The organism is Thermosipho africanus Ob7 (genome assembly GCF_003351105.1).
Lineage (GTDB): Bacteria > Thermotogota > Thermotogae > Thermotogales > Fervidobacteriaceae > Thermosipho > Thermosipho africanus.
In genome coordinates, this window is record NZ_NKRG01000002.1 from 1 (window position 1) to 57,671 (window position 57,671).

A 57,671-nucleotide genomic window follows, 5' to 3' on the forward strand; every position below is an offset into this window, starting at 1 on the left:
AAATATTAATTTTTTCCTTAACATTTAACTATTCAATTTATTAAAGCATCTACTTTAATTTTATTTCCATTAGATTTTAGTGCTGCTTCAAAAAAAGCTAAATCTTTTATTGCTTCTTCGCAATTTCCAAGATCATTTTCTTTATTATTTAATATAACCTCATAGAAATCTTCAAATTCTTCTTTATAGCCCATATTTTCTTCAAAATCTATTTCTTTCTCGTTATAAAAAATTTTATTTTTTAAAACTTTTAGTGTATTCTCTTTTCCATAAATCTCAAATTGTTCTTCTTCATTGAAACTGTAAGATGCTACATAGTTTCCAATTACTCCGTTTTTAAATTCTACAATTGTACTTATAAAATCAGGTCCTGAAAGGTAGTCCGAAAAATCTTTTGTATAGGCAGTTACCCAATCAATATCACCAAAAATTAATCTCATTGCTGCAACATGGTGAACCCCTGCATCAGATAAAAATCCTCCAATATGTTGTGGCTTCTTTCTCCAATCCGTTTTTGCATATTTGTTATCTTTTTTCATACCTACGAAAATTCTCCAATTAAAATATAATACTTCCTTAAAATTTTTTAAAAGATTTTTAATCAAACGGAACTTTTTTATATGCCTCCAATTTTCTGCAATATAAATCACCTTGTTGGTTTCTTTTGATACATTTAAAAGCTGTTTTGCAGATTCTACATCAGTAGAAATAGGTTTTTCGCATATTACATGTTTTCCTTTTTCTACTGCTTTTATAGCAAAGGGAACATTTAGGTGTATTGGAAGGGTTAAATCTACTGCATCTATGTAATCAGCCTCTAAAAGTTCTTCATAGGTGTCAAATACTTCTGGATTCCCAACTAATTTGGCAAATTCTTCAGCATGTTTTTTGGTACGACTAGTTACCGCAACAATCTCAAACTTATCATTTAATGCTTTTAATGCGGGATAATGTAAATCTCTTGCTGCAATACCACAACCGACAATTGCTAAACGTATTTTTTTCATTCCCTCACCCCCCTTTTGTCAATTACAATATAATTGTACCATATAACTATTTTAATTTTATTTGACATAATTTATTAAACATGATAAAATAAACTTTGATTTTTTTTTCACAAAATTACGAGGGGGTGGATGGAGTGATTATCAATTAAATTATCTAGAAAAATATTTTCTTATAACTTACATTATTTACAAATAGGAGGATTCATATGAAGCAGTTTTATAAATATTTTTTCACATACCACAAATTACTTTCTAAAAAACTAATGTTTAAAAAATTATTTATTGATATTTGTTACATTTTATCATCGATTTTGTCTATTATACTCCCAATTTTTCTTGGAAAGATTGTAGACAGTTTTTTAAACTTAAATTTTTCGTATCCTTTTTTTGTTTTTATTCTTTTGTATGTTCTGTATTTTATATTTTCTGAAATTAGTTCTTTTTTTAGAATCACTTTTTATCTTGTTGATGGTCCAAAATATCTTTTTGAAAAAGCAATATTTACTGTTTTGAAAAAATCAGATTTAGAAGTAAATCCTAAAAAGGAAATGGATAGAATTTTTAGTTTTGAGCATGTCTTTGAATTTTTTTATGGAAGTTTTGCTATTTTCGTTTTTATCCTACCATTCTTAGTTTTATTTTCATCTCTAATGATATTTATAAACAGCTGGAAAGTAGGATTATTAATGATTTTTAATTTCTTTCTTTTGCTATTTTCTTCAAATAAAAAAGTAGATGCAGAAAGTAAGATTTCAGAAAAGATGAATGAATCAGAATATAATGTTACAAATACACTTTCTGATCTTTATTCAGGTTACGAAGAAATTAGAAATTATAACTCTCTTTTTTTTAGTTTGAAATGGTTAAAAGATGGATATAATTCTTTGGTGAAAGCTTACGATCTCTTCGGTAAATCTGAATTAAAGTTTGGATTATCTTATGAACTATTTTCAGCAGTTATAATCCCAATAGTAATAATATTTATAAGCTTTGAAGTTTTTAAAGGCAATTTGACTCCAGGAATTGCCATTATGATCTTAAGGTACGTTGAAAATGTTAAAAATTATTCAGAAGTTTATATTAATGACAGCGATTATATTGCGTGGGCTGCTTCTAGAGCTAAAGATGCTTATGATAATTATTTAAGAGAGGTGTAAAAATGTTTGAAAAATTAGAATTTATTAACGTAAATTTTTCATATGAAGGTAGAAAAATAATTAATAATCTAAATTTTGAAATTAAAAACGGCGAAAAAATATCAATAGTAGGTTCAAGTGGTGAAGGAAAATCCACTTTAATAAAGCTAATTTTAAGATATATTAATCCTGATTCAGGACACATACTTGTAAATGGAAAACCATTAAATAGCATTGAAAATTGGTATGAAATAGTTGGAGTTTTAAGTCAAAGAACCCATATTTTTAACAGAAGTATAAGGGACAATCTGTTGATAGCAAAGCATGATGCAACTGACAAAGAATTATACAATGCTTTAGAGTTTGCAGGTTTAAGCGATTTTTTAAAAACAAGAACTTTAGATACTATCCTTGGAGAAGAAGCTAGAAATATATCTGGCGGAGAAAGGGCAAGAATTTCTCTTGCAAGGTTAATTTTAAGAAATCCTGAATTTGTTATTCTTGATGAACCTTTAGAAGGAGTAGACAAACTTGTAGAAAAAGAAGTAATAAATAATATTAAGGACTTTGTAGAAGATAAGACACTAATACTGATTTCACATCGATTTTCAATATTGTCTCTTACCGATGAATTTGCAGTCTTGGAGAATGGAGAGATAAAAGAAAAAGGAAAATTTAGTGAACACTCCGATAAAAGTCTTTTAAAAAAGTTTTTCAAAGCAGAACAAGAATTGACAGAAAAATTTAGAAGGGATGAAAAAAAGTGAAGATATTTGTAAAATGGATATTTAAGATGCCAAAAAAATATCTTTGTTCACTATTTGGATTAAGCTTTTTAAGTGTACTGTCAACTATATTTATTTCGTATTCATCAATTTTGAGTAGAGATTTAATAAATAAAGCAGCTTTAAAAAATGAAAACTATGTCTACTATGCAATTTTATTTTTTCTTGCAGTATTGGTAAGTCATATTTTTTTACTTTTTCAAAGATGCCTTTCATATTATTTTATTGGAAGATATTTGAATTTTTATGGTACCTATTGTTATAAAAAAATTATGTCTAAAGATTATTTAAATTTTTCAAAAAAAACATCATCATTTTATTCACAAATTTCTTTTAGAACAGTTAAAGATATGATCAATTTTGTAAGTAACAACGAAAGCACAGATGGGGTAGTATTTGCACTAAAAATATTTACATATATTTCAGCAATGTATTATATTGATAAGCTTTCAGGAATATATATGATAATATTTTCAATTTTAATTTTGATTACTCTTGCAATTTCAAACTCATTTTATTATAAAAATTTGAAACAATTAAATGATGAGTTTTTAGAAATAAAATCTTATGTTGCAGATACATTTTCTGGTATCCAAGAAATTAAATTATTTAATGCTAAAAAGGCAGAATTTGAAAATTATAAAAAAAGGACAAATTATTATTGGAAAAAAACTAAATCAGTTTATATTATTGATCAAATCTTATCTAATTTTTCAAGAAACTTGTTCTCCATGATATTCTATTTTTTAGTAATTAAGCAAGGAATAAATTTAAAAGATCCCGGAAGTTTTTTTGCATTGACAAACCTGTTTCTTCTACTCAGGTACCAATTATTTACTTCACTCGGTGTTTGGGATAATATTAGAACTGCTGTTATTTCTGCAAAACAATTAGAAGAAAATGTTGGCTAAAAAATCTCTGCCCCCAGGGGCAGAGATTTCATTTTAATATTTCAAAAATTAAAAAGACTATAAAAACGATTATAATTGAGTATTCAAAAATATTATCTTTTAAAAATCTCTTAGCTTTAAAAAAATCATCATTCATTTTTTCCAATTTTAAATTTAGCTGTTTTATTTGAGCTTCTAAATCGTTGTTTATTTTAATGTATTCATCTAATTTGGAAAGCGTTCTTTTGTAACTATTTAGTATTTCACTGAGACTTTTTTCAATTACTTCAATTGAATCATTGTATGTTTTTAATTTTTTTACTTCAGAGTTGATCTTTTTAAGAGTTTCTTCAACTTCAAACATTTCTTCCAAAATTATCCCTCCAATTCTAAAGTTAATTTTTTTAGCTCTTTGTACAAAGAATTTAAAATAATTTTAGCTGATAATGATTTGTCTATATAATAATATTTTTTGACTATACTCTTGTCATAATTATACTTTAGAAAAACTCTATAAAATTCCTCAAAATGATCAAATTTTTCTAGAAATATAAAGATTTTTTCAATGAAATTACTAGAAAAGTAATTAGAATTTTTGCAAAAAAATTCCCATTCTGGAATAATTTTTTTGATATTTTGATTTAAAATTAATTTCAAAAAAACACTAATAAGGTTCATAGAAATATTTTTATTGTATTTACTAAGACTTTTATATATAATTTTGATCTCGTAATCTTCAAGCTGATTTAATATATCTAAAAACTTTAAAATTTTTTCTTCCTTAATTTCTTTGTTTAATTCATCTAACATATCACTATATGAATGTTTTGAAAAGTAGTTAGTTATAAAATTTTTTATGTCATTGTTGTTTGAATAATTTCTAGACATTTCTACTAAATAATACAAAGATTTTCTTTTCCTTTTTTCAATTTCATCATATATAAAATTAATTAGAAACACTATATAATCTTCAATATCTTTATCTTTTAATAATTTGTAAGTTTCTTCAACATAATTTTTAAATTTATACCGAGAAACAAATTTTAATAAGTTCAACAATACTACCTCTTTGGTAAATTTCTTTAATACTATCTCGTAGATTATATTTTTATTATCATACCGAATTGTATAGTCATCTATAATTCCTAAAATTGATAACCTATAGAGAATCTTTTCAACATACTTATCCTTTGTTTGAAGCTTTACAATATTTTTTTTGAAATTATTTGAATTTTCCCTTAACTTATTAAAAAAATGAATAATTTCAATTATTTCATATTTTTTACCTGGAAATGATTTCAAATGAAAATACAACTGAATTGATACATCGTCTTTTATTTGAGAAGTTTTAAAAATTTCTTTAATAACAGAAACATCATTATCTGTATTTAAGAGATAATCAGTTAATGTGCGAGAATGTTCCGTAAATATTAAATAACATATAGCTTTATTTTTGTCTCTTCCAGCCCTTCCTGCCTCTTGGTAAAATGATTCTATCGATGAAGGTAAATTATAATGTATTGTATATCTTATATTATCTTTATCAATTCCCATTCCAAAGGCTTTGGTTGCAACTAGAACTGGAAATTTGTTCTCTTTAAATTGTGTTTGTATAATTTTCTTTTGTATTTCATAATTTGAAATTTTTATTTTTTTAGGAACTTTTCCAGAATAAAATTTTGAATTTATTCCAAATTCATTCAAATATTTATGTATGTATATAATACCATCTTTTCCATTTATTTTACTTGAAAATATTATTCCTGAAAGTTTTTCTAGGCTAACTTTAAATCTGCTTGGTAAATCATATTCTAATATCCACTTTAAAATTTTTCTTTTATCTTTTCCTCTAAAAATATTAAACTCAAGTTCATTTCTTTCATAAGATTTAGGAAAAATTACAGATTCAAATGAAAGAATATTAAGCTCTTTTTGTATATCTATTAAAACAACATTTGAAGCAGTCCCTGTTAAAGCTAGAATTATAGGTTCACATTCTATTGTTTTTATTATATTATCATAAAGTTTTAGATAAGAAGTTCTAAAATCATGCCCCCATTCAGAAATACAATGGGCTTCGTCTATTACAAAAAAAGGAATTGAGTAATTCTCTAAAAACTGTATTAAAATTTTTCTAAAACTTTTCATCTGTAATCTCTCTGGAGAAATAAATAAGTATTTTATTTCACAATCTAATATCTTTTTATATAATTCAGTTTTTTCAATACTACCTATGTTACTGTTTATATATGCATTAGATTTAATTCCTAAATTGCTAAGATTATTGCATTGGTCGATCATAAGAGAATTTAATGGGTCAACAATAACAATCATTCCTGGTTGAAATAAAGCACTAAACTGATAACATAGAGATTTACCAGAACCTGTCGGAAGAAGACCTATAGTTGATTTTAGCGAAAGAATATTTTTTATTATTTCAATTTGGCCTTCTCTAAATTCTTCTTTTCTAAAAATATTTTTCAAAAAATATTTTAAAACTTCTTCTTTACCTTCTAAATTGTATTTGATAGGTAGAAATTTATAAAAATCATATTTAACTTTTGATTCTAGAGTGTTTGGGAATACATACATGTAATTATTAGAATTAATTTTTGTTTTTTCAGTATTTGTATAACCTATGTTAATCACTAAGTCATACGAATTATACTCAACTTTGCAATTTAACATATTTTGATTTTTTACATCAAATGCAATATCCGGGAAATTTAAGTCATTTAGCTGGGCTATTTTTCGAATATTGTTTATAAAATCAATCATTGCGATTTTCGCAAACTCAAAATCTCGTTCAATAATTAAAATTTTCCATTTTTCTTTGTTAAAAAACAGTCCATCAATAATGGATTCAATCAATGCTTTATGAAGCCATGCAGATAATATTCCTATTTCCTTTCTCCCCAAAGAAAGAATTTCTCTTTCTAAAAAAATGGAAGGCAATGTAGGAATTCCTCTAAGTATAATATTGTTATATATCTTTGCAATAATCGAGATCTTTGAATCATTTTTATGTTTTTTTTCATAATGTTTTTCAATGTTAAATGCTAGTTCATTATTTTTTATATTATTTAGTAACTTTTTTGGAATGAAACCTGCAAAAAATAAATTACTATCATTACTTTTATTTGAAACAGTTTTTGCTAAAAAAAATTCCTATTATTTTTTTAACTTTTAATTGTTTTAGCCGATTAGCAATTTCTAAGAATGTTTTTCCAGAAGATATAATATCATCAAAGAGAATAACATTTTTGTTCTTTATTCTTTCCTCATCAATCTCAATGTAATCTAAAAAATTTACTTTTCTTCCTGAAAGATGTTTTTCTTCTTTTTCAATTTTGTTTGATATTATACCATATCCATCTTCTATGTTCAGTAATTTAGAAAATTTCTTAGAAAAATATTTATATCTTTTTTCTGTTTCAGCTTTCTTAGATGCTGGTATTGTTAAAAATATAAAATCTTCACTTATAATATTCAATTTTTTAATAGAGGGTACCAATTTTTTTATAATCTTTTTTTGTGCTTGTTTGTTTCCATTTTTAAATTTAAAAACTAAATTTCTAAAATCTAATTCGCTCTCATCCAAAACAAAATCAGAAAAAGAATTTTTTGGATAATAATGCTCCAAACAATAAATTTGATAATTTTCTATTTGTTCAATTATTTTAAATTTTTCCTTTTGATTATCAAATTTTTCTAATTCATTTATAAATTCATACATCTTAATCTTCAACTAATGTAATTTTTAAAATTACTGGGTTATGATCTGTAAATTCAAAATTCAAGTCAATATTTTTCACATAGTCTATTTCAATATTTGGCGAAACATAAAAACCATCAATAACAGTAACAAAACTTTGCCCAGGAATATATTTTGTTTTAAGAGATCTATTTGTTGGAACAGTATTATCAATAGCCCATTTCCATCCCTCAAGTTTGAAAAAATCCGGAAGTTTAATATAAGATTCAGGTTTTTCTTCTGTATATTTAAAGTCTAAATTATCAAAAAATTCACTATTCCAATCTCCACCTATAATTACATAATTCCCAAGTTCGAATTCTTTTTTAGCTGTTTCCATTATAAATTTTAATTGTTGTTCTCTAAGCTTTCCACCTGGATCATAAGCACTTGGATGTATATTCAAAATAACCAAATCTTTTCCGTTTTTTACTTTCATCCTTGTTAATATAAGACATCTATCAAGCTGAAAAAGTCTAGTGGGCCACTCATATTCACCTGGTAGAGCCATTCTCAAAGCTTCATCAATTTTATACTTCGAAAATGTTGCAAGCCCTGCTTCAATTTTTCCAGTAGGATTTAGATAAGGAACCGGAACAAATAATACTTTGTAATTGTAAGCAAATGCAATATTATAATTTTTAAAAACATTTTCTTTTAAATAATCTAGCTCATCAACATACCCCGATCTTCTACTATTTCTGTCAATTTCTTGTATAAGATAAATATCCGCTTCATTTTTTATAAGTATTTCTTTTATCCCTTCAAGATTTTTTAAAACATCATTTTTGTCAGTTATAGCCTTTTTACCTCCATCCATGAAAAAGTCCATATCTTTTCCTAAACCACCGTAACCTATATTCCAATCAAATATAGTCAACCTACTACTATCAATTGTTAATGTTGAAACATTCTCTACTTCAATTTTCTCTATTTTTTCAGGTTTATAATCAGTAAGTGTACCAATTAATATTAATATTCCAAAATATCCTGCAATAACTAATGCAATAGATATCAACAATATAAGAGTTAATTTTATATATTTCATACCCCTACCCCTTTCTTTTAAACTATATATTTATTTTCCATTAAATTATAATTTTCAAAATAATACCTATCTTTTCCATCTTTTTTAGCTTTATAAAGGAGTTTATCTGCAGAGTCAATAAAATCAGTAATAGTTTGATTCATTTTATAAGATGAAACTCCACAACTTATTGTAATTTTTCTTTTATCATTTAAAATATCCCCCCAATCCGTTTTATGAATTGTATCAAATATTTTTTCAATAGTAGTAAATGCAACATCAGGAGAATTGAATAAAATTATAAACTCTTCGCCACCATACCTTCCAGCAATGGCATTTTTATCAATACTATTTTTAATAATCTCCGCAAGTTTTTTTAAAACCTTATCTCCAACAACATGCCCATATTTGTCATTCACACTTTTAAAGTTGTCAATATCAATAATTGCAATAGTTGAATCTGTAGAATATTTTTTAACAAATTCTTCAATTTTTATAATCAAGTTCTTTTTGTTGTACAACTCTGTAAGCCCATCAAAAATTGAGGCATTTATATATTCTTTAAAATTGTTTAAAGTGTTAAAAACGACTCCCAAACTAGTGGATATCAAGTCGGTCATACTTTTGAAATTGCTTAACCTAGGTTCCACAAGGATTATCCCTTCTTCTTTGTTTTCAAATTTTATAAGAAATTTTTTGTGTTCTTTTATTTTCTTACTCGAATTATCATTAAAATCGCCAATGAAAGTCCAGGTTGTAGGAATAGTAGGTTTTTCAAAATAAGATAATAAAAGTGCTTTTGCATGATTTTTGCTCACATTTCCATTGAATGAATAAATTCTACCTTCTGATTCGGAAAGTAATAAAGCAAAGAATGCTTCAACATCAAATAAATCTTTAAAGAAGCTATATAATCTAAAAACTAGATGCTTTTCATCTCTGACATATTTTAATAAATTTAGAATTTCTTTTTGGAAAATCTCACTTTTTAATTTCTGCTCTATAATTTCATATATTTTCTCTCTAGAAATTTTATGATTATTTGTCTTAATTGAATAAAAATCCTTCATTTTCAAGGTTATAAGAAAATCATCTAACTTGTCTTTTTCTTTAAAAATTGATTTTGAAAAGAATTTATTTGCACCGCTCTTTTTTACCCAAAAATCGTTTAATTTATCGTCAGAACTTGTAAGTATAAATATTCCAGAATTTTTGAACTCATCATAATTTCTTAGCACAATGGATAAAAATATACCCGATATATCGGGCATATTGTAGTCAGTTAAGATGATATCAGGATAATATTCAAAAGCTTTTTTAATACCATCAAATCCAGAATCAGCAATATAAACTTCATAATTACTTTTTAATAAATCATACAATAGCAATCTCCAGAACTTGCTATCATCAACTAATAATATTTTTTTCATATTATTCCCTAACCCCCACTTATTTTTTTATCATTATTAAATTATAACAAAAACATCTTATTTTACAAAATGTTTAAATAAAAATCCCGGGATATTTAAATCCCGGGATTCATTAATATTTGAATCTCATACGTCAAAATAATTTTCAAATTCTTTTGGATGAGGAATTGACATTATTTCTCTCGACTCACTCAATTTGATTCTTATCCAGTGATTAATTAATTCTTTTGGAAATACTGTCAAATATTCATTATCTTTTCTTAACTCATTACAAGCGGCATCAAGCGACGTTGGAAGTGGTTTAATGTTTTCGTTATACGCATCACCTTCAAACGGTCCAAATCCCTCTTGAGTTGGGTCTAAGGATTTTCTAATGCCATCAATACCCGCAAGAATCATTGCAGCAAAAGCAAGATATGGATTACATGATGCATCTATTGTTCTAAACTCAATTCTTCTTTTCTTATCATCTTTGACATATGCAGGAATTCTTATTGCTGCTGTTCTGTTTGCCAAAGCAAAAACTGCGTTTGTTGGTGCTTCAAAACCTGGAACTAACCTTCTATATGAGTTAGTTGAAGGATTTGAAAACGCCATTACGGAGCCAGCATGTTTTAAAAGACCTGCAATATATGATAATGCAATTTCTGAAAGGCCATATAACTTATTACCAGCAAATATGTTCTTTTCATTCTTTACCATGAATTGATGTACATGCATTCCATTTCCTGCCTCATTGTACAGTGGTTTTGGCATAAAAGTCACTATCAAACCATATTCTTTCGCAACTTTTCTAGCAATATATTTTACTAAAAGCGTATAATCAGCTGCTTTTAAAGCATCTACAAAACTAAGCTCAATTTCTACTTGGCATGTTCCAACTTCATGGTGATGATATTTCACTGGAACACCGTATTTTAATAATTCATTTACTATTTTATTTCTTACTTCCATCAAAGTGTCAAAAGGCGGAATTCTATGATATCCTTTCTTCCTCCCAATAAAATATTCACCTTTATCGAACGAATTCCAAAAACCTTCATCACTATCAATGTAAACACTAATATCATTACTCTCAACTGTATATCTAACATCTTTAAAAATATGAAATTCATATTCTGGACCAAAATATACTTTATCAGCAATATCATTAATTGATTCAAGAGTCTTTTTTAATAAGCTTCTTGGATCATGAAGTGAAGGCTCGCCTGTTTCTACATCATAAACATCACAGATCATTGAAAGAACCTTATCATCACCTATATACTCAATCATTGCAGTGGATGGATCTGGGATCATAATCATATCACTATTAGTAACCTTTGCATATCCCAAATTTGATGCATCAAAACCTACACCATCATAAAAAGTTTTTTCAGAAAAGTTTGTCCTTGCAAGTGTTACATGTCTCCACTTTCCTAAAATATCAACAACTTTTAAGTCTATCAAGTTTATTTTTTCACGTTCAACTAATTCTAAAATTTCTTTTATTTCCATCTTATACCTCCATTCATATTTGTTTTTATTGCATGTATAGTTTAACATCTTACAAAATTTTCAACAATGATAGCTATTAATGTTTAGTCATTAATAAGAATAATTCTGTTTAATTTTTTTACTGTTTCTTATTTTAACTCTTTTATGCTATTATATTTGATATGAAAAGATATGTAATTTTTTTGGTTATTATAATCTTTTTGAAAATTTTTGGATTTAATTTTAATCTTTTTGGTCACCAAGGAGCAATATGGCAGGTAAAAGTTTTTGATAATCTATTATATACATCAGCTTCTGATGGAAAAGTTATTATATGGGATTATAAAAAACTTACTATTATAAAAACAATTTATTCACACAATTCTTGGGCAAGAGCTTTACATATAGACGATAGTAATATATACGTAGGAGGTTATAAGCCAGACAATAAACTAAAAATATATGATAGACGTAATGGAACATTGATAAAAGAAATAGAGTATGAAAATGGTTCAATATTTACTGTAACCTCCAATGAAAATTTTATTGCATTCTCAGGTTCAGCTAATAGGGTATATTTAGTTGACAAAGAAAAATTTAATATAGTTTTTAATTATAAACATGACGCATGGGTTAGAGACATATTTTTTGATGGAAATTTAGTTTATAGTTGTGATGAAAAAGGAGTAGTTATTGTTTATGATACATCTTCTTTTAGGCTTGTTAAAACTTTAAATTTTGAATATAAATTAATAAAGATTGTAAAATTTAAAAACAAAATATACTTTGTATCATCAAATGGTTATTTATTAAATGAGAACTCCATTATTAAATTAACCAATTCTTTTACAGCTGCATACTCAGATAGTAATAAATTGATTTTTGGAGATAAGGATGGATATATATATTTTTTTGATGGTAAATTAAAAAACAAGCTTCGAGTGGTTAACGACGGAATTTTGAGTATATGTAAATACCAAAACTCTTTATTTATTAGTACCAGTTCTGGTAAGTTATTAAAATTAGATAACGACGGAACTTATAGAGTAACATATTTTCCAAACAATTTTTCAATAATAAAGAAAACTAAAATTGTTGAAAATAATCTTTATGTATTAAAGTTTGATGGGACATTATTAAAATATGATCTTGTAACTGGTAAAATTATACAAAAGTATTATAAAATTTCAAATTTTGAAATTTCTGGCTCAAAGTTTTATATAGTTAATTTAAAAAACCAATTATTACTAGATTCAAATGTTTTGTTCGAATCTCTGAATGAAATAACACTAATTTTAGAGTTCAAAGATCTTTTATTTATTGGTACATATGAAGAGCTTTTTATTTTTAAAGATTTTCAACTTTTTAATTATATTTCCATACCAAATCATTGGTTCATATCTTACGAAACTAATAATAACAAGGTACTGTTTGGAACAAGTAAAGGCAAAGTAATTACTTACAATATAATTGATAATAATTTTAACATAGAAGACTTTTCAGATTCTCCAATTGTTAAAATTTTGAATGGTATACCAATAACATTTGATGGAGAAATAGGTAAAAAATATAAGTTAGATACAAATATTTACGATGCTGTAGTTTTTAATTCAAGAATATATTTATCTACTTCAAAAGGAGTATTCTCATTTTCAGGCAATTCAATCAATAATGTTTTAGAGAAAAAAGGACTTGTTTTTCTTGAATCGTATAACAAAAAATTTTATGCAATAGATTATAATGGTTCTATTATTATTTTTGATGAAAATTTTAACGAGTATGGGACTTTATCTGAAAAACATTTTATTATATCAAAAATTGATTCATATAGCGACATCCTTGTGACTACAGGAGGTAGTAAAATAAATATATGGAAAATTAATGGTGAGAAATTAGTTCTTTTAAAAACATTTGAAGGACATTTTGATGTTATAAGAGATATAAAAATTATTGACAAAAATAGATTTGTAACAGCATCAAGTGATAGAACTATAAAAATATGGGATTTTTCTGGAAGACTCATTAAAACACTTTCTTTACACAGCGGTTATGTTTGGACTCTTGATTTTCAAAATGGATTACTTTTTTCTGGTGGTTGGGATGGATTTATATACGGATATGATTTAAATAGTGGAAATGTTATCTTTGAAAAACGATTTTCTTCAAAAATTACTAAGATAAGAGTAGAAAATAATTATTTGTTTTTATCGTTTATTAATGGAAAAATAATAAGGTATGATTTTTTGAAAGACAAACAAATCACGTTAATTAATACTGAAAGTACTATATGGGACTTTGATATCTATAAAAATTATCTTGTTTTTGGTGATGAAAATGGAATTTGTTATATTTATAATCTAAACAATGAGGAAATTAAAAAGATACATATTCATAACGCAACAATATTTAGTATAAAAGTTTTTAATGATAAGATAGTAACCGGAGCAAACGATAATTCTATAAAAATAATTGATTTTTCTGGAAATGTACTGTATTCATATAGTAATTTTAAAATTTCTGTCTTGTCTATAGCAATAGATGAAAAGAAAAATCAGATTTTCTTATCCGAAGGTGAAAAACCTATAGTTTTGCAAATTCCTTAAATTCTTCAATATCCTCTTTTCTACCCAAAATCATTAATGAATCATCTTCTAAGATTTCAAAATCGCCATCAGGTCCAAATATATTTTCTCCTTTTCTTAAAGCTGCTACTACCATTATTCTAAACTTTTTAGATAGTTGTAATTCTGAAAGTTTTTTATTAATTATAGAGCTCTTTGGAGGTATTTTAACTTCTTCTATTCTGTAAGACTCATTTCCAAATGCAAAAAGATCTAAAAAGTTAACACTGTCTGGGCGAGTTGTAAGACGTGCCATTCTAGTGCCCGCAATCTCAGCAGCAGCAACAACAGTCGTAGCTCCAGCATAAATAAGTTTTCTAATTGATGCTACATCACTAACTTTTGAAATTATAGTCATTGTTGGATTTAAAGTTCTTGCACTTAAGACAACAAAAACATTAACATGATCTTCAGGAAGTGTAGTTATTAATGCTTTTGCTTTTGTTACACCTGCCTCAAGTAATATATCTTCTTCTGCAGCATCGCCAACTATATATGGAATTGATATGTTATAACCTTCAACCACTTTATTTATGTTTTCTTCATTCAAATCGATTATAACAAAATTTTCTTTTTCTCGAATTAATTCCCCAATTACATATTGGCCAGTTTTACCCGCCCCAACCACTATAATGTGGTCCTTTAGTTTACTAATCATTTTTCTGTTTCTCCTTTCTTTCATATAATTACTTAACTTTCCTTCAACAATTATTGCAGTAACAGTTGAAACACCATATAATACAACACTTATACCTAAAAAAATTAAAAACGATGTAAATAGTCTACCAGCTTCGGATAAATTTTCTGGCATAGTATAACCAACTGTAGAAATTGTTATTGCAGTAAAGAAAAATGCATCAACAAAAGGGAGTCCTTCAACAAAGTGATAATAAAGGACCCCTAAAAGTAAAACTATTAATATTAATATTGAAAAGAAAGCAATTTGTTTTAAAAGTGTCTTTTCTATATTTTCTCTATTCATTTCCCTCAATGTAAGGTATTACACAAATAAATTCAGCATCTTCATTCCCTACATTGACAAATTGATGTTCTTCATTTGGTTTGACAAAAATAAATGTTCCTGCAGTAACATCAGTTTTGTTATCTTTAGAAACAACTTGTATTTTCCCTTTTAAAACAAATATCTCATGTTCCCAATCATGAGTATGATAAGGTGTATTAGCTCCGGGTTTTAATTTAAACAGCCTCATTACAAAGTTTTTTGCTCCATCCTTTGAACCTATCAATATCCTTTTCTCGATTTTTCCATCATCTATTATTATAGGTTCTACTTTTTCTGGTTTGGATATTATCATGATTTCTCCTCCTTTCTATGACTACATATCGATAAGGTTCAACTCCCTCGGAAAAAGAATGAACATGTGGATATTTCTTTAAAAATTCGTGAACTAGCCTTCTTTCAAAAGAGAACATTGGATCAAGCTCAACTCTTTCTACTCCAGCGGATATCTTTTCTACTGCGTTTTCTACAATTTTTTTAATTAATTCTTTTCTTTTTTCCCTGTAGTCCCCTGCATCAATTATAACAGTAATTTTTATATCTGAAAGTCTGTTTAAAAATATTGTTGCAATATGCTGAAGCGCACCTAAACCTTTACCATGTTTTCCAATAATTTTTCCTATTCCTTCACCGTCAATTCTAGCTATAAAAAGCCTAGGGTTTTTAGAAAAAACACTTACTTTAATATCTGAGTCAAAATAGGAAACAATGTTTTTTAAAAATTCTTCAAGCTTTCTTTCATAAAATTCCTTTTTTATTGTTATTTCCACTACAGCATCTCTTGCAAGAAAACCAAAAAAACCACTTGAACCTTTATCTATTACTAAATATTCATATTCATTTTTGTTTATTTTCATTTCTTCTTCAAATATTGCAAGAACTTCTTCTACACTTTTACCAGTAATTGTCAATTTTTTCAAGTCTTTCACCCCTTATTAGGTAATCCCCAAAGTTCTCTTTGTGTAATTCCCTTGATTTTATATCTTTTATAGATATAATAGGTTATACCTAATTGTATCAAAGTATTTGCCGTATAATAGAGGAACACTCCGCTTGGCAAACCAATGAATAAAAATGGGAAAATAAAACTCATTATTATGCTTTGCCATGCTGTCCTTGAATCTTGACTAGTAATAAGTGCTAGATAATACCCTGCTACTATCTGAATTACCAAAAAAATCCAATTTGCACTAAATCCACCTGCTGTTAAGTCATTCCAGAAAAGAAATCTTCCACTAAAAGCAAATTCTTCTTGATAGTATCTAATAACTTGATAAAGAATTATGAATATAGGAAGCTGCACAAAAGCCATTAAACATCCACTTGCAGGATTGATTTTATTTTCTCTATATGCCTTAAGTAATTCTTGTTGTTGTTTTTGTGGATCTTTATATTTTTTCTTAATCTGTTCCACTATTGGCTGTAACTTTCTCATTTTAATCATTGACTTTGTTTGTGAGTGATAAAGAGGATATAAGACAAACCTTACAATAATTGTAAATACGATAATTGTAAGACCAAAATTTCTGGTAAAATCATTAATCCAACCAAAGAAATAAACTAAAGGATAAAGTATAAAGTCAAACCAGCCACCTACACCTGATACTGTTTTAAGCATTTCTGAAATTAAATCATAGTCATCTAAAAATGCACTTTTAATAAGAGTTTTTTTATAAGGGCCAATATACACTAAGAATCTTAAATTTGATCCCTTAACACTATTCCCACCTAGAGTATTACCATTAAATTTTATAATTGAAATTATGTCACCCTTACTATAAAATGATAAAAAGATGTTATTCCTAAACCTATCATCATTTTCGAAACCTACTCTTGGCACATGGACAACAACTTCTTTCGAAGATAAAACTGATACATCAAATGTATAATTTGGACCCTCTTTGAAATTATATATTTTTTCAATTTCATCAGAATAGTTAAATTTCAATGTAACTTCAGTATATTTATCTCCATCCTTTAATCCTTGCCAACTAAAAGTTGGTGTTGAACTAATACCTTCAATATCAAAACCATCGTTTGAATATAAAAACATTCTTGTTCTTCTCTCAATAGTTCTATATACTTCACTTAAATTTCCATTATAGTCAAATTTATATTCCATAAATTTTGTAAAAACATATATTCCATCAGTTCTTTCTTCCACAGAAATTGTACCAGCAATCATTATAAGTGTAGCAAACAAAAAAATGACGGCAATTATTCTTTTCAACCAGACCGCCTCCCCTTAAAAATATAAAACTTTTCTGGAACTGGATCATATCCGCCTTCATGCAATGGATTACATCTTAAAATACGCTTGAAGCCCAGGAAAAGCCCTTTAAAAATTCCAAACTTCTGGACCGCTTGATAAGTATATTCAGAACATGTAGGTGTATAAATACATGTTGGTGGTTTTAAAGGAGATATAAATTTCTGATAAAATCTAATCAGCTTTAATATTATTTTCCTCATTGCCTATCCTTTCGAATAACTCTAAAAATGCTTCTTTAAATTGACTAAATTGAATATATTCAAAATCCTTTGATAACAATTTTCTAACAATAATTAAATAATCGTATCCTTTTGGAATTTTCATTTTATTTGTTCTTACAATTTCACGCATCCATCTTTTTACTTTATTCCTTTTTACTGCTTTACCAAACTTCTTTTTTACCGAAAAGGCGAACTTGCTGTAATCTAGTCCATTTTTACAATACAAAATTACAAAATAACTACTTTGAATACTTTTTCCATTCTTGTATACTTTTAAAATGTCTTTCCTGAGCTTCAAGCGTTCTTCTTTTTTAAAACCAAACCTTTTTATACTGCTAGTCTCCATCTTCCTTTTCTTCTTCTGTTCTTTAATACTTTTCTACCACCTGCTGTCTTCTTTCTTGCAAGAAAGCCATGCGTTCTTTTTCTTTTGATTCTTGAAGGTTGGTACGTTCTTTTCATATCCTTTCCTCCTTTTCCAAAATTTAGTCTGCTATTATGTTATCATAAATTTTTATTTAAATCAACTAATTTATTAAGCCGCGTTTTTTTAGAACCATAATGAATTTTTCAAAAAGTTCAGGTGAAAATTTGCTTCCAACCATTTCTTTCATAATTTCAATAGCTTTTTCCACGGATAACCCATTTCTATATGGTCTATCCTCAGTTAATGCTACAAAAACATCTACTATTGCAACTATTTGTGCTCTTAAGCTTATTTCTCCATCTTTCAAACCATCTGGATATCCACTACCATCCCAATTTTCGTGGTGATGCCTTATTACATCTGCCACTAAGTCCCAACCAGGTATAGTTTTTATTATTTTTTCACCAAATATAGTATGTTTTTTCATAATTTCAAATTCTTTATCATCCAATTTTCCAGGTTTATTTAAAATATGTTCTGGAATTCCTATTTTCCCAATATCGTGCAAAATTGCACCGTATTTTATTGCTTCAAGTTCTGCTGGATCACTTACATCAAGCTCTTTAGCAAGCTCTATAGATAAATTCATAACATTTTTTGAATGATTCCCTGTTACTGAATCTTTAATTTCAACAGCTTCAGCAAGAGCTGAGATAATTTGTAAATTTTTTTCCATTAATTCTGCATTAGTCTCCTCGAGTTCTGCCATTGTTTCTTCAAGTATTTCATTAGTTTTTTCATGTTCATTCAATATTTTTTTAAATTCATTAAACATACTAATAAATATTTCCTGAAGAGTATTTATTCTTTCGTTATTTGTTATCTGCTTATTAAAACTTAAAACTCTTTTAGTCTTAAATTCTTCAAAAGTTTTTTTCAATTCTATGGTTAGATTTTTTAAAGTTATATCCAACCCTACAGCATCTTTTCTTAAATTATAAAGAACATAATAGAATATCAACAACAAAACCAAAATTGGTAGAACAATTAACAAATATGATCCAATAAAAAATGAGGTTTTATAACCTACTACTATTTCAAATCCATATTTTGATAAATACTTTGAATCAAGAATATTGCTATGGTATTCACTACCAATTTTTGATATTTCATTTGAGTACACAATTTTATTATTTACCAATATATCATAATGTTTAAGTGAAGACTGGTTAAAATTAAACAAAGTTAATGGAATTTCATACAAAAGATAGTTATCTCTAGATTTTTCAACGTATTTTATAGAATTCGATGAATAGTAAATTCCCTTAATGTAATCATTTGGCCCCTCAACCAAAATTTTTGAAAGATCAATTTTCATTTGAGGATCAAAAAAATTCCTGTCAAGTTTTGATTTTAAAAATACACGACTTGAGATCAAATTATCAAAATAGTTAGCTAAAAATCTACTAGAATCTCTAATATTTAACTTTAGTAGAAAACCGTGAATTAATATTGTTATTATAATAATTAGAGTTGTAAAAAATGCTAAGTTAAATCTAATAACATTATTTTTTCTCAATTGAAAACCCCTTTCTTAATATATCAAATTTTTCTATGTGTATATCCCTTATTAAATATCCTTCCGGTGTAAAAGCTTGATTATTTACAACAGTATGACTTGTAAAATAACTTACAAATTGCTCGGAAGAAATAAATTTATGCTTTGATAAAAGATTAATTATCTCATTAATTGTTATTAAAGACCAATCAACCTGTTTAAACCCAAAATCCACAAGATATAGATTATTGTAAGAGGGTAATATTCTCAAAGAACTGTCTATTGCTGAGTCGGATAGTAAAACTATTCCTCTAAAATCACTTAGTATGTTAAAAAAATCTAGCGCTAAGTTAGGAGATAGTGTTATTACAATTGCATCAAAATTATCTAAAACAATATTTGAAAGTCTTGAGGAATAGAAATACACGGCCTTTCCATTGAAAGTTTTAAGAATATCTAGAAAGTCTTTAGAATAAATCTTATTAAAAGGATCAAGTACTATAAGAACATTTTTAACATTTTTTTCTTTCAAAAAAGAGACAATTACATCAACTTGTATTTTGTTTATTGGAACAAAAGAAAAAATATTTTTATTATTCAATAAATCATTTGAAGTAATACTTGGAGATAATGCTATCAAACCGTATTTTTCTAATCCTTTTTCTATAATGGCAATACTACTACTAAAGTTTGGTCCAATTATAATATTTACACCTTTAGACTTTAAAAATCTTAAATCACTTTTTTTAAAACCATCTTCGTTGAATGAAATAAATTTTAATTTCCCATCATAACTTGAAACAACATTATGTGATGAATTTTTTAACGAATATAAAAATCCATAAGTGTTACTTTGAACAAAATACCAATATATAATTTGCAAAAAAATAATTGCAATGATAATTAAGATATAAAGGTTATAATTCAATTTTTTCATTTTACCGCTTCCTTTTTTGATAAATATCTTTAAAACTGAATTTTAACTCTTAGGGCATTTAATTCATCCTCAGTCTCTGGAATTTTAAATTCTCCACGTTTTACAAGACTGATCAAATATTCAAGCTCGTAAATTAAATCATTAGGTACCAATCCTTTTGTAAATGGCATTCTGCTTATTCCTTCTCCGTCTTCTTTTAACCCCAATTCTATATTTCCAGGCTGCCAATCACCTGTAAATGCCTTAACAACACCCATATAACTTGCAGTGTCAACTCTTTTAATGGCACTTGCAAGAATATGACCAGGAGCTTGCCATTCTTGCTCTACATCTCCACCAAGCATATAATATCCGCCATTTAAATACATGTAATCGATAAGTTCTTTAAGTTCTTTACTAGTAACATTTTTTAAATTTTCCTCTTTTATAGCTTCTATTATTCCAAGAGCTGTACCACCACAAGCTTGTTGTATAATATCAACACCTTCGCCAATCAGTGCTTGGGTTAATTCTTTTCCTTTTTTTGGATCCGTAAAGCTATTTGCATATACAACTTTTACTTCAACATTAGTGTTATGAATACTATTATAGACCTTAACTCCTGTTCTAAAACCTATTTCATATCTTTTAACAGGTGGAATTGGAATACCTCCGATAATAGCAACCTTTCCAGTTTTAGTCATTCCAGCAGCCAAATACCCCGTTAAAAAACTACCTTCCTGTTCTTTAAATGTAAATGTCATTACATTTTGTAAATCTTTTTCTTGGTGAAAATCTATTCCAACAAAATAGGTTTCAGGATATTGTTCCGCAACTTTATAGAATGCATCAGACATCAAAAAACCAACTGCAAAGACTACATCAGCTGATTCAGCTGCTTTGCTCAAATTGCTAATGTAATCACTTTGTTCTTTTGATTGAATCACTTCATATTCAATACCATATTCTTGACAAGCCCTAACTATTCCAGACCATGTCCCATCCATAAATGATCCGTCCCCTAACCCCCCAACATCTGTAACCATAATAACTTTAAAAGCAAAAAGACTTGAAAAAATTAAAATAAAAACTAAAAAAAGTAATTTTTTCATGTAATCCCCCTCCTCCCAAAATTTTTAATGCCTCGATTTAAATTTTAAGAATATTGGAGCCCCAACAAATGGATAAATATTTTCTCTAATAGTTTTTCTTATATGGTTTTGATAAAATTCCGGCACTTTTTTACCATTAGTGAAAAACAAAAAGGTTGGTGGACGTATATCAACTTGGGTTCCATACAAAATCTTAAGACCTTTTGGCGGTGGTGTAAACGCCATCATTCTTTGTATTGCTGAATTAACTGCACTTGTTTGAACCCTGTAATGAAGAGACTTGTATGCTTCATCAATTACATTTATAAGATTATCAATTCCTTGCTTATTAATTGCACTTAAAAAAATTAATGGGCTATAATTAATGAAATAAAGTTTTTCATTAAATTGTTCTATAAATTCTTCTTTCTTATATTTGAAGTTTTTTATCAAGTCAATCTTATTAAAGGCTACTATAGTTGCCTTGCCTCTGTTTTCTGCAATTCCAGCAATTCTTTGATCCTGATGCGTAATACCTTCTATAGCATCAATTAAAATTACTACAACATCAGAATTTTCTATACTTTTTATTGAACGCACATTACTATACATGTCTAAGCTTTTATAATCAACTTTACTTTTTCTTCTTAAACCTGCAGTATCAACAAATAAGTATTTTCTTCCATTAATGGTTACTAGTTCATCAACCGAATCTCTTGTGGTTCCAGGTATAGGTGTTACCAAAACTCTTTCTTTATTCAATATGGAATTAAATAGTGTTGATTTCCCAGCATTTGGTCTACCAATAAATGTAACCCGGATAATGGGTTGGCTTTCTTCTTTAAGATTTTCTTCTAGTGATAGTCCTTTGCTTTCAAGTACATTTACTATTCTTTCAATTAACGTGTCAATGTTCTTTCCCTGCTCTGCTGAAACAAAAATTGGATCACCAAATCCTAACTTATAAATATCAGGTAAATTATTTTGAACACGTCTTACACTTTCAGATTTATTAGATACTAAAATTACATCATTATTAGACTTTCTTATTATTTCAGCAAGATAATAATCTTCAGATGTTATACCATTCCTTGCATCAATAACAAAAAGAATTAAATCTGCTTCATTTAACATTTTCAGTGTTAAATCTTTTGATTTGTTTATTATATCATCTTCAGGGTTTTCAAATATTCCACCAGTATCCACTATATTAAATGTTTTGCTATAATACGAGACGCGGCCACTTACCGCATCTCGTGTAACACCTTCTTTATCATCTACTATTGACTTTTTATAACCTATGAGTTTATTAAAAAGAGTGGACTTTCCAACATTACTCTTGCCCACTATCAATACTGTTGGCATTGTCTACCTTCCTTTCAATTGTTGTGTATCTTTCATTCTCAAATTCTTCTTTTAGACTATCAATAACTTTCTCATTTTCAAGTTCTTTTTCACTTGCAGTAATTCTCAATATTTCACCGTCTTCTTTAATTTGTATAATCTTTACCTTTAATTCATCACCTAAAGTTATTTCTTTCAAAACATGAGATTTTGGTAAATAAATTTCAACATTTTCACACGCGCCAACATAACCTGATTTTAATTCCTTTATAACTTTTACTGCAACTATATCACCAATTTTATGATTGACTTTAAATTTTTTCCAAGGATTTTCTTGTACTCTTTTGATGCTCAACCTCATTTTTCTGTTTTCTTTATCAAGTTCTGTAATAACAGCCTTGACTTTTTGGCCTTCATTTAAAACATCCTTTACAGAAGAGATATAATTCCATGAAATTTCTGAGATTGGGCAAAAACCACTAATTCCTCTTTCAATTTCAACGATCACTCCTTTATCAAGTATGAAACTTACAGTTCCTGTTATAGTATTTCCTACTGGATACTTTTCTTCAATATTTTCCCATGGATCTCCTTCAACTTCCTTGTAACTTAATCTCATCTTTTTATTGTTTGGATCTATTTCTTTAATCATTACCTTAACTATATCTCCAACTGAGACTATATCACTAATTTTTCCCCTTCTGCCCCAAAAAATATCATCAATATGTACAAGTCCATCAACTCCTGGCTCTAAATTGACATAAAAACCATACGAAAGTATATTTTTTACTTTCCCACTTACAATATCTCCAACTTTGTATTTTTTCGTTACATTTTGCCATGGATCAGGCATTAATTCTTTTAAGCTCAATAGAATTTTTCTATTTTCTTTATCTATTTTTTTAATATATAATTTTACTGATTGTCCTTCGCTTAGCACGTCTTCTACTTTCAAAGATGTATCATATGAAACCTCAGAATTTGGAAGCAATCCATCTATCCCTTCAAAAATTCTAACAAAAGCCCCAAACTTTTCAATTTTTTTGACAATTCCTTCTATTATGTCTCCTTCTTTTCTTTCATTAAAGAATTTTTCTTTTTGCTCGTTTATAAATGCCTTTCTAGAAAGAATAATATTTAATCTTTTGCCTCTTTCTTCAAATTTTATAATTTTAAATTCCAAAGGACTTTTTGGAATGTTTCCATCAAATATCATTGATTCACTTTTTGGAAGAAAAGCTTGAATTGTATTTTCTATTAGTACTTTATAACCACCTTTTATTTCAGAATTAACTTTACCAATTATTTTTTCTCCTTTTTCAAATTTTTCTTTTAATATTTCTTTCAATTTTTTCGAATATACAATTTTTTCTGATAAATATGCAATACCTTCATCATCGTTTTTTCTTAAAAGTATTAGAGAAAGTTTTTCACCAATCTTATAATCTTTTACATCTTTAACTAATTCGTCCGAAGTTACTACTCCTTCACTTTTCCATCCAAAATCTACAAATATTTCTGATTCTCCTTTTCTTAAAACTACTGCTTCAACTATCTCTCCTTTTCTTACATTATCAAATAAATAAGAATCTAATAATTTTTCAAAATTGTTTTCCATTTGCAGCATCCCTCCTAGCTTTTTTAATCCAGCAGCAATTTCTTCAACTATTTCTTTTGGTGTAGAAGTTCCACTTATAATACCAACACTATCGACCCCCTTGGGTATTTCCTTTATTTCATCAATAGTTTCAATATGTATAGCTTTTGTATGTTGTGATGCAATATTGAATAATTTTCTAGTATTTGAACTATGTTTTCCACCAACTACTATCATCAGGTCTACTTCTTTTGAAAGTTTCTCCACTTCTATCTCTCTGTTGTGAGTGATATTACAAATGCTATTAAACACTTTAAATTCATTATAAATCGAGATATCTTTTAATTTATTATAAAAATTTTCAAAATCCTTGTATGACATTGTGGTTTGGCTAGCTACAAAAATCTTATCACTTTTTACAACAAGAGGTTCCATAGTAATAATTGCATTTTTCGAATAGCTTTTTAGGGCAATCATCTCTGGATGAGTAATTTTTCCATACACAACAACTTGATATCCTTTATTTTCATATTCTTCAACAGTTTTAAATAAATTATAAACTATATTACAAGTTAAATCTACCACTCTATGTTCTTTTTTTATTTTTTCAATTTTCTCTTTTGGAAGGCCGTGTGCTCTAATAAGATATATATCGCCATTATCATATGATAAGCCTAATCTTTCAAGTTCTTCCATTACTTGTTTATTATGAACTATATCGTCATCTGTAAAAACGTTTTTACCGGATTTCAACAATTCTTTTGTAACATTTACAGCTTTTTCTACTCCAAAACAAAAACCTATTCCTTTTGCAATTTTAATTTGCATTTTTCTAGTACCACCTCTAAAATTTTATTAATAACTTCCTCTATCGTATATTTAGTTGAATCTATTAAAACAGCATCATCTGGCTGTCTTAAAGGGGCAATTTCTCTCTCAGTGTCCTGTTTATCTCTTAAAATGATCTCATTCAAAACTTCTTCATATGAAACTTTAACACCTTTATCTAATAGTTCTTTATATCTTCTTTTTGCACGCTCCTCTGCAGAAGCTACTAGAAAAATCTTAACTTCAGCATCAGGAATTACTACCGTTCCAATATCACGGCCTTCTACTACAATATTTTCATTTTTAGATATTTTTTGTTGTATCCTAGTTAGAAATTCACGAACAATAGCCTTTTTTGCATATTTTGAAGCACAAATTCCAGCGTAAGGGGTCCTTATTTCATCTCCAACTCTTTTACCATTAATATAAAAATCTCCATTTATAAATTCTAATTTTATTGTCGATAGTTCTCTTTCAATATCTGAATCATTTTCAACTCCTTTTTTATCAAGATAAAGCCCAATTATTCTATACATCGCACCTGTATCAAGATAATAGATTCCCAACTTATCGGCAAGAATTTTTGCAACAGTAGTTTTACCAGAACCCGCAGGTCCATCTATTGCTATTCTACAAGGCATAATCTATCACCTATAACTCTTCTAATGATGAAATAATATGAAATACTTTATCTAACCTAGTCATTTCAAATACTCTCATAACTGATTGTTTTGGAGACAATAAAGCTAATTCTTTATTGTTTAATCTAGCATCTTTTAATATTGCAACTAAACTTCCAAGACCTGCACTGTCTATATAATTTACTTCTGAAAGATCAATTACAAATTTACCTTTTTCAGTTGCTAACATTTTTTCCCTAATATCTTTTTTTACATCTGCTGAATGATATGCATCAATATCACCTGTAACTTTTGCAATTGTGTATTGGTCTTTTTCAATGAATTCTACTTTAGTGTTATTCATTTTCATCCCCTCCTTCTTTAATATCAAATAATTTTATTGATAACTCTTCTAGTTGACTTTTATCTACACTTGATGGCGCACCTGTTAGCTGACAAGTTCCACTCGTAGTTTTTGGAAAAGCTATTACATCTCTAATAGAAGAGGTTCTTAAAGCAATTGAAACCATTCTATCAAAACCAAATGCTATTCCTCCATGAGGAGGCGCACCATACTTTAGAGCTTCTAATAGGAAACCAAATTTTTCTTCTGCTTCTTTATTAGTTAGCCCAATTATTTCAAAAACTTTTCTTTGAATTTCAGAGCTGTGTATTCTTATACTACCTCCACCAATTTCATTTCCATTTAATATCATATCATATGCATATGCCTTTATGTCTTCAGGTTTTGAATCAATGTTTTTAGGCATTGTAAATGGATGATGGCGAGCTACATATCTTTTTTCTTCTTCATTCCATTCAAGAAATGGAAAATCAACTACCCATAATGCATCAAAACCTTCTTCCAAATTCTTAAAATATTCTTTTGCAATTCTTAATCTCAACGCTCCAAGTGCGGTATTTAACTGCTCTCTATTTGTATGAGCTGCTAAAAGAACCACATCTCCATCTTTGAGATTATAATCCTTTGAAATATTCTCATATGATCCGCCAAGGAATTTATTAGTTGGCGAAGAAATTTCTCCATTTTCAAGCTTGAACCATAGCAAACCACCAAGTCCGAATTCTTTAACGTAGCTTTCTAATTCAGAAGCAATCTTTCTACTAATAGGAATTTGGGTAATAAAACCTTTTATTGAACCCCCATTGTTTATAACATTTTTAATAATCTTAAAATCAGTGTCTTTAAAGTAATTTGTTAAATCTTTCAATTCCATACCAAACCTTCTATCTGGCTTGTCACTACCATATATTTCCATTGCTTCATCATAGGTAATTCTATCAAATTTTTCAGGAAGTTTAATTCCAACAGAGCTGTAAACATACCTAACAAAGTTTTCCATTAAATTTATAACATCTTCCATTTCCACAAAAGACATTTCAATATCTATTTGAGTAAATTCAGGTTGCCTATCGGCACGCAAATCCTCGTCTCTAAAACACCTTGCAAATTGATAATACTTGTCAAATCCAGAAACCATTAAAAGCTGTTTAAATAGTTGAGGTGATTGTGGAAGAGCATAAAATTTTCCTTTTTGTAACCTTGAAGGAACAAGAAAATCTCTTGCACCTTCAGGAGTACTCTTTGTTAGATAAGGCGTTTCAATTTCCAAAAATCCATGTTTATTCAAAAATTCTCTAGCAGCTTGTGCCATTTTATGCCTAATAATAAGATTTTTATTCATGTTTTTATCTCTTAAATCTAGATATCTATACTTCAACCTTAAATCTTCTGACACCTTATCTCCTGGATAGAATGGTGGTAATTCTGCTTTTGATAAAACATTTATTTTCTCTACAATTACTTCAATTTCACCAGTTTGAGTTTCTGTTTTTGTACTTTCAGGCCTTTCAGAAACTGTTCCTTCAATTTGTATTACCCATTCTCTTCCTATTTTCTGTGAAATTTCATAAGCTGGCGATTCCGGATTTACAACTATCTGAGTTACACCATATCTATCTCTCAAAATTATAAATTTTATCCCTCCTAAATCTCGTATTCTATCAACCCAGCCTGATAAAACAACTTTTTTTCCAACATCTTTAATGTTTAATTCCCCACAAGTATGAGTTCTGTACAAAATACTCACCTTCCCGTTTTATATTTTTCCCAATCTTTTAAAAATCTTTCTATACCGATATCAGTCATTGGATGTTTAAACATTTTTTCTAGAACATTAAATGGGACTGTTGCAATATCAGCACCAATAAGTGCTGCTTCTAATACATGCATTGGATGTCTAACACTTGCTACTATAACCTCAGTCTCAAAACCGTAATTTTCATATATTTGCATTATTTCTTCTACAATTTTGAGTCCATCATTTGCTAGATCATCAACTCTCCCTACAAAAGGGCTAACATACGTTGCACCAGCCTTTGCTGCAAGTAAAGCCTGGTTGGGACTAAATATTAACGTAACATTAGTTTTAATTCCTTCTTTTGAAAGCACTTTTACAGCTTTTATTCCATCAGGAGTCATAGGAATTTTAATTACAATGTTTTCATCAATTTTTGCAAGATTTCTTGCTTCATCTATCATTCCTTCAAAGTTTAAGGAAATAACTTCAGCTGAGACGGGGCCTTGTACAATATTACAAATTTCTTTAATTGTTTCTTCAAAAGGTTTTCCTTCTTTAGAGATTAATGTTGGATTTGTAGTTACTCCATCTACTACTCCCCATTCAACACCACGCCTTATTTCATCCAAATTAGCGGTATCAAGAAATATTTTCATATGACCCCCTCCTTGATTACTTTAAACCAGTTCTTGCAATTCCTTTAATGAAATATTTTTGTGTGAATAAAAATAGTATGATCACTGGAAGTACTGAAAATGTCGCAGCTGCCATTAACTGGTTATATAATGTCCCAACATCTGAACTAAAGTTTTGAAGACCTACGGGTAATGTTCTATATTTGTCAGAATTTGTTACAATTAAAACCCACAAGAAACTATTCCAACTTCCCACAAATTTCAAAAGTGCTCCAGTTATTATTACTGGTTTACTCAATGGTACAACTATTTGCCATAAAAATCTCCAGTGTGAACAACCATCTATTTTCGAAGCATCAAATAGTTCTTTTGGAATTGATAAAAAGTGTTGTCTCATTAAGAATATAGCAAAAACACTAACAATCCAAGGAATAATTAACGAATAGTATGTATCAATCCAACCAAATTTTGAAATTGTTATAAAGTTTGGCACTAATAAAACCTCACCAGGTACCATCATTGTTGCTAAGAACAAACCAAACAAAGCATTTTTCCCAGGAAAATTCATCCAAGAAAATGCATAAGCAGCCATAGATGCTAATATTACTTCTAATACTGTTGTTGCCGTCGCAACAAAAACTGTATTAATATAATACTGACCAAAAGGCGCAGCTTTCCATGCATCAACATAATTTTGGAATATATTCTTTATTATTTCACCAAATGTAAATGAAAGATTTATTGTTGATAAATTGTCATCGCTTAGATAAATAGGTGCAATTCCATTCAACTCAATTTCTATAACTTCACCATTTCTTACTCTAACTGCTTTAACAAATTCTGGAGCATCAATAATCATCCATGAATTCATTGAATTATTATAAACCTTTCTTACTAAGTCAAGCTGATCAGTAAGCAGAATTAACTCTTTCAAAAATCTTTTATAATTTTCTAACTCACCAGAAATACTTCCAATTTTTGCTTTTAATATTTTATATGAACTACTATCACTTAATATTTTATCAGAAATATCTAGCAAATCATCAAAACTTCCATTCTTTAAAATTTGTTCATAATCGATTCCTTCTTCAATTAAAAGATTTTTATATGTAACAATTAAACTTTTTAAATTATTCAAAAATGATGTCTCAATCTTATATTCATTTAAAAAATAGTCGTCAATCTTTTTAGAAAACTTTTCAGGTAGATTATCAAAATCTTCTGAGGCAATTAGATTGTTTAAAATTTCTGACTCAGGTAATCTCTTTAAATTTTCTTTTAATAATGCTATTCGTTCATTTTTTGTCATAACTTTTGCAATAATTGGCTTATCAACTCTTTTAATTTGTAATTGCTTAAAGTATCTATATACCTCTAAATAAAATTTAATGTAATCCTTTTCTTGTAAAATGACATTTACAACCTTTGTGTTGAAAATATTTGTTAATTCATTTTTACCACTATAGACTAGATTTATAGAATCTAATAGTTTATAAAGCTCGTTAATTTCATCATTAGTTAATACTAAAGATTTACCTGCTTTGTATTTTAATATATCTTCTCTTAAAGTAATAAGACTTTCTTTAGCTTTATTTAGAAAATCTTTAAATCTTGTTTGTTCGCTCTTATCTGATACTCTTCTTTCCACAAATTTACTTACTAATTCTATTCCAGATATTGCATTGTTAATTTTTGTTTCAAGATTTGAAATGTAGTTTAATCTTTTAAAATAAGGAGAATTTCCGCTATTGTAAAAGAGAAAAACTTCTTCAAAGAACTTTTCTGGAGACTCAGTTGAAAATTGCTGTGGAAATTTCAAAGATTTGAGCCACTTACTAAAATTATCCATAGAAGCCTTTTCAATATAATCATATCCAGTTATATCTAATATCATTTTACCTCTATAAAAAGGATCATCTTCAACTGATATATTTAGAACATTTTGATCATCATCTTTTGATGATGTAAAACTTAGAGCCTCACTTAAGCTTATGCCTTTCAATGTTCTTAAAGCTCCAATTTTTGTTTCAACTTTTACTTGTCTTGTAGAAAAGAAATTTTTTGAAAACCATTTAGGGGGCCATTGTTGAACTTCACTTGGGAGTTTAAAAGAAGTAACAATCATCCATGCAAAAGGCATAATCATAACAACAAAACCAATTGATAGTAATAGGTAGATAATCAATTTCTTCATCACTTTCACCTCACGATACGTATTCTACGACTTTATTTCCAACTTTATATTGAATAGCTGTGAATATTAAAATTATGCCAAACAAAAGATATGCAGCGGCACTTGCAATTCCCATTCTTTGTTGCCTGTAGAAAAGGTCAAAAACATAATATACCATTGTCATACCGCTGTTATTATATGGGCCTGGTAAACCATCATAAAGAACATAAACTTGTGCAAAAACTTTAAATGCTCCAATCATCGAAACTATTAATAAGAAAAACGTTGTTGGTGAAAGTAGAGGCCAAGTAATTTTTGAAAATTTATGCCATGAATTTGCGCCATCAACTTCTGCAGCTTCATAATAAAATTGATCAATATTTTGTAGACCCGCAAGAAAAATAATTGCATCGTATCCAATTTGTTTCCATATAGAAACAATGGCAATTGTTGGAATTGTCCACTTTTCATCTTTAAGCCACCTTATTGGCTCTATACCAAACCATGATAGGAAATAATTTAAAAGACCAAATTCATCATTAAAAATCCATTTCCACACTAGTGATACAGCAACAACAGAAGTAACAAAAGGAATAAAATAACTTGTTCTGAAAAACACTTTAAATCTTATATTAGAGTTTAAAAGAACCGCAAGGAAAAGTGATATTGCAAGAGTAATAGGAACGGTTAAAATTACATAATAAAAAGTATTAACTAACGCTTTAACAAATAAATTTTTGTCTTTAGCGTCCATAAAGAAGTTTAATAAACCATTTTCGTTAAACTTACTTGCTTCTATCATAACATAAGTAAAAATAATAGCAGCCACATTTAACCACGTATAGTTTCTGTAAAGTCTCATTTGTTCTCTGTTTTTAAAGTTGTAAAATACCAAAATAAAAATTACAATGTCAAAGAAAATCATGAGATAAAAATTCATATTTTTAAAAAATGGAATTAATATAATCGGAATGACATTTAGTAAAAGTAAAAGAATGTTCTTTTTTTTACTAAATACTGTTATTAATGTGTAAAAGGTAACGACAATCAATATAGCAATAAAGATGTAACCAATTGAAAAAATAAAGCACTCAAAAAATGAATATTTTGGAGGATAGTCAAACTCAAAAATGCTTAAATAGTTATCAAGACCATTAAAGTAAGGGGCATTCATATTTCTAAAGTCCCATTTAAAAAAGCTCAAAACAAAGGAAAAACCGACTGGCCAGAAAACGAATATTCCTAGAACTATAAGAGATGGTAATAAAAACAAATAAGCAAGTAAAGATTCTTTAAGCTTTTTCTTTGTAGCAGTTTTCACTTAATTTCCCCTCCTACAGAATATATGAAGTTAAATCTTCATCTTCAATTATTCCCTTTAATTTCTTTGTTACATAATAAGCATCTACAATAACTTTTTCTTCTATTTCTGGTGCTTCAAACAATACATCTTCTAAGACTTTTTCAAGCACTGTATAAAGTCTTCTGGCTCCAATATTTTCAAGTTTTTGATTTAATTTGTAAGAAACTCTTGCAAGCTCTTTTATTCCATCATCTGTAAATTCTAATTGTACGTTTTCAGTATATAATAGCGCTTGATATTGTTTCGTAAGAGCATTTTCAGGTTCAACTAGTATTCTTACAAAATCTTCTTCTTTAAGAGGCTCAAGTTCGACTCTTATTGGGAATCTACCTTGAAGTTCTGGAATAAGATCTGAAGGTTTTGAGACGTGAAATGCCCCAGCTGCTATAAATAATATATAATCTGTTTTTACTGGACCGTATTTAGTTGTTATTGTAGTTCCTTCAACAATTGGTAATAAATCTCTTTGAACTCCCTGCCTTGAAACGTCTTGCCCACTACTCCCTGTTTTTGCTGCTATTTTATCCATCTCATCTATAAATATAATTCCTCTATTCTGTGCAAGTTCAAGAGCTGTTTGGATTGTTTCGTCCATATCAATTAATTTTTCTTCTTCTATAGGAAGCAAAACTTTTTTTGCTTCAGAAATTTTCATTCTCCTTCTCTTTTTTTGTTTTGGGAAAATATTTCCAATGACATTGGATAAATCCATACCAATGTCTTCCATTTCTGGAAGTCCAATAAAACCAATTGGCGAATTTGAGGTTTCAATCTCAATTTCAATTTCTTCATTATCAAGTTCTCCAGAACGTAATCTTCTTCTTAACTCTTCTCTTTTCCTTAAATTTTCTGAATAATCATCAGTTTGTTGTGGCTTTTCCATCTGCATTCCAAAAATATTTGCAAACGGAATTTGTGTTTTCTTTTTCAAAGGAACCAATGCATCTAAAATTCTCTCTTCAACATTTAACTTTGCTTTTTCTTCAACTTCTTTCATTTTTTGTTGCTTAACCATATTAACAGCTATCTCAACCAGCTCTCTTATCATTGAATCAACATTCTTTCCGACATATCCAACTTCAGTAAATCTTGTTGCCTCTACCTTCAAAAATGGAGAGCCAGACAGTTGTGCAAGTCTTCTGGCAATTTCAGTTTTACCAACACCAGTTGGCCCTATCATCAATATGTTTTTTGGAGTAATTTCTTTTTTCCATTCGTCTGATAATTTTTGTCTTCTAATTCTGTTTCTAATAGCGATAGCTACAGCTTTTTTAGCTTTGCTTTGTCCAACAATATATTTATCTAGTTCTTCAACAATTTGTTTAGGTGTTAATTTGTCAAAATCACTCATATTTGTTCCTCCTATTCTTTTAATATTCTTTTTATTGATATTTTTTCTTTTTTTATGTCAATTTCCCTATTTTCTACCTTTACAATGGGAAACACACCATTAGATACTTTAAGAACAACACCCTTTCTACCATCACTAAGTTCAACAATTGTACCAGTTGGATAAATTCCAACATAATGGACAAATTTTGAAACAATTTGAGGGTCAAAGTATTTTCCAGAATTAATAATTATAAATTTCAAAGCTTCGTAAGGAGTTAAAGCATCGCCTGGAAAATCTTTACTAATCAAAGTGTCATAAGCATCTGCTACAGCAATAATTCTAGAGAAAATTGGTATCGAACTTTCCTTTAAACCTCTTGGAAATCCTTTTCCATCGTATCTTTCATGATGATGTAAAACGCCAAGAAGTATATCATTATTTGTTTCAAAGTAATTCTTTATTAACGCTGCTGATTTTATTGGGTGAGTATCATAGTAGTTTATCACATCACGAATCGGTTTGTCATGTGATAAGTCATGCAAAAATGAAGAAATAACTAGCTTTGTTAGTAATTCGCGGTCAAAACCTAAATTTATCCCAATTATTGAGGAAATTACAGCTACATTTATACAGTGCCTTATAAGAGGTTTTGAGTCATTGTTTAACAAATTTAATATTTTTTCATCAATTTTTTTCAATACCTCATTCAAAATATTTTCAGATTGTTCTACCATAGCACTTATGTTCATTTGACCATTTTTAATTTCATTTAATGCATTTTCTAATTCCTCAGAGAGGGCTCGATAGTTTTCGTAATCAATTGTTGGCTCTACTTCGCTACTAATAAATATTTCTTCTTCATAAATAGGAAGAGAATTTACTCCTCTGCTTTTTAGAAGGACAATATCCCCTTCTTTTAATATTGAACCTTTTTTTAGTAAGATAATAAAACCGGAAGGATCATAAACATCCTCGCCAAGTTTTTCACCTGGCTTTACTTTATTAACGTTTTTCCAAATAATCAAATTTCACCCCTCCAAGTTTGTCAAAATAATCAATATTTTCATTTGCTACATAAAACAATGACCATTTAGAGCTAAATAATTTTTCAAAAACGCTATTTACGTTGTCTTTTGTAATATTTTTTATCTTAGAAACAATATCGTTGGGTAATTCTGGTTCTACTTCATTTGATATATATTCAATTATAAGCGTCGTCAAAGTTGAAGTATTTTCAGTGGAAAGTTCAAGTTTTCCAATTAATCTTTTAATACCGTACTCAAATAATTCATCAGTTAAATTAAAATTATTAATTGAATTTAACATCTTTTCATGAAATTTTTGAACCTTTTCTATTGAAGTCGCCGCATAAATATTAAAAATTCCCCAATTTTTATGCGCAAGATTTGAAGTATAAATATCATAAACAAGGCCTTCTTTTTCCCTTATTTCTTCAAAAAAATATGAGCTCATTCCACTACTTAAAATAGTATTCAAGACAATTGCTGCATATCTATCCGTTTCTTGTAATGAAAAACCATCAGTTACATATAAGATATGTACTTGATTTGCATTTTTCATTATCTTTCTTCGTATAATTCCATGCTTAATAATGCTCTTATGTTTTATTGTTCTTTCACCAGGCCTTTTAATTTTCTCCAATTCTTCTAAAATTTTACCAAAAATTTCTTCAGGTAAATGACCAACTATTATCACTTTTACATTATATGGATTATAAAATTCTCCATGAAATTCTTTTATATCGTCCAATCCTATTGATTTTATAGTTTCTTCAAAGCCAATTACAGGTTTTGAGTGAGGCCCATTTATTCCTTCTTGAAACATTAATTCATACAAATTATTTAAAGGTTCTTCTTTATTTGATAGGTATTCATGGTAAATAATTTCTCTTTCAAGCTCCAAATCTTCTTTTTTGAAAACCGGATGAAAAACTATTTCTTTTAACACGTCAAAAGTTTCGTAAGCCATTGATGAAGGTACCTTGGCGTAGTATACAGTATTTTCCTTATCCGTCCATGCGTTAAGTAACCCTCCAACCGATTCAACAGTTAATTTTAGTTCTTTCATAGAATATTTTTCTGTTCCCCTAAAAGAAAGGTGTTCTATAAAGTGAGAAATACCAAGAAGATTGGTTGGTTCATATACAGAACCAACTCCTACATTGAAAGCTATTGTTACTGACCTAATTCCATCAATTTTGTAATAATATACTTCTAATCCATTACTTAATACAACCTTTTTCATCATATCACCCATTAACTATTAATTAGTTTTCCCAAGTTGTATTCTTCCATTTTCATCTATATTAACAACAATAACTTTTATAGTATCACCAATTTTATATTTTTCCTTAAAGTTTTTAGAATCTTCACCAAGTTTACTTGAATGCGCAAGCCCAATTTTTCCAGGCATTAATTCAACAAAAATACCATAAGGTTCAATTCTTGTAATTTTTCCTTCAAACACATCTCCTACTTCAATATCTTTAGTAATCGTCTTAATATATTCTATCGCTTCATTAACCTTTTTTTGATCTTTTCCATAAATTGAAACCTTACCAGTAGTATCATCAATTGAAATTTCTACGTCATATTCTTTAATGATAGATTTAATAACTTTACCTCCAGGACCTATCAATTCTCCTACTTTCATTGGATCTATTTCAATTGTTACAATTAATGGAGCATAAGGTGATAGTGATTCTCTAGGCTTTTCTATAGTATTGAACATGATATCTAGAATTTTCATACGTGCTTCTTTTGCTTGTTGCAAAGCCCTTTTAAGTAATTCCTCACCAACACCTGCAACTTTACAATCCATTTGAAAAGCTGTTATTCCATTCCTCGTGCCAGCAACTTTGAAGTCCATATCTCCCCAATGATCTTCCAATCCTTGAATATCTGTAAGAACAACTTCCTTCCCATCTTCTATTATAAGGCCCATAGCTACACCAGCTACATGAGTTCTTATAGGAACACCAGCATCCATTAATGCTAGTGAGCCAGAACACACCGTAGCCATTGATGATGAACCATTTGATTCGAGAATTTCTGAGACAACCCGTACAACATACGGAAACTCTTCTTCACTTGGTACTACAGCTTTTAAAGCTCTTTCTGCTAGATGCCCGTGGCCTATTTCCCTTCTTCCTGGACCTCTTAATGGTTTTACTTCTCCAACAGAAAATGGGGGAAAATTATAATGTAAAATAAATCTTTTCGTACCCTCTTCCATTATTGTGTCCACTATCTGTTCTTCCATAGGTGCACCTAAGGTTACAATTCCTAAACTCTGAGTTTCACCTCTAGTAAACAATGCCGAACCATGTGTTCTTGGAAGTACTCCAACTTCACAAGTAATAGGTCTAATCTCATCAACTTTTCTACCATCTGCTCTAATTCCCTCTTCAATAATTATTTTTCTCATTAATTTTTTTGTCCTCTCATCAAAATACTCTTTCAATAAAGATTCTTGTAAAATTTTTTCATCATCTTCCATCTCAATATCCTCAAATATCTTCTCAAGTATTTGATCTCTATATTCCTTTAATTTTGCAGATCTTTCTAGCTTTTCTTTAATTAAGAGTTTATCTCTTAATTCTTCTTCTGAGATCATTTCTTCAAATTTACTTATTAATGTTTCATTCGGTTTTGGCTCTTCAATTTCCATTTTTTGCACATCAAATTGACTTAAAATTTCTTCTTCGAATTCAATTATCTGCTTGATAGCATCGTGTGCTACCATTAATGCATTTACCATCTCTTCTTCCGTTACTTCTTTTGCTTCACCTTCTACCATTGTAATTGCATCTTTACTTCCAGCAACAACAATATCTAGCCTACTTTTTTCAAGCTGTTCTTCAGTTGGGAAAACAACAAATTTACCATCTACATATCCCAATCTTACACCTGCAACAATACCTTCAAAAGGAATCTTTGAAACATTTAGTGCAAGTGAAGCAGCTATTATTCCAGTTACATCTGGTGGAGTATTACCATCAACAGATAATACAGTAACAATTAACTGAACATCATTTCTTAAATATTTTGGAAATAGAGGCCTTATTGGTCTATCAATTAACCTTGCAGAAAGTATTGCAGATTCAGAAGGTTTCCCCTCTCTCTTAATAAATCCTCCAGGAATTTTCCCCGCAGCATAAAATTTTTCTTGATATTCAACTGTTAAAGGAACAAAATCTACTCCTTCTATAGTTCTATCAGAAATATTTGCTGTAGCAAGTACCACACTATCCCCAAATTGCACCCAGACGGAACCAGCTGATTGTTTAGCTACTTTTCCATGTTGAACTATCATTTTTCGCCCAAATAATTCTTTGGTCCATTCTCTAAATTGCATAATTACACCTCCTAAAATTCTTTATTTATCTTCTCTATACTGGTCTTTGTAAATATTTCAAAAGAAAAATTGCGCTTTTTGTGTTTATATCCTTCACGTATTTTCTTCATTTTAATTTCACCGTGCTCATAAATAAACTTGTATAAGTTATACATTCCTTTTTTATAATTATTTGTTTTTCCATCATCTTCATAAAAATAACCTATTGCTTTACCACTATAAGCAAATACTTTTCCAAAAATTTCATCGTCATATGAATTTTCTAAATATTGTTTTGATTCTTGCGTTAAAATAATTGAACCATCTAACGCAAAATGCGGTATCTCTTCTAATGTTGCATTTACCTCATGCCATCCTTTGTTTAAGAATTTATTATTGTTCAAATCATAAGATCTCTTTGGAAGATAAACTAAACGGCTTTTTGCTCCAGGTTTATAGATTGGGGCAACTATAATACTTCTTCCAACCATAAATTGATCATCAATCTGATAAGTTTTTTTATCTTTTTCAAAATGCAAAAATAAAGGCGCTATTAATGGAATATCCTTTAAAATACCTATCATATATTCACTATACAAATAAGGAATAAGTCTATATCTATATTCAATTATCTTCTTTAGTATTTTTTCATACTTTTTGTCAAAAGTCCAAGGTTCTTGCCTTCTCGTTCCAATAGCAGAATGATTTCTAAATAGTGGCATAAAAGAGCCTAATTGCATAAACCTTACCATTAGTTCTGCAGATGTGTTTCCACCAAATCCTCCTACGTCAAAACCTGTATTAAAAACTCCAACTAAACTCAAAGACATAATTCTTTGGATTTCAAGCAATATATGTTCCCACCAGCTATGGTTGTCACCAGTCCAGACACCGCCAAACCTTTGCACACCTGAATATGCAGCTCTTGTTATATTTATATTTCTGTAATTTTTTGGAAATCCTTCCTGAGTAGCACGAATCATGTTGAAACCATATACATTTCTTAGTTTATAATGTTTTTTACCATTTAAATGTACAATTTCATTTCCTCTATCTTTCCTCGGTATGGAACCAATTTCTCCAAATGCCCCAGCAACACCTATTCCATCTTCTAACTTTAAATTTTCCAATTTTTCTTTTGCATGTGCTATATCTTCATCGGTTCCAAAAATTGCAATTTCATTCATATCATTCCATATTCCATCAATACCATCTTTTACAAATTCTCTAACTTTTTGCGACCACCATTTTCTGACATTTTTGCTCGTAAAATCAGGAAATCTAACTCTACCGGGCCAGACTGCACCTTCAAAATCTTTTCCCATATTGTCTTTTAAAAAATATCTATCTTTTGCTTCTTCAAATACTCTATAACCTTCTTCAACCTTAACTCCCGGATCTAGTATTGCAGATACTTTAAATCCCATTTTATGCAATTCTTCTAGCATCTCTTTATGATCAGAGAACTTTTCTTTATTCCATGTAAATAATTTAAAACTATCCATATAATCAATATCTAACCATATAACATCACAGGGGATTTGTTTTTCTCTAAAAGTCTTTGCCAAATTTAACACTTCTTCTTTTGAAAAATAACTCCATCTGCTTTGCTGATATCCAAGGCTCCAAAAGGGAAAAGCTACATTTTTACCAGTTAAATACAGATAACTTTTTAATAATTTGTCTATTTTTTCTTCTAAAATAACATACTGAGTAAATCCTTCCCCTCTAATTTTAAATGTTATTATGTTTCTTCCTTCACTATCCAAATCAATTTCCATATATCCCGGATAATCTGTAAATATTCCATATTTTTTATTTTCATTTACAAAAATAAAAAACGGGAAACTTTTATATAAAGGTTCAGAACCTGGATGGTGAGTAAAATTATCGGTATTCCAGAATATATATTGCTTTCCTCTTCTATTAAATTGTCCTACTTTATCGCCAAATCCAAAAATCATTCCTTCTTCTATTTTCTTTTCTAATACTAAAAATTCTCCTTCTTTTTTTAAAGAAATATCTTCGAAAATATTTTCAATTTTATATTTTTCGCTTTTTGGAAGTATTTTAACTCTTTTTTCTTTTATTACGGCTTCACTATCTACATCAGGATTTCCGTAAATAAGCTTATAAATCAATTGTACCAGCTCCTTGTCTTATTTATATTATCATATTATCAATTAATCTTGCTCTTCCAACAAATACTGCAATTGCAATTATAACTCTTCGATCTATTTTTTCTACAGGCTCCAAATTTTCTTCATCTACTATTTCAATATAATCTATTCTTAACAACGGATGTGTTAAAATCTTTTTCATTTCATTTTTAATAATTTCAACATCTTTTTCTCCCGATTCTATTAATTCTTTAGCTTTCAATAATGATTTATAAAGTCTAACAGCTTCTTTTCTTTCTTCGTCATTTAAATAAGTATTTCTTGATGATAATGCAAGTCCATCAGGTTCTCTTACAATAGGCATTTCAACAAGCTCTACATCCATGTTTAAATCCCTTACCATTCTTCTTAAAACTCTAAATTGCTGTGCATCTTTTTGACCAAAGTAGGCTCTTGTAGGCTTTACAATATTAAATAACTTAGTAACAACAGTACAAACTCCTCTAAAGTGGCCAGGTCTTGAAGCACCACACAAAAATCTCGAAAGTTTTATTTCTTCAACATATGTTGAAAAAGAATCTGGATACATTTCTTCAACTGATGGCACAAAAACATAATCAACTTCCATATCTTTTAACATTGAGAGATCTCTTTCAAGATCTCTGGGATAATTGTTATAATCCTCATTCGGGCCAAACTGGGTTGGGTTAACAAAAATACTTACTATTGTTATATCATTTTCACTTTTTGCAGCTTTTACGAGCGATAGATGACCTTCGTGTAAAAAACCCATTGTTGGAACAAAACCTATAGTTTTTTTTGATTCGAGAATTTCCTTCGATATTTTCTTCATATCTTCAATTTTTTCTATTACTTTCATTTATAACACCTCTCATCATATAGAAATCTAATATTTCATCAGGATCTGTAACAGGATACGCACCATTTTTTATTAAAAAATTTGGTCCTTCAGAATTTAAGGAAAATATGTTACCCGGAACAGTAAAAAGGTCTTTACCAAAATCAATTGCATAATTAGCTGTAATCATAGTCCCACTTTTTTTCTTGCACTCAACTATTAAAACTCCTTCAGAAATCCCAGCTATGATCCTATTTCTAAGAGGGAAATAATGTTTTTTTGGATTTTCCCAAGGCAAATATTCACTAATTAGACATCCCTCTTTAGATATTTTATCGTATATATATTTATTTTGCTTTGGATAGCAAATATCAACTCCACATCCTAGCACAGCAATTGTCTGTTTCGAATTTTTATGAGCCTCGGCATCAATCCCAATTGCCATTCCGCTTACTATAACGAAAAATTCACTTAGTTTTTTCACAAACTTTTCAGTAATACTTTTTCCATATGCTGTCATGCTTCTAGTCCCAACTACAGAAAAACAAATTTTTTTTAGCAGATGAATGTTTCCTTTATAAAAAAGTACAACTGGTGGCTTCCAAATGTTTTTTAAATACTCAGGATATTCATCATCAAAAAATGTAAGAATACCATTTCCTGAAAATTCCAGCCATCTTGTTAGTTTGCTTTCTATAAACTTTTTTCTTTGAATATCTTGGCTTTTTATGTAGCCATTTTTTATTTCATTAATTGTGTATCCAAGACTACTTAAACTTGCTATTTCAACTTTAGTCATATTTTTATTTATTTTGTTCCAAAATTTCTTTAATTCTTTCAATTACTCCCATTTTTTTACCAGGCAGACATTTATCAATTGCATCACCTTTTTTTACAATAGCGGAAGCATAACCTTCGCAGCCAGGATATCCACAAGCACCACAGTTAATCCCTGGAAGAACTTTTGTTATTTCTTCAATTCTTGGATCAACTTCGACCTTAAACTTTTCATTGCTAAATGCAAGAAATAACCCAAATCCTAATCCCAAGGCGCCCATAACAAGTGCTGAATAAAGAATAACCACCTAAAACACCTCCTGCAACTTATTTTTCAATGATATTTTACCACAAATAGACCATTTTTAATAGAAGTGCTATAATACTTTTTTGAAAGGAAACGTTGGGAGGAAAAATATGTCAATACTTTTTAGTAGCCTTCTTTTTTCTATTGCAACATTTTTCTCTAGAATTTTAGGACTATTCAGAGATGTTTTATTTGCAAAATATTTCGGTGTTTCATATGAACTTGATGCATACTTTATAGCCATCATGTTTCCCTTTTTTCTTAGAAAAGTTTTTGGTGAAGGAGCTATGTCTTCTGCATTCGTACCACTTTATTCAGAAAAAAGTGGAGAGGAAAAAGATAAATTTCTATCATCTGTTATTAATGGCTTTTCTTTAATAATTTTGGCATTAGTTATATTATCTTATTTTTTCCCAGATCTAATAATCAACCTATTTGGAGCAGGCAGCTCACACGAAACAAAGATATTGGCTAAAAAGCTTTTATTAATTACGTCACCTTCAATATACTTTATATTCTTGTGGGCAATTTCTTATTCAATTTTAAACACGAATAACAAATTTTTTTGGCCAGCATTGACTCCAAGTATATCTAACATAACAATAATAATAGGGACATTTTTATCAACAAAATATGGAATAATTTCACCTACGGTAGGTTTCTTAATTGGGTCAATATTAATGTTTTTTAGTATTATAAAATCAATCATAAAACATAAATATTATTTTACGATAAAGCATTTTCCACATTTTTTGAAATTATTTTTTCCTACATTTATGACTATGGTAGTTTCACAAATAAACACTGTTGTTGATATGAATGTTGTATCCTTTTACGACAAAGGAAGTATTTCATACCTGCAGTACGCTTCTAGATTTTATTTACTTCCATATGGCCTTTTTGCTGTATCAGTCTCTACGGTTGTCTTATCAAAGATATCGAATGACAGAAAAAATTTTAATTACCATTTAAATGATGCATTAAAATCAACCTTATTTTTTACAATACCATCTATGGTAGGATTAATCTTTTTATCAACTCCAATAATTAGATTTTTTTATGAACATGGAGCATTTACTTCTAAAGACACAATGATTACATCTAAAATTTTAATCGCATATACATTAGGATTACCTTTTTATGGAATTTATTCAACTATTTCTAGAAGTTATCATGCTATAAAAAACACAAAAACACCTTTTATTGCAGCTACTATAGTATCTTTGTCAAATATTATTTTAGATATAATTTTTGGTCTAAAATATGGACCAAATGGAGTTGCTTTAGCTACAAGTATTGCAGGTATTATAGGAGTTTTATATTTATTATTTTCTGTAAAGACTTTTCCGATAAAAGACTTTTTAAAGATATCATTAAATAGTCTTATAATGTTATTTGTAATATATCTGACTGATTTTACAGATAATAAGTTTTGGTTCTTGATACAAATTTTGATTGGAATTTTAGTTTATTTAATTTTTAGCAGTATATTCTATCGAGATTTAATACGGAGGTTTTTGTATGCTAGAAAGAAGTAAGTTAATTTGTTTTGAAAAAATAAATAGTACAAACACATATGTGAAAGAGAATTATAAAAATCTCGACAATGGAACAATAGTATTAGCAAAAGTTCAAACTCAAGGCAGGGGAAGACTTGGAAGAGTATGGATTTCACAAGAGGGCGGATTATGGTTTTCTATACTTTTTAAGAAAAACTTAAAATATCCTAATTTTTACACTAAGCTTTCAGCAATTACACTATTGTCAATTTTGAAAAATTTGAAAATATCTGCTAAAATTAAGTGGCCAAATGATATATTTTTTAAAGAAAAAAAACTTTCGGGTATACTTACAGAAATAATAAGCAAAAATGGAAAAGTACAGGCAATTGTAGTTGGTATCGGATTGAATGTAAATAATGAAACTCCACCTGAAGGCACTTCTGTTTCAAAAGTTACTGAAAAAAAATTTGAAATTAATTTAATTTTAAATTTATTTATAAACAAATTTAATATTTATTATAAATTTTTTAGGTTATTTCCTTTTCTGCTTACCATAGCATGGAAGAAAAACTTAATTTTTAAAAGAAATGACATAATAAATGGTTATAAAATAAAAAAGATTACTTCTGAATACTTGATTGTAGAAAAGAATGGTTTAAATAAGAAAATTAAGAGTATACACGAACTTGAAGGAGGATAAAAATGAGCACAGAAAAATTAGTGGAAAATATAAAAAATGAAATTAAAGAAGTTGTCAAAGAATATGGTAATAAAAATGTTGTAATTGCATTTTCTGGAGGATTAGATAGTACAGTGGCAGCTCTTCTTACTAAAGAAGCACTTGGACCAGAAAATGTTGAACTAGCCAACGTTGTTTATGGACCTTTTACATATAAAAGGAGTATTGAAATTGTTAAAAAGTCTGCTGAAAAAATGGGATTAAAGATTACATTTCTTGAATCATTATATCAAAAAGAAATATGGAAAAATGGACCTTCATGTAACATGTGTACCAAAACTGTAAAAATGAATACTGTAAAAAAATATGCAAAAGATAGATTAGTTATAACTGGTTCAAATCAAAGTGATAGCTGGGGAAAAACAGGATTAAAAGTTTTCAATGGTTTATATGCGCCATTAGGTGATTTAAATAAATCTGAAATCCAAAATATTTTGGATTTTTATTCATTTAAATTGGAGAGAATAGGTGAAAATTCAAAAAGGGAAGGTTGTAAATTAAAACATCTTTTAAAGATCATGACAAATTTGGATTATCATGGAAAAGCAGTTGATTTTGCTAATGAAATATTACTTGAAAATGTCCCCAAAAATCTTGAACTTGCAAATGTAAAAATTATAGGACCACTTTCTAAAAATATTGCAATCATTAATGTTAAACCTATGGTTGATAACATTAATGAAATAAAGAAAAAAATTGAAAATATTGACGTTATAGATGAAGTAATAGTAGCTAAAAAACCACTAATATTACATGTAATTGCAAACCCTTCAATTTATAGAGTCAAAAACTCTAGGTATTGGATAGAAGTAGGGAAATTACAACCAGAATTTGCCGTTCCAATCAAGGTTATATGGAAGGAATCTAAAAATAACAAATTAAGGACAATACAAGTAGTTGGGGTGGAAGAATGGAAAGATTACGACCCGAGGAACTTGAAAATAAACTTGGGTACAGATTTAGAAATGAAGAACTCTTGCTCACTGCTTTAACACATACATCATTCGCACATGAGAATAAAGTTAAATCTTACGAACGTTTGGAATTCCTTGGAGACGCAGTTATTGATTTATTGCTTAGTACAATTCTTTACCAAGAGTTTATCAATTTAAACGAAGGTACAATGGCACAAATCAAAGCAGCAGTAGCAAGTGAAGATATATTATATGAAATTGGAATAGGTATTGGAATACAAAATTATATCTTTCTTGGAAAAGGTGAGTTAAAAAGTGGCGGAAAATACAAAAAATCTATAATTGCAGATGTTGTTGAAGCATTAGTTGCGGCAATTTATGTTGATTGCAAAAAAGATTTAAATGTTTTAGAAAATGTATTCCATGATACTTTTAAAAGGTATATAGAAATTTTTCTTAGTGGAAAGAGAATTTTTGATTATAAAACAAAACTCCAAGAAATTACCCAAGACCGTTTTAAACAATTACCAGTATATGATACTGTATCACAAAAAAATAAATTTATAACAACACTTTATATAGATGGTAAAATTTATTCAAAAGCTGAGGGCTTTTCAAAAAAAGAGTCAGAAAAATTGGCAGCAAAAATTGCTTATGAAAAATTAAAGGAGGAGGAATTTCATGAGTGAAAAGGATATAAAAAAATCTAATTTTAGTGAAAATAATTATGAAATGAATTGGGAAAGATATGAAAAGGCTTTATCAAAAGTTTTGCAGAACTTTGCAAACAAAGGATATGAGAAAGTCACAATCGAAGAACTTTGGGTTGAAACATCACTACCAAAAGATTTGTTATTAGAACTAATTAAGGAAAGAAATATAGTATTTCCAGAAGAAATTAAAGAAATAAAATACAAAAATGATACAATTTGGAGCTCAAACAAAGAATGATCAATGCATTTTTAACAATTTTACCACCATTTTTGATTATAATAGTGGGGTATATTTTTGGTAGAATTTTTCCTTACGATATAAAGATTATATCTAAAATTTCTTTATGGATAATGGCAAGTGTTTTGTCATTTACATTTATAAATGATTATCCTCCGAAATTATCATATCTTAAATCTTACGGATTAGGAATACTATTCCTATTTATTTTGTTTTATATTTTATCATTTGCTTTTAAAAAGGATAGATTTTTAATTTTGACAAATAGTATATACATTAACACGGGATACCTTGGGTATCCCATTTTGTATTCTATTTGGGGAGAAAAAGCTATGTCATATGGTGTTATTTATTCTGTAATTAATATGCTTGTTGCCTCAATTGTTTTACCTTCTTTTATTGGAGAAAAAATTAATTTAAAAAACATACTTAAGTTACCATACCTTTATGTGATAACTTTTGCTTATCTTTTGTCTATTTTTGGTATTAGCTATAAACAACTTCCTGTCCCCTTCATTGAAACAATAAATATGCTTAAAAATTCTGCAATCCCATTTCTTTTAATATTTACTGGTCTTTCACTATCGAAAATTAAGATTAAAAGTGTAAATTTTTATACAGTTATATTTTCAACTATAATTAGATTGGTTTTATATCCAGCTTTTGCCTTAATTTTCGTTTTTCTTTCAAAAATGGATAATGAATTTGCAAGAGTGTTCGTATTAGAAAGCGCTATGCCCACAGCTATTAACAGTGTTATATTAATTGATGCAATTACTGGTGATGCTTCTAAAATAAGTCTTACTGTTGCCATTACAACTCTTCTTTCTGCATTTACTATTCCTGTTTGGATTATTGTTTTAGAAAGAATTTTATAATATTCTTTTATTTCTAATTTTGTTTAATTAATTTCAAAAAAATAAATTTATCACAAAAATTCACAAGTTTGATACTTTTCAAATGGTAATACTTTGTGATATAATTTACTTGAGAAAGAAAAAAACATAAAGGATATGATAGCTCGTTTATGGGGATAGAATGTGAAAAAAATCGTTAATACAGATCTAAGGAGGGATATGATGGCAAAAATTTTTTTGAATGGAAAGGAGTATGAAGTTCCAGATAATTTGACCGTATTAGAGGCAGCCCAGAAACTTGGTATGGAAATCCCAACTTTGTGTCATCATCCAGAGCTAGAGCCAATAGGAGCTTGTAGAGTTTGTGTCGTAGAAATCGAGGGTGCTAGAACACTTCAACCTGCATGTACAACCAAAGTATATGACGGAATTAAAATAAATACGAATTCTGAAAGAGTAGAAAATGCTGTAAAGTTTAATTTATCACTTATAATGGCAAATCACCCAAACGATTGTATGTATTGTGAAGCGGATCAAAGATGTGAACTAAAAAGGCTTGTTCAAAAATATAATATTAGACCTGTATTTAAAGTCTCGGACCTTCCAGATGTATTTGATGATAGCAGTCCTTCAATCCAAAGAGATCTTTCTAGATGTATAAAATGCCAAAGATGTGTAAGAGTTTGTAGTGAAATTCAAGGAATGAATATCTACTCCATGATCGAAAGAGGTTATAAAACCATTCCTCAAACTGCATTTGATATGCCTGTCTATGAAACTAACTGTATTTCATGCGGACAATGTGCATACCTTTGTCCAGTTGGCGCAATTTATGAAACTCCCGATTGGAGAAAAGTACTTAAAATATTAGATAAAAAGGATAACAAAATTTTAGTCGCCCAAACAGCTCCTTCAGTAAGAGTTGCAATAGGTGAAGAATTTGGTATGGAACCAGGTTCAGTAAGTACAGGTAAGATGGTTGCTGCAATTCGAAGATTGGGATTTGATTATGTTTTCGATACAAACTTTGCTGCTGACTTGACAATTATGGAAGAAGGCACAGAACTTATTGGAAGAATAAAAGATGGTGGGCCATTTCCAATGTTTACAAGTTGTTGTCCAGGTTGGATCAATTTGTTAGAAAAAGAATATCCTGAATTTATCAACAATGCTTCAAGTGCGAAATCTCCTCAACAAATGATGAGTCCTATTGTTAAAACATACTTTGCTAAAAAGATTGGGGTAGATCCAGAAGATATAATTATGGTATCTATTATGCCATGTACTGCAAAGAAAGATGAAATTACAAGGCCACAACAAAAGATAAAATTAGAAGATGGAAGAGAAATTAAAACAACAGATTATGTTATTACAACAAGAGAACTTGCAAAACTTATAAAGATGAAACAAATTAACTTTATTGGGCTTGATGATGAAGACTTTGATAATCCACTTGGAACTTCTACTGGTGCCGGTGCAATTTTTGGCGTTACTGGTGGGGTTATGGAAGCTGCTCTTAGAACCGCTTATGAACTTATTACAAACAAAAAATTACCAAAACTTGAATTCAATGCAGTAAGAGGATTAGATGGTATTAGAGAAACCGAAATTGATATAGAAGGTAAAAAATTAAAAGTTGCAATTGCACATGGAACTGCAAACGTAAAAAAACTTCTAGACGATATAAGAGACGGAGTAAGATATTATGACTTTATTGAAATAATGGCATGTCCTGGTGGATGTATAGGTGGTGGTGGACAACCAAAGAGCCTAGATCCAGATATTCTCAAAAAGCGTGCTTCGGCAATCTACTCAATTGACGAACTTAGTACACTTAGAAGATCACATGAAAATCCAGATATTCAAAAGCTTTATGAAGAATTTCTTGAAAAACCAAATAGCCATATTGCTCACGAATTACTACACACTTACTATACAGATAGATCAGTTAAAAATAAAGTAGTTACAGAATAAGGTCCTTTAAAAGCTTTTAAAAATTAAATAAAATATTCCTTTCTGAGGTTGAGGGAAGTTTATCCTGACACCAAGGAAAGGGGAAAAAGCTAGAAAATGCTAATAATGCATTAATTTTCCCCTTTCCTTGGAAAATAAAAAGGAAAGGGGATTTTTATATGGAAAGGTTTTATACAGTAGACATTATTGTTACAAATAGAGACGATGCATATGAAAAAGTGAATCAAATTTTACATGATTTTTCAAGGTATATTAAACTTAGAGTTGGATATCCAATAGAAAGCGAAAATATGGCAGTAATCTTTGTCCTCTTTAAAGCTACAAACGACATATTGGGAAGTTTTACTGGAAAATTAGGACAAATAAAAAATGTGAAAGTAAAAAGTATTCCAATTACAAAGGGGTGAAAGTATGTATGTGTTTATTAAAGAAAAAGATACACAAAAAACTTTTATCGATGAAAAAAAGATAAAAGAAAATCTATCCTCAAATCTTAATCCAGATAGTGAAAAAATACGCAATATATTACAAAAATCTCTCAATAAACAAAGACTTGATCCAGATGAAGTTGCTACTCTTTTGAATGCAAAAGATGAAAAGCAATGGGAGGAAATATTTGAGGCAGCAAGAACTTTAAAGGAAAAAGTATATGGTAACAGAATAGTTTTGTTTGCACCACTATACATTGGAAATGATTGTATCAATGATTGTGAATATTGTGGTTTTAGAATATCAAATAAAGAGGTTGTAAGGAAAACACTTTCCTTTGAAAAATTGAAAGAAGAAGTAAAAGCACTAGTTTCAAAAGGCCACAAACGCTTAATTGTAGTATATGGAGAACATCCAAAATATTCCCCTGAATTTATAGCTAAAACAATTGATATTATTTATAATACCAAACATGGTAACGGCGAAATTAGAAGAGTAAATGTTAATGCTGCTCCTCAAACTGTTGAAGGATATAAAATCATAAAAGAGGTGGGAATAGGTACATACCAGATCTTTCAAGAAACCTATCACTATCCAACATACAAAAAGCTCCACCCTCGCGGCCCAAAATCCAATTTTGCATGGAGGCTATATGGGCTTGACAGGGCAATGCTTGCTGGAATAGATGATGTTGGAATAGGTGCTTTATTTGGACTATATGATTGGAAATTTGAAGTAATGGGATTAATATATCACACCTTACATCTTGAAGAACGCTTTGGAGTAGGACCACACACAATTTCATTCCCAAGAATAGAGCCAGCAGTTGGAACACCTATAGCCGAAAGACCTCCTTATCAAGTTAGTGATGAAGATTTTAAAAAATTAGTTGCCGTTCTAAGACTTGCTGTTCCATATACTGGTTTAATTTTAACAGCAAGAGAACCGGCAGATCTCAGAAGGGAAGTTTTAAAACTTGGTGTATCTCAAATTGATGCAGGATCTAGCATAGGTGTTGGTTCATATTCTGAAACTGATCCAGAGGTGATAAGAAAGAGTCAGTTTATCTTAGGAGATACACGAACACTTGATGAGGTGATTTACGAACTTCTAAAAGAAGAGTATATACCTTCTTTCTGTACTGCTTGTTATAGAGCAGGAAGAACAGGAGAACACTTTATGGAATTTGCAATTCCCGGATTTGTCAAAAGATTTTGTACCCCCAACGCTCTTTTTACATTGAATGAGTACTTAAATGATTACGCTTCTGAAAAGACTTATAAGGAAGGAAAAAAAGTTTTGGAGAAAGAAATTAAAAAAATAGATGAAAAGCAGAAAAAGATTGTTTTAGATGGTTTAGAAAGAATAAACAAGGGGGACCGAGATGTCAGATTGTAATTTAAAGAGCATCTTAGAAAAAATTGCAAGAAAGTATAATTGCAAAATTTGGATCAACAAAAAAATAGGCCGTAGAATATCTTTTATAGAAAAGGCAGGGAATGAATATTATTTACCACCAATGGTGGTATATGAAGATGATAAATTTATAATTTTTGTCGAGAATTTAAAAAGAAGTGATGAAGAATTTAAAAAGCTTATTCAAGAGGTGGTTGATTGTGCACGAAATAATTAAGAAATTAAGAAAAGACTCTCTTACCATTGAAGAACTTGCGCATATAATTGAAAATGAGAAATATGATGAAGAGATATTAAATTATGCAAATGAAATTAGAGAAAAATATGTTGGAAATGAAGTTCATGTCAGGGCAATTATTGAATTTTCAAATTATTGCCGTATGGATTGTTTATATTGCGGTCTGAGGGCTCCAAATAAAAATATTAAAAGATATAGAATGAAAATTGATGAAATAATTGACAGGGCAAAATTAATTGCTGAAAGAGGCATAAAAACTGTTGTATTGCAATCCGGTGAGGATACATATTATACAAAGGAAATTATGTCTAATTTAATAAAAGAAATAAAAAAGTTCGATGTTGCAATAACTTTAAGTATCGGTGAAAGAGAGTTTGATGAATATAAGGCATGGAAAGAAGCAGGAGCAGATAGATACTTAATGAGACACGAAACTGCAGATGAAGCGTTATACAATAAACTCCATCCAAGTGATACTTTTGAAAATAGAAAAAGACACTTGTTTAAATTAAAAGAATTAGGTTACGAAGTAGGAGCAGGATGTATGGTTGGGCTTCCCGGGCAGGGGCCCATTGAACTTGCAAAAGATCTTATTTTTTTAAGAGATCTAGATTCAGATATGATAGGAATTGGTCCTTTTATACCAAATCCAGATACACCATTGAAAGACGAAAAAGGCGGTGATCTAAAGACAACGTTAAAAATCATAGCTCTTGCACGAATTTTAATCCCAACAGCAAATATTCCGGCAACTACTGCAATGGGAAGCTTGCATCCTTTTGGAAGACAATTAGCATTAAAATATGGGGCTAATGTAATTATGCCAAACTTAACTCCAAATCCATATAGACCAAATTATACATTATATCCAAATAAGATATGCTTATTTGAAGCAGATACAAGTTGTATTGAATGTACAAGAGCAATGATAAAAAGTTTAAATAGGGAAGTTGGAAAAAGCTATGGATTTAGGGTTAAAGCATCATAGACTTTTTCTCCATTTATAAATACCATTTCAAGTTTTTCCAAATTTTTGTCTTTGAATACAATAAAATCCGCTTTATAATTGGGCTTTAAAAGCCCAATTTTTTCATTAATCATATTTCCAGAATATTCAGTATATAATTTAATACTATCTTCAAATGAAAAGCCTAACTTTAAGGCACTTGAAATAATATATTTAGGATCAATAGGAGAAACAGGCCCATCACTTGAAAATGAAATTAAATAGCCCTCATCAAACATTCTTTTGAATGGATAGAGCATTAATCCTGATGTGTCGATGTTTTCTAAAATTTTTTGATCTTCAAAGTAAAAATGAGGTTGAACCGAAAATTTAAAATTTTTTAATTTTTCAAAATCTTTTTCTTTAATAAGCTGTGCATGAATTATTCTATGTTTATTGTACCTTCCAAAAAGTTCTATAAGTCTTGATATTGCTTCATCTCCAATTGCATGAACACAAACTTGTACATTATTTTTTTCTGCAAAGTCTAAAATCAATTTAAAATTTTCTGGTAAAGTATATGTTCCATAATTTTTTGAGTTTTTATATGGTCTTGACAAGAAAGCTGTTTTTCCACCTAATGAACCATCTGCAAAAAGTTTTATCCCAAAAATCTTTGAAATACCGTATTCCTTGTTGAATTCGTAATTCCAAGGTGTCTCCGCAAATAACTTTTCATATATTCTCAGCTTACTATCATTTAAAAGTTTTAATAATGTTTCAAAGTCAATTCCATGTAAATCATCTGAATGTACACTAGTTATTCCTTTAGAAATAAATTCATATTCTCCAGTCTTAAAAGCCTTAATATAGTATTCTTCGGGAAGTAATCGCCAAATTTTTTCTAAATCATTTTCATAGATAAAATAATCATTAAATCCTAGTATCTTTTGAGCATATTTATTTAGATATGCAACATGTCCACAAACCCTAATTAAAATCACAGGCTTTGTTATTGAATCAAAAAGGTATTTATCATTAATTTCAGTCCAGCCACGTCCAAGTATTATTTCTTCGCTAGATGAAAATACTTCATCTTGAAAATTATTACTATTTAAATTAAGCATTAATTTGCTTAACCCTACTCCTAATACATGAGCATGGGAATCAGAAAAACCTGGAAGGATGTATTTCCCCTCCAGGTCTATTTCTTGGGCACAATTTTTACAATCATCAACAAATATTCCATTTTTTACATACAAATCATTCTTTAAAAAACGTCCATTATCCCATACAAATGCATTTTTAATTTTTATCATGATAGTAATGCAGTTAACTCAACCAATTCCATATTTAGAGATTTTTTCTGTTTAAGAACTTCGTCCAGTTTAACAGGCACAATTTTACCACCTTGTAGCGCAGTCATAACGTAGCTGTTTCCACGTTTTAAAAATTCCACAGCGGCAACTCCCATTCTTGATGCGAGTAACCTATCAAAAGCTGTAGGTGAACCTCCTCTTTGAATATGCCCCAAAATTGTTATTCTTGTTTCATATCCAATCCTATGTTCTAAATGCCTTGCAACTGTATAAGCACTTGCAGCACCTTCAGCTACAACAACGATACAATTAATTTTACCCCTTTCCCTTTCTTTCAAAATTTTATTTCCTAATGCTTCATAATTTACGGGGATTTCTGGAATTACTATTGCCTCAGCACCAGTTACAAGACCAGCAACTGTTGCAATATATCCGGACGACCTTCCCATAACTTCAACAATAAATGCTCTCTCGTGAGAAGATGCAGTGTCTTTTAACTTTTGAATTGCATCAACAACTGTATTTAAACAAGTATCAACACCAATACTCATGTCAGTCATTGCAATATCATTATCAATTGTGCCTGGAATACCTACTACTGGCACCTTTTGTTCTTCTTCAAGAAACATTGCACCATGTAAACTCCCCTCACCGCCAATCACAATTAATCCTTCTACACCATGTTTTGCAAGGATTTTTGCAGCTTCTTGTCTTGTCTCTTTTCTCACAAATTCTGGACATCTACTACTTCTAAGAATCGTTCCACCTTTTTCCATTATTCCACCAACGGATGCAAAATCCATTTCTATAAAATCTTCATCCAAAAGTCCAGCGTAGCCTCTTTGAATTCCAAGAACTTGAATGTCATTTCTTACAGCATAACGAACTACAGCACGAATGGCGGCATTCATTCCAGGGGCATCTCCACCACTAGTCATAACAGCAATTTTTTTCATAAAATGCCTCCTTACTCATAAAATTAGTTTACATATAATATAATACCACAAAATAAGGTATTTTCAATAAATAGTGGTGGATAATTAACAATTTTTACGAATTTATGCCAATAATAAGCCTTACTTTTTTTATTACTTCCTGTGGATTTCTTGCAAAAACTCTTATCATTGCTTCTTTACCCCAAAATCCTTTGTCGTATATTACATCTGGAGGTGTATCTAAATTTTCAATAATACTATTTATTCCCCATTTTAATGATTGTCCCTCTATATTTTTAAATTCTTCTGGTTCCTTTTCACGTTTTAACTCGTAAACTTTTAAACCATATCTTTTAGCATTTTCAATATAATCTTCTTCATATCTTACATTGGTTGTGCATCTCATGTAGGGAAATTTCTTCATCATTTCAATCGTCATTCTGGCAGTATGAGATTTTCCTTCAAAAGTTGCTTTTCCAATAAAATATGGTTTGTCATTGACTAATCTTATTCTTCCGGGAAATTTTGCGACTTCTTCTTCATTTTTTGCTCCCATAATTGCATATGAAACGTTTTGCCCAACTTCTGGAATTGTATATCTACCAATTTCCATAATGTCTAACATTATTTTATTAAGTTCATCCAAGGTTTCATATTTTATCCAATCGCTTGAAAGCTTTTCCACTTCAACTCTTTGTGATGATCTTTTTAAAACTTTTAAAATTATATTCCCGGCTTCTTTTATTGCTTCTTCAGCAGGATATCCTTTTAAAACTAAGCACGAAAAGAGAGTTGTAAATACACAACCTGTGCCTCTAAAGTTACCATTTAATCTTTCATGGTAAAATTCTTTTCCTTTATAGGTTATTTTTATATACTCGCCTTCTAAATGCCCACCAGTAATAATCATATTATCAAATTTTCCTATTTTTTCTGCCTCTTCACTATTTACAACAACAAAGTCAGAAAGTTTAATATAGTTTTTAACTATATTTTCATCTAAAAATTTCAAGCCGTTTGATGATTGTAAAACAGGATTCCAAACAATTATTGTATCTTTATATATATCTCTAAGTTTTTCTATAATCTCAGGATTTGCAATTCCAACTTTTATAATTCCAACATCATCAAAGTATTTAATTTCTTCAAGAATCTCATTTGTATCTCTAAATCTTACACTTAATGATTTTGTTAATGTCTGAACGGTAAATGCACTTACTGTTGAATATATACTTACTCCCATAGCTGTTGCTACTGATATATCTTGAATCAATCCAGCCCCAGATGATGGGTCAAGCCCAGAAATGATTAACATTTTTTTCATTAAATCACCCCCAAAAATTTTAAAAGTTTATCCAAATCTTTATTGCATTGTGGCGTAGATTCAATAACAATATCTGCATCTAATTTCATAATTAGTTTTAGTAATTCAATATAGTATTTATTTTCACTCCAAGGTTTGTGATGACATATTTTATAAATCTTTTTATCTGCATAGTAAATGTGGAATTCTTCAATATATTCTTCCAAGAATTCAATAAATTTAAAAGGATTTATTCTCTCATCCAAAAGAAGATGTCCAATATCTATACATAGTTTTAAATTTAAATCTTGACATAAATTTTTATAGTCTTTTTCACTATAAAAAAATTTATTTCCATAAGTATTTTCAATTCTTATTTTTATAATACTGTTTAGTTCTTCCAAAAGAAATAAATTTTTATTCCATTCATCATTTTGAAGCGCATCCGGATAATGGACTATTAAATATTCTGACTTTATTTGTTTTGCAAAATATGCACTTCTTAAAATTTTAGAAAATGTAAAATGGTAGTCTGAATGTGTTAATTTTGGATGATTTTTCAATTTAAAGATAAATGGTGAATGGACTCCTATGGATTTGCCTTTTATAACATTTAAATTGTTAATATACTTTGGATCTATAAATCCAATTTCAAATAGATTTGAAAATTTAAATTTTTCTGTTAAATATTTGATCATCCTTAAATCACTTTTTACAACACTTGTAGATACTCCCAGCCTTTGCATATTATTCTTCTAAATACTCCTCTACAACTTTAAGAGCACAAAATGGGCCACACATAGAACAACCTTTTCCTGAGTAGGGGCGAGCACTTAAATATCTTTCAACAATTTCTTTATCAAGTGATACTTCTTTTATCCCTTGCCAATCTAAATTTTTCCTTGAAATTGCTAATTTGTAATTTTCATCAATAAACTTTCCTCTTGAAAAATCTGCAGCCATAGCAGCAATTTTTGCAGCAATAACACCTTTTTTTACATCTTCAACATTTGGCAAAGATAAATGTTCTGAAGGAGTCACATAACAAATAAAGTCTGCTCCACTTCTTGCAGCAATTGCTGCTCCTATTGCAGAAGTTATATGATCATAACCAGGAGCAATATCTAATACTATAGGGCCAAGTAAGAATACCGGTGAATTTTTTCCATATTTTTTCATTAAATTTACTGTTGTTTCTATCTGATCAAGTGGAACATGACCTGGACCTTCTAACATTACTTGAACATTCTTTTTTCTAGCCTTTTCAACCAATTCTTCAAATATAAACCATTCTTCTAATTGTAATCTGTCTAAAGAATCAAATAAGTTCCCTGGTCTTAATGAATCACCAAGACTTAAAGTTACATCGTATTCTCTTGCAATATCAAGTACTTCATCAAAGTATTTGTAAAACGGATTTTCTAGATTGTTTTTAATTATCCATCCTGCAATAATTGATCCACCTCTACTAACTATTTTCATTATTCTTTTTGAGCTTTTTAATTTTTTAACGATATCTTTAGTTATACTTATATGTAAGGTCACGAAATCCACACCTTGTTTTGCATGTTTCTCAAATATTTTTAAGAAATCTTTTTCACTAAAATCAACAACATTCTTTTTTTTCTGATAAGAAATTACAGCTGCATCATAAATTGGAACAGTTCCAACGGGAATATCTGAATTCTTAATTATGAATTCTCTTTGCTCATCTAGATTCCCCCATGTTGAAAGTAACATAACACTATTTGCTCCCACAGCTTTGGCAGTATTAAATTTCTCTTTTTCATATTCAAAATCATCATATCCAAATGATGTTCCAATATTTGCGTTTACTTTTACAGTTAAACCTTCACCAATTCCCATAAACTTTTTTAATGACGTATGATTTTTATTGTGCGGAATTACAATTTTTCCATTCAATAATCCTTCTATAATTTTATTTACACTAACATTTTCATGCTCAGCAATTTTTTCTATTTCACTACATTTTTCACCATTTTTAACCTTTTCAATTAGCGTCATTATTTCACCTCTATGGATAATTTTTCTAATATTTTATTTGCAACTTTTAAACCTGATTTAATCATCCCGCCGAAAATTGGTCCCATTCTGGGGCCACCACCTACTGAAACTGCAGCCATTCCCATTACGTAAAGTCC

54 protein-coding genes (1 of these 54 running past the window's edge) are annotated in these 57,671 nt (G+C 29.0%); 15 read left to right on the plus strand and 39 right to left on the minus strand.

Annotation, left to right across the window (positions count from 1 at the left end):
* Positions 1-32 precede the first annotated feature (32 nt).
* Positions 33-1,007 (minus strand): Gfo/Idh/MocA family protein, encoded by a 975-nt coding sequence (locus OB7_RS02395; protein ID WP_004102818.1) that lies wholly within the window; start codon positions 1,005-1,007, stop codon positions 33-35.
* Between the two features lie 206 nt (positions 1,008-1,213).
* Between OB7_RS02395 and OB7_RS02400 the strand changes: the two genes are divergently transcribed.
* The 3 genes from OB7_RS02400 to OB7_RS02410 are packed head-to-tail and all read left to right on the plus strand — an operon-like array spanning position 1,214 to position 3,839.
* Positions 1,214-2,164, plus strand: a complete 951-nt coding sequence (locus OB7_RS02400; protein WP_012580460.1) for an ATP-binding cassette domain-containing protein — start codon at positions 1,214-1,216, stop codon at positions 2,162-2,164.
* A 2-nt stretch (positions 2,165-2,166) separates the two neighbouring features.
* Positions 2,167-2,910: an ATP-binding cassette domain-containing protein gene (locus OB7_RS02405; RefSeq protein WP_004102817.1), complete on the plus strand. Its 744-nt coding sequence runs from the start codon at positions 2,167-2,169 to the stop codon at positions 2,908-2,910.
* Positions 2,907-3,839 carry an ABC transporter transmembrane domain-containing protein gene (locus OB7_RS02410; RefSeq protein ID WP_012580459.1) on the plus strand — a complete coding sequence of 311 codons (933 nt, stop codon included), beginning with the start codon at positions 2,907-2,909 and terminating at the stop codon, positions 3,837-3,839. Before OB7_RS02405 ends, OB7_RS02410 begins: the two co-directional genes overlap by 4 nt.
* A gap of 28 nt (positions 3,840-3,867) precedes the next feature.
* Here the strand turns inward: OB7_RS02410 and OB7_RS02415 are convergent, their stop codons facing one another.
* From OB7_RS02415 to glnA, 6 genes are all read right to left on the minus strand, one after another.
* Positions 3,868-4,191: a hypothetical protein gene (locus tag OB7_RS02415; RefSeq protein WP_114702434.1), complete on the minus strand. Its 324-nt coding sequence runs from the start codon at positions 4,189-4,191 to the stop codon at positions 3,868-3,870.
* Between the two features lie 2 nt (positions 4,192-4,193).
* Positions 4,194-6,773, minus strand: a complete 2,580-nt coding sequence (locus OB7_RS02420) for a RecQ family ATP-dependent DNA helicase (protein WP_114702435.1) — start codon at positions 6,771-6,773, stop codon at positions 4,194-4,196.
* Positions 6,774-6,954: 181 nt separating this feature from the next.
* Positions 6,955-7,554, minus strand: coding sequence for a phosphoribosyltransferase (locus tag OB7_RS02425; protein ID WP_114702436.1), 600 nt, complete (start codon positions 7,552-7,554; stop codon positions 6,955-6,957).
* Between the two features lies 1 nt (position 7,555).
* Positions 7,556-8,620: an endonuclease/exonuclease/phosphatase family protein gene (locus tag OB7_RS02430; RefSeq protein WP_004102813.1), complete on the minus strand. Its 1,065-nt coding sequence runs from the start codon at positions 8,618-8,620 to the stop codon at positions 7,556-7,558.
* A gap of 17 nt (positions 8,621-8,637) precedes the next feature.
* Positions 8,638-10,029 (minus strand): GGDEF domain-containing response regulator, encoded by a 1,392-nt coding sequence (locus OB7_RS02435; protein ID WP_114702437.1) that lies wholly within the window; start codon positions 10,027-10,029, stop codon positions 8,638-8,640.
* A gap of 126 nt (positions 10,030-10,155) precedes the next feature.
* Positions 10,156-11,526: a type I glutamate--ammonia ligase gene (glnA, locus tag OB7_RS02440; RefSeq protein WP_114702438.1), complete on the minus strand. Its 1,371-nt coding sequence runs from the start codon at positions 11,524-11,526 to the stop codon at positions 10,156-10,158.
* A 161-nt stretch (positions 11,527-11,687) separates the two neighbouring features.
* Here glnA and OB7_RS02445 point away from each other — a divergent pair, with 161 nt between their 5' ends.
* A complete protein-coding gene (locus OB7_RS02445) occupies positions 11,688-14,108 on the plus strand; it encodes a WD40 repeat domain-containing protein (RefSeq protein ID WP_114702439.1) in 2,421 nt (806 codons plus the stop codon).
* On the opposite strand, the gene OB7_RS02450 is transcribed toward OB7_RS02445, so the two are convergent.
* The 26 genes from OB7_RS02450 to OB7_RS02575 form a co-directional block, all read right to left on the minus strand.
* Positions 14,086-15,108: a potassium channel family protein gene (locus OB7_RS02450; RefSeq protein WP_012580454.1), complete on the minus strand. Its 1,023-nt coding sequence runs from the start codon at positions 15,106-15,108 to the stop codon at positions 14,086-14,088. The two genes, OB7_RS02445 and OB7_RS02450, sit on opposite strands and share 23 nt — an antisense overlap.
* The gene (locus OB7_RS02455; RefSeq protein WP_004102801.1) at positions 15,101-15,442 is read right to left on the minus strand and encodes a cupin domain-containing protein; all 342 of its coding nucleotides are present in this window, start codon (positions 15,440-15,442) and stop codon (positions 15,101-15,103) included. The genes OB7_RS02450 and OB7_RS02455 overlap by 8 nt, the downstream gene beginning before the upstream one ends.
* Positions 15,396-16,067: an RNA-binding cell elongation regulator Jag/EloR gene (gene jag, locus OB7_RS02460; RefSeq protein ID WP_114702440.1), complete on the minus strand. Its 672-nt coding sequence runs from the start codon at positions 16,065-16,067 to the stop codon at positions 15,396-15,398. The genes OB7_RS02455 and jag overlap by 47 nt, the downstream gene beginning before the upstream one ends.
* A gap of 5 nt (positions 16,068-16,072) precedes the next feature.
* Positions 16,073-17,377: a membrane protein insertase YidC gene (gene yidC, locus OB7_RS02465; protein WP_114702441.1), complete on the minus strand. Its 1,305-nt coding sequence runs from the start codon at positions 17,375-17,377 to the stop codon at positions 16,073-16,075.
* Positions 17,374-17,619: a membrane protein insertion efficiency factor YidD gene (gene yidD, locus OB7_RS02470; RefSeq protein ID WP_114702442.1), complete on the minus strand. Its 246-nt coding sequence runs from the start codon at positions 17,617-17,619 to the stop codon at positions 17,374-17,376. Before yidD ends, yidC begins: the two co-directional genes overlap by 4 nt.
* On the minus strand, positions 17,591-17,986 hold the full coding sequence (gene rnpA, locus OB7_RS02475) for a ribonuclease P protein component (RefSeq protein WP_114702443.1): 396 nt from the start codon (positions 17,984-17,986) through the stop codon (positions 17,591-17,593). The genes yidD and rnpA overlap by 29 nt, the downstream gene beginning before the upstream one ends.
* Complete coding sequence (rpmH, locus tag OB7_RS02480) at positions 17,968-18,102, minus strand: 50S ribosomal protein L34 (protein ID WP_004102791.1); 135 nt, start codon at positions 18,100-18,102, stop codon at positions 17,968-17,970. The genes rnpA and rpmH overlap by 19 nt, the downstream gene beginning before the upstream one ends.
* A 65-nt stretch (positions 18,103-18,167) precedes the next feature.
* Entirely contained in the window at positions 18,168-19,586 is a 1,419-nt protein-coding gene (locus OB7_RS02485; RefSeq protein WP_114702444.1) for an HD-GYP domain-containing protein, read from the minus strand.
* On the minus strand, positions 19,573-20,502 hold the full coding sequence (locus OB7_RS02490; RefSeq protein ID WP_114702445.1) for an ABC transporter substrate-binding protein: 930 nt from the start codon (positions 20,500-20,502) through the stop codon (positions 19,573-19,575). The genes OB7_RS02485 and OB7_RS02490 overlap by 14 nt, the downstream gene beginning before the upstream one ends.
* A 29-nt stretch (positions 20,503-20,531) precedes the next feature.
* Positions 20,532-21,593, minus strand: coding sequence for a BMP family lipoprotein (locus OB7_RS02495; protein ID WP_114702446.1), 1,062 nt, complete (start codon positions 21,591-21,593; stop codon positions 20,532-20,534).
* A gap of 24 nt (positions 21,594-21,617) precedes the next feature.
* Positions 21,618-22,937 (minus strand): ribosome biogenesis GTPase Der, encoded by a 1,320-nt coding sequence (gene der, locus OB7_RS02500; protein WP_114702447.1) that lies wholly within the window; start codon positions 22,935-22,937, stop codon positions 21,618-21,620.
* A complete protein-coding gene (locus OB7_RS02505) occupies positions 22,906-25,341 on the minus strand; it encodes a bifunctional 4-hydroxy-3-methylbut-2-enyl diphosphate reductase/30S ribosomal protein S1 (RefSeq protein ID WP_114702448.1) in 2,436 nt (811 codons plus the stop codon). Before OB7_RS02505 ends, der begins: the two co-directional genes overlap by 32 nt.
* Positions 25,314-25,982 (minus strand): (d)CMP kinase, encoded by a 669-nt coding sequence (cmk, locus tag OB7_RS02510; protein ID WP_012580449.1) that lies wholly within the window; start codon positions 25,980-25,982, stop codon positions 25,314-25,316. Before cmk ends, OB7_RS02505 begins: the two co-directional genes overlap by 28 nt.
* A 10-nt stretch (positions 25,983-25,992) precedes the next feature.
* Positions 25,993-26,325 carry an STAS domain-containing protein gene (locus OB7_RS02515; protein WP_114702449.1) on the minus strand — a complete coding sequence of 111 codons (333 nt, stop codon included), beginning with the start codon at positions 26,323-26,325 and terminating at the stop codon, positions 25,993-25,995.
* Complete coding sequence (gene aspS, locus OB7_RS02520; protein ID WP_114702450.1) at positions 26,318-28,063, minus strand: aspartate--tRNA ligase; 1,746 nt, start codon at positions 28,061-28,063, stop codon at positions 26,318-26,320. Before aspS ends, OB7_RS02515 begins: the two co-directional genes overlap by 8 nt.
* A gap of 5 nt (positions 28,064-28,068) precedes the next feature.
* A complete protein-coding gene (gene fsa / locus OB7_RS02525) occupies positions 28,069-28,719 on the minus strand; it encodes a fructose-6-phosphate aldolase (protein ID WP_114702451.1) in 651 nt (216 codons plus the stop codon).
* A gap of 16 nt (positions 28,720-28,735) precedes the next feature.
* A complete protein-coding gene (locus tag OB7_RS09820) occupies positions 28,736-30,892 on the minus strand; it encodes an ABC transporter permease subunit (RefSeq protein ID WP_170128439.1) in 2,157 nt (718 codons plus the stop codon).
* Between the two features lie 10 nt (positions 30,893-30,902).
* The gene (locus tag OB7_RS02535) at positions 30,903-32,192 is read right to left on the minus strand and encodes a carbohydrate ABC transporter permease (protein ID WP_114702452.1); all 1,290 of its coding nucleotides are present in this window, start codon (positions 32,190-32,192) and stop codon (positions 30,903-30,905) included.
* A gap of 13 nt (positions 32,193-32,205) precedes the next feature.
* Positions 32,206-33,585, minus strand: a complete 1,380-nt coding sequence (gene hslU, locus OB7_RS02540; protein WP_114702453.1) for an ATP-dependent protease ATPase subunit HslU — start codon at positions 33,583-33,585, stop codon at positions 32,206-32,208.
* Positions 33,586-33,596: 11 nt separating this feature from the next.
* Positions 33,597-34,592: an HD-GYP domain-containing protein gene (locus tag OB7_RS02545; protein ID WP_114702454.1), complete on the minus strand. Its 996-nt coding sequence runs from the start codon at positions 34,590-34,592 to the stop codon at positions 33,597-33,599.
* Complete coding sequence (locus OB7_RS02550) at positions 34,570-35,832, minus strand: M16 family metallopeptidase (RefSeq protein ID WP_249030996.1); 1,263 nt, start codon at positions 35,830-35,832, stop codon at positions 34,570-34,572. Before OB7_RS02550 ends, OB7_RS02545 begins: the two co-directional genes overlap by 23 nt.
* Positions 35,833-35,850: 18 nt before the next feature.
* On the minus strand, positions 35,851-37,944 hold the full coding sequence (locus OB7_RS02555) for a polyribonucleotide nucleotidyltransferase (protein ID WP_114702456.1): 2,094 nt from the start codon (positions 37,942-37,944) through the stop codon (positions 35,851-35,853).
* Between the two features lie 11 nt (positions 37,945-37,955).
* Positions 37,956-40,064, minus strand: a complete 2,109-nt coding sequence (locus OB7_RS02560) for a TIM-barrel domain-containing protein (protein ID WP_114702457.1) — start codon at positions 40,062-40,064, stop codon at positions 37,956-37,958.
* Positions 40,065-40,086: 22 nt separating this feature from the next.
* Positions 40,087-40,923, minus strand: a complete 837-nt coding sequence (gene panC, locus OB7_RS02565; protein ID WP_114702458.1) for a pantoate--beta-alanine ligase — start codon at positions 40,921-40,923, stop codon at positions 40,087-40,089.
* Positions 40,901-41,743, minus strand: a complete 843-nt coding sequence (dprA, locus tag OB7_RS02570) for a DNA-processing protein DprA (protein WP_249030997.1) — start codon at positions 41,741-41,743, stop codon at positions 40,901-40,903. Before dprA ends, panC begins: the two co-directional genes overlap by 23 nt.
* Positions 41,706-41,987, minus strand: coding sequence for an RnfABCDGE type electron transport complex subunit B (locus OB7_RS02575; protein WP_114702459.1), 282 nt, complete (start codon positions 41,985-41,987; stop codon positions 41,706-41,708). Before OB7_RS02575 ends, dprA begins: the two co-directional genes overlap by 38 nt.
* Before the next feature lie 109 nt (positions 41,988-42,096).
* Between OB7_RS02575 and murJ the strand changes: the two genes are divergently transcribed.
* From murJ to hydE, 11 genes are all read left to right on the plus strand, one after another.
* On the plus strand, positions 42,097-43,524 hold the full coding sequence (murJ, locus tag OB7_RS02580; protein ID WP_114702460.1) for a murein biosynthesis integral membrane protein MurJ: 1,428 nt from the start codon (positions 42,097-42,099) through the stop codon (positions 43,522-43,524).
* The gene (locus OB7_RS02585) at positions 43,508-44,188 is read left to right on the plus strand and encodes a biotin--[acetyl-CoA-carboxylase] ligase (protein WP_012580437.1); all 681 of its coding nucleotides are present in this window, start codon (positions 43,508-43,510) and stop codon (positions 44,186-44,188) included. The genes murJ and OB7_RS02585 overlap by 17 nt, the downstream gene beginning before the upstream one ends.
* Before the next feature lie 2 nt (positions 44,189-44,190).
* Positions 44,191-45,219 carry an adenine nucleotide alpha hydrolase family protein gene (locus OB7_RS02590; RefSeq protein WP_114702461.1) on the plus strand — a complete coding sequence of 343 codons (1,029 nt, stop codon included), beginning with the start codon at positions 44,191-44,193 and terminating at the stop codon, positions 45,217-45,219.
* Positions 45,138-45,830 carry a ribonuclease III gene (rnc, locus tag OB7_RS02595; protein ID WP_114702462.1) on the plus strand — a complete coding sequence of 231 codons (693 nt, stop codon included), beginning with the start codon at positions 45,138-45,140 and terminating at the stop codon, positions 45,828-45,830. Before OB7_RS02590 ends, rnc begins: the two co-directional genes overlap by 82 nt.
* A complete protein-coding gene (locus OB7_RS02600; protein WP_114702463.1) occupies positions 45,823-46,092 on the plus strand; it encodes a hypothetical protein in 270 nt (89 codons plus the stop codon). Before rnc ends, OB7_RS02600 begins: the two co-directional genes overlap by 8 nt.
* Positions 46,089-46,970, plus strand: a complete 882-nt coding sequence (locus tag OB7_RS02605) for an AEC family transporter (protein WP_114702464.1) — start codon at positions 46,089-46,091, stop codon at positions 46,968-46,970. Before OB7_RS02600 ends, OB7_RS02605 begins: the two co-directional genes overlap by 4 nt.
* A gap of 201 nt (positions 46,971-47,171) precedes the next feature.
* The gene (locus OB7_RS02610) at positions 47,172-48,923 is read left to right on the plus strand and encodes an NADH-dependent [FeFe] hydrogenase, group A6 (RefSeq protein ID WP_114702465.1); all 1,752 of its coding nucleotides are present in this window, start codon (positions 47,172-47,174) and stop codon (positions 48,921-48,923) included.
* 158 nt (positions 48,924-49,081) lie between these two features.
* Positions 49,082-49,330, plus strand: a complete 249-nt coding sequence (locus OB7_RS02615) for a TM1266 family iron-only hydrogenase system putative regulator (protein WP_004102744.1) — start codon at positions 49,082-49,084, stop codon at positions 49,328-49,330.
* 4 nt (positions 49,331-49,334) lie between these two features.
* On the plus strand, positions 49,335-50,750 hold the full coding sequence (gene hydG, locus OB7_RS02620; protein WP_114702466.1) for a [FeFe] hydrogenase H-cluster radical SAM maturase HydG: 1,416 nt from the start codon (positions 49,335-49,337) through the stop codon (positions 50,748-50,750).
* Complete coding sequence (locus OB7_RS02625; RefSeq protein WP_012580429.1) at positions 50,737-50,985, plus strand: hypothetical protein; 249 nt, start codon at positions 50,737-50,739, stop codon at positions 50,983-50,985. Before hydG ends, OB7_RS02625 begins: the two co-directional genes overlap by 14 nt.
* A complete protein-coding gene (gene hydE / locus OB7_RS02630; RefSeq protein WP_012580428.1) occupies positions 50,969-51,994 on the plus strand; it encodes a [FeFe] hydrogenase H-cluster radical SAM maturase HydE in 1,026 nt (341 codons plus the stop codon). Before OB7_RS02625 ends, hydE begins: the two co-directional genes overlap by 17 nt.
* Here the strand turns inward: hydE and OB7_RS02635 are convergent.
* The 6 genes from OB7_RS02635 to OB7_RS02660 all read right to left on the minus strand — a co-directional run.
* Complete coding sequence (locus OB7_RS02635; protein WP_114702467.1) at positions 51,967-53,271, minus strand: amidohydrolase; 1,305 nt, start codon at positions 53,269-53,271, stop codon at positions 51,967-51,969. The genes hydE and OB7_RS02635 overlap by 28 nt on opposite strands.
* The gene (pfkA, locus tag OB7_RS02640) at positions 53,268-54,227 is read right to left on the minus strand and encodes a 6-phosphofructokinase (RefSeq protein WP_114702468.1); all 960 of its coding nucleotides are present in this window, start codon (positions 54,225-54,227) and stop codon (positions 53,268-53,270) included. The genes OB7_RS02635 and pfkA overlap by 4 nt, the downstream gene beginning before the upstream one ends.
* A 94-nt stretch (positions 54,228-54,321) precedes the next feature.
* The gene (locus tag OB7_RS02645; protein ID WP_114702469.1) at positions 54,322-55,530 is read right to left on the minus strand and encodes a thiamine-phosphate synthase family protein; all 1,209 of its coding nucleotides are present in this window, start codon (positions 55,528-55,530) and stop codon (positions 54,322-54,324) included.
* The gene (locus tag OB7_RS02650) at positions 55,530-56,255 is read right to left on the minus strand and encodes a TIM barrel protein (protein WP_012580425.1); all 726 of its coding nucleotides are present in this window, start codon (positions 56,253-56,255) and stop codon (positions 55,530-55,532) included. Before OB7_RS02650 ends, OB7_RS02645 begins: the two co-directional genes overlap by 1 nt.
* A 1-nt stretch (position 56,256) precedes the next feature.
* Positions 56,257-57,534 carry a phosphomethylpyrimidine synthase ThiC gene (thiC, locus tag OB7_RS02655; RefSeq protein WP_114702470.1) on the minus strand — a complete coding sequence of 426 codons (1,278 nt, stop codon included), beginning with the start codon at positions 57,532-57,534 and terminating at the stop codon, positions 56,257-56,259.
* A protein-coding gene (locus OB7_RS02660) for a sulfide-dependent adenosine diphosphate thiazole synthase (RefSeq protein ID WP_012580423.1) crosses the window boundary here: on the minus strand, positions 57,534-57,671 show its 3' end. The gene runs 636 nt beyond the window's last position; 138 of the gene's 774 nt are visible here — the last part of the coding sequence; the start codon falls outside the window, past its right edge; it ends in the stop codon at positions 57,534-57,536. The genes thiC and OB7_RS02660 overlap by 1 nt, the downstream gene beginning before the upstream one ends.

Excerpts from the sequence above, each read along its gene's own strand:
- OB7_RS02625 (WP_012580429.1), top strand. The coding sequence starts at position 50,737 with ATGTCAGATTGTAATTTAAAGAGCATCTTAGAAAAAATTGCAAGAAAG.
- rnpA (WP_114702443.1), bottom strand. The coding sequence starts at position 17,986 with ATGGAGACTAGCAGTATAAAAAGGTTTGGTTTTAAAAAAGAAGAACGC.
- OB7_RS02495 (WP_114702446.1), bottom strand. The coding sequence starts at position 21,593 with ATGAAAAAATTACTTTTTTTAGTTTTTATTTTAATTTTTTCAAGTCTT.
- fsa (WP_114702451.1), bottom strand. The coding sequence starts at position 28,719 with ATGAAAATATTTCTTGATACCGCTAATTTGGATGAAATAAGGCGTGGT.
- OB7_RS02430 (WP_004102813.1), bottom strand. The coding sequence starts at position 8,620 with ATGAAATATATAAAATTAACTCTTATATTGTTGATATCTATTGCATTA.
- OB7_RS02425 (WP_114702436.1), bottom strand. The coding sequence starts at position 7,554 with ATGTATGAATTTATAAATGAATTAGAAAAATTTGATAATCAAAAGGAA.
- murJ (WP_114702460.1), top strand. The coding sequence starts at position 42,097 with ATGTCAATACTTTTTAGTAGCCTTCTTTTTTCTATTGCAACATTTTTC.
- OB7_RS02615 (WP_004102744.1), top strand. The coding sequence starts at position 49,082 with ATGGAAAGGTTTTATACAGTAGACATTATTGTTACAAATAGAGACGAT.
- OB7_RS02490 (WP_114702445.1), bottom strand. The coding sequence starts at position 20,502 with ATGAAAAAATTGAATTATAACCTTTATATCTTAATTATCATTGCAATT.
- cmk (WP_012580449.1), bottom strand. The coding sequence starts at position 25,982 with ATGCCTTGTAGAATAGCAATAGATGGACCTGCGGGTTCTGGTAAAACT.
- OB7_RS02600 (WP_114702463.1), top strand. The coding sequence starts at position 45,823 with ATGAGTGAAAAGGATATAAAAAAATCTAATTTTAGTGAAAATAATTAT.
- OB7_RS02400 (WP_012580460.1), top strand. The coding sequence starts at position 1,214 with ATGAAGCAGTTTTATAAATATTTTTTCACATACCACAAATTACTTTCT.
- OB7_RS02610 (WP_114702465.1), top strand. The coding sequence starts at position 47,172 with ATGGCAAAAATTTTTTTGAATGGAAAGGAGTATGAAGTTCCAGATAAT.
- panC (WP_114702458.1), bottom strand. The coding sequence starts at position 40,923 with ATGAAAGTAATAGAAAAAATTGAAGATATGAAGAAAATATCGAAGGAA.
- OB7_RS09820 (WP_170128439.1), bottom strand. The coding sequence starts at position 30,892 with ATGAAGAAATTGATTATCTACCTATTACTATCAATTGGTTTTGTTGTT.
- OB7_RS02405 (WP_004102817.1), top strand. The coding sequence starts at position 2,167 with ATGTTTGAAAAATTAGAATTTATTAACGTAAATTTTTCATATGAAGGT.
- OB7_RS02505 (WP_114702448.1), bottom strand. The coding sequence starts at position 25,341 with ATGCAAATTAAAATTGCAAAAGGAATAGGTTTTTGTTTTGGAGTAGAA.
- pfkA (WP_114702468.1), bottom strand. The coding sequence starts at position 54,227 with ATGAAAAAAATTGCTGTTATGACTAGTGGTGGAGATGCCCCTGGAATG.
- thiC (WP_114702470.1), bottom strand. The coding sequence starts at position 57,534 with ATGACGCTAATTGAAAAGGTTAAAAATGGTGAAAAATGTAGTGAAATA.
- rnc (WP_114702462.1), top strand. The coding sequence starts at position 45,138 with ATGGAAAGATTACGACCCGAGGAACTTGAAAATAAACTTGGGTACAGA.
- OB7_RS02635 (WP_114702467.1), bottom strand. The coding sequence starts at position 53,271 with ATGATAAAAATTAAAAATGCATTTGTATGGGATAATGGACGTTTTTTA.
- OB7_RS02650 (WP_012580425.1), bottom strand. The coding sequence starts at position 56,255 with ATGCAAAGGCTGGGAGTATCTACAAGTGTTGTAAAAAGTGATTTAAGG.
- OB7_RS02590 (WP_114702461.1), top strand. The coding sequence starts at position 44,191 with ATGAGCACAGAAAAATTAGTGGAAAATATAAAAAATGAAATTAAAGAA.
- hydG (WP_114702466.1), top strand. The coding sequence starts at position 49,335 with ATGTATGTGTTTATTAAAGAAAAAGATACACAAAAAACTTTTATCGAT.
- OB7_RS02605 (WP_114702464.1), top strand. The coding sequence starts at position 46,089 with ATGATCAATGCATTTTTAACAATTTTACCACCATTTTTGATTATAATA.
- OB7_RS02455 (WP_004102801.1), bottom strand. The coding sequence starts at position 15,442 with ATGATAATATCCAAACCAGAAAAAGTAGAACCTATAATAATAGATGAT.
- OB7_RS02450 (WP_012580454.1), bottom strand. The coding sequence starts at position 15,108 with ATGAATAGAGAAAATATAGAAAAGACACTTTTAAAACAAATTGCTTTC.
- OB7_RS02645 (WP_114702469.1), bottom strand. The coding sequence starts at position 55,530 with ATGAAAAAAATGTTAATCATTTCTGGGCTTGACCCATCATCTGGGGCT.
- OB7_RS02395 (WP_004102818.1), bottom strand. The coding sequence starts at position 1,007 with ATGAAAAAAATACGTTTAGCAATTGTCGGTTGTGGTATTGCAGCAAGA.
- OB7_RS02435 (WP_114702437.1), bottom strand. The coding sequence starts at position 10,029 with ATGAAAAAAATATTATTAGTTGATGATAGCAAGTTCTGGAGATTGCTA.
- yidD (WP_114702442.1), bottom strand. The coding sequence starts at position 17,619 with ATGAGGAAAATAATATTAAAGCTGATTAGATTTTATCAGAAATTTATA.
- rpmH (WP_004102791.1), bottom strand. The coding sequence starts at position 18,102 with ATGAAAAGAACGTACCAACCTTCAAGAATCAAAAGAAAAAGAACGCAT.
- OB7_RS02550 (WP_249030996.1), bottom strand. The coding sequence starts at position 35,832 with ATGAAAAAGGTTGTATTAAGTAATGGATTAGAAGTATATTATTACAAA.
- OB7_RS02585 (WP_012580437.1), top strand. The coding sequence starts at position 43,508 with ATGCTAGAAAGAAGTAAGTTAATTTGTTTTGAAAAAATAAATAGTACA.
- der (WP_114702447.1), bottom strand. The coding sequence starts at position 22,937 with ATGCCAACAGTATTGATAGTGGGCAAGAGTAATGTTGGAAAGTCCACT.
- OB7_RS02445 (WP_114702439.1), top strand. The coding sequence starts at position 11,688 with ATGAAAAGATATGTAATTTTTTTGGTTATTATAATCTTTTTGAAAATT.
- glnA (WP_114702438.1), bottom strand. The coding sequence starts at position 11,526 with ATGGAAATAAAAGAAATTTTAGAATTAGTTGAACGTGAAAAAATAAAC.
- hslU (WP_114702453.1), bottom strand. The coding sequence starts at position 33,585 with ATGAGTGATTTTGACAAATTAACACCTAAACAAATTGTTGAAGAACTA.
- OB7_RS02515 (WP_114702449.1), bottom strand. The coding sequence starts at position 26,325 with ATGAATAACACTAAAGTAGAATTCATTGAAAAAGACCAATACACAATT.
- OB7_RS02555 (WP_114702456.1), bottom strand. The coding sequence starts at position 37,944 with ATGCAATTTAGAGAATGGACCAAAGAATTATTTGGGCGAAAAATGATA.